At 60.7% G+C, this 57671-nt stretch carries 50 protein-coding genes (2 of these 50 cut by a window edge); 21 read left to right on the top strand and 29 right to left on the bottom strand.

All coding sequences use genetic code 11. The features are described 5' to 3' along the window. The 3 genes from PH552_RS17225 to PH552_RS17235 form a co-directional block, all read right to left on the bottom strand. Window positions 1-260, bottom strand: partial view of an HlyD family secretion protein gene (locus PH552_RS17225; protein WP_285166191.1) — the beginning only. 973 nt of this gene lie to the left of the window's left edge; the window shows 260 of its 1233 coding nt (coding positions 1-260); the start codon lies at window positions 258-260; the stop codon falls past the left edge of the window. Between the two features lie 249 nt (window positions 261-509). Then, window positions 510-1952: a M81 family metallopeptidase gene (locus PH552_RS17230; protein ID WP_285166193.1), complete on the bottom strand. Its 1443-nt coding sequence runs from the start codon at window positions 1950-1952 to the stop codon at window positions 510-512. Window positions 1953-1959: 7 nt separating this feature from the next. Continuing rightward, entirely contained in the window at window positions 1960-3093 is a 1134-nt protein-coding gene (locus PH552_RS17235) for an ROK family transcriptional regulator (RefSeq protein ID WP_285166194.1), read from the bottom strand. Between the two features lie 366 nt (window positions 3094-3459). Between PH552_RS17235 and PH552_RS17240 the strand changes: the two genes are divergently transcribed. Then, window positions 3460-4959: an MDR family MFS transporter gene (locus PH552_RS17240; protein ID WP_285166196.1), complete on the top strand. Its 1500-nt coding sequence runs from the start codon at window positions 3460-3462 to the stop codon at window positions 4957-4959. Window positions 4960-4965: 6 nt separating this feature from the next. Here the strand turns inward: PH552_RS17240 and PH552_RS17245 are convergent, their stop codons facing one another. Further along, entirely contained in the window at window positions 4966-5760 is a 795-nt protein-coding gene (locus tag PH552_RS17245; RefSeq protein WP_112342333.1) for a FadR/GntR family transcriptional regulator, read from the bottom strand. Between the two features lie 414 nt (window positions 5761-6174). Between PH552_RS17245 and PH552_RS17250 the strand changes: the two genes are divergently transcribed. Further along, window positions 6175-7635 (top strand): DHA2 family efflux MFS transporter permease subunit, encoded by a 1461-nt coding sequence (locus tag PH552_RS17250; RefSeq protein WP_210278914.1) that lies wholly within the window; start codon window positions 6175-6177, stop codon window positions 7633-7635. A gap of 22 nt (window positions 7636-7657) precedes the next feature. Here PH552_RS17250 and PH552_RS17255 read toward each other — a convergent pair whose 3' ends face one another. Next, window positions 7658-7798: a hypothetical protein gene (locus PH552_RS17255; protein ID WP_162943969.1), complete on the bottom strand. Its 141-nt coding sequence runs from the start codon at window positions 7796-7798 to the stop codon at window positions 7658-7660. Window positions 7799-8046: 248 nt separating this feature from the next. On the opposite strand from PH552_RS17255, the gene PH552_RS17260 reads away from it, so the two are divergent. Further along, complete coding sequence (locus PH552_RS17260) at window positions 8047-9093, top strand: NAD(P)-dependent alcohol dehydrogenase (protein ID WP_183764028.1); 1047 nt, start codon at window positions 8047-8049, stop codon at window positions 9091-9093. 172 nt (window positions 9094-9265) lie between these two features. After that, a complete protein-coding gene (locus tag PH552_RS17265) occupies window positions 9266-11008 on the top strand; it encodes a cation:proton antiporter domain-containing protein (RefSeq protein ID WP_183764031.1) in 1743 nt (580 codons plus the stop codon). A gap of 15 nt (window positions 11009-11023) precedes the next feature. On the opposite strand, the gene PH552_RS17270 is transcribed toward PH552_RS17265, so the two are convergent. Together PH552_RS17270 and PH552_RS17275 are read right to left on the bottom strand one after the other, a co-directional pair. Then, complete coding sequence (locus PH552_RS17270) at window positions 11024-11935, bottom strand: acetamidase/formamidase family protein (RefSeq protein ID WP_183764034.1); 912 nt, start codon at window positions 11933-11935, stop codon at window positions 11024-11026. 141 nt (window positions 11936-12076) lie between these two features. Continuing rightward, complete coding sequence (locus tag PH552_RS17275; RefSeq protein ID WP_183764037.1) at window positions 12077-13027, bottom strand: GlxA family transcriptional regulator; 951 nt, start codon at window positions 13025-13027, stop codon at window positions 12077-12079. Between the two features lie 85 nt (window positions 13028-13112). Here PH552_RS17275 and PH552_RS17280 point away from each other — a divergent pair, with 85 nt between their 5' ends. The 3 genes from PH552_RS17280 (at window position 13113) to PH552_RS17290 (ending at window position 16262) form a co-directional block, all read left to right on the top strand. Continuing rightward, entirely contained in the window at window positions 13113-13802 is a 690-nt protein-coding gene (locus PH552_RS17280) for a DJ-1/PfpI family protein (protein WP_183764040.1), read from the top strand. Between the two features lie 339 nt (window positions 13803-14141). Then, a complete protein-coding gene (locus tag PH552_RS17285) occupies window positions 14142-15074 on the top strand; it encodes an alpha/beta hydrolase (protein ID WP_246698597.1) in 933 nt (310 codons plus the stop codon). A gap of 354 nt (window positions 15075-15428) precedes the next feature. After that, the gene (locus tag PH552_RS17290) at window positions 15429-16262 is read left to right on the top strand and encodes an alpha/beta fold hydrolase (protein ID WP_112342326.1); all 834 of its coding nucleotides are present in this window, start codon (window positions 15429-15431) and stop codon (window positions 16260-16262) included. Between the two features lie 77 nt (window positions 16263-16339). Here PH552_RS17290 and PH552_RS17295 read toward each other — a convergent pair whose 3' ends face one another. The 17 genes from PH552_RS17295 to PH552_RS17375 all read right to left on the bottom strand — a co-directional run bounded on the left by PH552_RS17295 (window position 16340) and on the right by PH552_RS17375 (window position 37727). Then, the gene (locus PH552_RS17295) at window positions 16340-16513 is read right to left on the bottom strand and encodes a hypothetical protein (RefSeq protein ID WP_015342656.1); all 174 of its coding nucleotides are present in this window, start codon (window positions 16511-16513) and stop codon (window positions 16340-16342) included. 201 nt (window positions 16514-16714) lie between these two features. After that, a complete protein-coding gene (locus PH552_RS33760) occupies window positions 16715-17023 on the bottom strand; it encodes a hypothetical protein (protein ID WP_348647368.1) in 309 nt (102 codons plus the stop codon). 262 nt (window positions 17024-17285) lie between these two features. Next, entirely contained in the window at window positions 17286-18317 is a 1032-nt protein-coding gene (locus PH552_RS17305) for a zinc transporter ZntB (protein ID WP_112342324.1), read from the bottom strand. Window positions 18318-18453: 136 nt separating this feature from the next. After that, window positions 18454-21111 (bottom strand): nitrate reductase, encoded by a 2658-nt coding sequence (locus PH552_RS17310; RefSeq protein WP_145644626.1) that lies wholly within the window; start codon window positions 21109-21111, stop codon window positions 18454-18456. Window positions 21112-21330: 219 nt separating this feature from the next. Continuing rightward, on the bottom strand, window positions 21331-21666 hold the full coding sequence (gene nirD, locus PH552_RS17315) for a nitrite reductase small subunit NirD (protein ID WP_112342322.1): 336 nt from the start codon (window positions 21664-21666) through the stop codon (window positions 21331-21333). 4 nt (window positions 21667-21670) lie between these two features. After that, the gene (nirB, locus tag PH552_RS17320) at window positions 21671-24121 is read right to left on the bottom strand and encodes a nitrite reductase large subunit NirB (RefSeq protein WP_112342321.1); all 2451 of its coding nucleotides are present in this window, start codon (window positions 24119-24121) and stop codon (window positions 21671-21673) included. A gap of 4 nt (window positions 24122-24125) precedes the next feature. Continuing rightward, window positions 24126-24923, bottom strand: coding sequence for an ABC transporter ATP-binding protein (locus PH552_RS17325; RefSeq protein ID WP_183764048.1), 798 nt, complete (start codon window positions 24921-24923; stop codon window positions 24126-24128). A gap of 10 nt (window positions 24924-24933) precedes the next feature. Continuing rightward, on the bottom strand, window positions 24934-25830 hold the full coding sequence (gene ntrB / locus PH552_RS17330; RefSeq protein ID WP_112342319.1) for a nitrate ABC transporter permease: 897 nt from the start codon (window positions 25828-25830) through the stop codon (window positions 24934-24936). Window positions 25831-25864: 34 nt separating this feature from the next. After that, complete coding sequence (locus PH552_RS17335) at window positions 25865-27163, bottom strand: CmpA/NrtA family ABC transporter substrate-binding protein (protein ID WP_183764051.1); 1299 nt, start codon at window positions 27161-27163, stop codon at window positions 25865-25867. Window positions 27164-27529: 366 nt separating this feature from the next. Beyond that, window positions 27530-28828: a CmpA/NrtA family ABC transporter substrate-binding protein gene (locus tag PH552_RS17340; protein WP_245430361.1), complete on the bottom strand. Its 1299-nt coding sequence runs from the start codon at window positions 28826-28828 to the stop codon at window positions 27530-27532. A 55-nt stretch (window positions 28829-28883) separates the two neighbouring features. Then, window positions 28884-29471, bottom strand: coding sequence for an ANTAR domain-containing response regulator (locus PH552_RS17345; RefSeq protein ID WP_112342316.1), 588 nt, complete (start codon window positions 29469-29471; stop codon window positions 28884-28886). 116 nt (window positions 29472-29587) lie between these two features. Next, a complete protein-coding gene (locus tag PH552_RS17350) occupies window positions 29588-30640 on the bottom strand; it encodes a siderophore-interacting protein (RefSeq protein WP_112342315.1) in 1053 nt (350 codons plus the stop codon). Continuing rightward, window positions 30637-32628, bottom strand: a complete 1992-nt coding sequence (gene fhuB / locus PH552_RS17355; RefSeq protein ID WP_112342494.1) for a Fe(3+)-hydroxamate ABC transporter permease FhuB — start codon at window positions 32626-32628, stop codon at window positions 30637-30639. The genes PH552_RS17350 and fhuB overlap by 4 nt, the downstream gene beginning before the upstream one ends. Before the next feature lie 7 nt (window positions 32629-32635). Then, the gene (locus PH552_RS17360) at window positions 32636-33529 is read right to left on the bottom strand and encodes an ABC transporter substrate-binding protein (protein WP_112342314.1); all 894 of its coding nucleotides are present in this window, start codon (window positions 33527-33529) and stop codon (window positions 32636-32638) included. A 101-nt stretch (window positions 33530-33630) separates the two neighbouring features. Next, window positions 33631-35817 (bottom strand): TonB-dependent siderophore receptor, encoded by a 2187-nt coding sequence (locus PH552_RS17365; RefSeq protein WP_285166197.1) that lies wholly within the window; start codon window positions 35815-35817, stop codon window positions 33631-33633. Between the two features lie 169 nt (window positions 35818-35986). Beyond that, on the bottom strand, window positions 35987-36871 hold the full coding sequence (locus tag PH552_RS17370) for an AraC family transcriptional regulator (RefSeq protein WP_183764054.1): 885 nt from the start codon (window positions 36869-36871) through the stop codon (window positions 35987-35989). A gap of 205 nt (window positions 36872-37076) precedes the next feature. Continuing rightward, on the bottom strand, window positions 37077-37727 hold the full coding sequence (locus PH552_RS17375) for a hypothetical protein (RefSeq protein WP_183764057.1): 651 nt from the start codon (window positions 37725-37727) through the stop codon (window positions 37077-37079). 326 nt (window positions 37728-38053) lie between these two features. Here PH552_RS17375 and htpG point away from each other — a divergent pair, with 326 nt between their 5' ends. The 4 genes from htpG (at window position 38054) to PH552_RS17395 (ending at window position 44372) form a co-directional block, all read left to right on the top strand. Further along, window positions 38054-39943: a molecular chaperone HtpG gene (htpG, locus tag PH552_RS17380; RefSeq protein ID WP_183764060.1), complete on the top strand. Its 1890-nt coding sequence runs from the start codon at window positions 38054-38056 to the stop codon at window positions 39941-39943. 275 nt (window positions 39944-40218) lie between these two features. Further along, window positions 40219-40992: a siderophore-interacting protein gene (locus PH552_RS17385; protein ID WP_183764063.1), complete on the top strand. Its 774-nt coding sequence runs from the start codon at window positions 40219-40221 to the stop codon at window positions 40990-40992. Between the two features lie 378 nt (window positions 40993-41370). Beyond that, a complete protein-coding gene (locus PH552_RS17390) occupies window positions 41371-43065 on the top strand; it encodes a type I secretion system permease/ATPase (protein WP_210278915.1) in 1695 nt (564 codons plus the stop codon). After that, entirely contained in the window at window positions 43062-44372 is a 1311-nt protein-coding gene (locus PH552_RS17395; protein WP_183764069.1) for an HlyD family type I secretion periplasmic adaptor subunit, read from the top strand. The genes PH552_RS17390 and PH552_RS17395 overlap by 4 nt, the downstream gene beginning before the upstream one ends. Before the next feature lie 90 nt (window positions 44373-44462). Here the strand turns inward: PH552_RS17395 and eglC are convergent, their stop codons facing one another. Then, window positions 44463-45899: an endo-1,3-1,4-beta-glycanase EglC gene (gene eglC, locus PH552_RS17400; RefSeq protein ID WP_183764072.1), complete on the bottom strand. Its 1437-nt coding sequence runs from the start codon at window positions 45897-45899 to the stop codon at window positions 44463-44465. 226 nt (window positions 45900-46125) lie between these two features. After that, window positions 46126-47049, bottom strand: coding sequence for a LysR family transcriptional regulator (locus PH552_RS17405; RefSeq protein ID WP_113249709.1), 924 nt, complete (start codon window positions 47047-47049; stop codon window positions 46126-46128). 149 nt (window positions 47050-47198) lie between these two features. On the opposite strand from PH552_RS17405, the gene PH552_RS17410 reads away from it, so the two are divergent. From PH552_RS17410 to PH552_RS17440, 7 genes are all read left to right on the top strand, one after another. Next, window positions 47199-48047, top strand: a complete 849-nt coding sequence (locus PH552_RS17410) for a DODA-type extradiol aromatic ring-opening family dioxygenase (RefSeq protein ID WP_112342304.1) — start codon at window positions 47199-47201, stop codon at window positions 48045-48047. A gap of 109 nt (window positions 48048-48156) precedes the next feature. After that, window positions 48157-48579: a DoxX family protein gene (locus PH552_RS17415; RefSeq protein WP_112342303.1), complete on the top strand. Its 423-nt coding sequence runs from the start codon at window positions 48157-48159 to the stop codon at window positions 48577-48579. A gap of 161 nt (window positions 48580-48740) precedes the next feature. Then, window positions 48741-49643: an NADP-dependent oxidoreductase gene (locus PH552_RS17420; protein WP_112342302.1), complete on the top strand. Its 903-nt coding sequence runs from the start codon at window positions 48741-48743 to the stop codon at window positions 49641-49643. A 418-nt stretch (window positions 49644-50061) separates the two neighbouring features. Beyond that, entirely contained in the window at window positions 50062-50622 is a 561-nt protein-coding gene (gene msuE / locus PH552_RS17425) for an FMN reductase (RefSeq protein ID WP_112342301.1), read from the top strand. Between the two features lie 51 nt (window positions 50623-50673). Beyond that, window positions 50674-50850 carry a hypothetical protein gene (locus tag PH552_RS17430; protein WP_162736953.1) on the top strand — a complete coding sequence of 59 codons (177 nt, stop codon included), beginning with the start codon at window positions 50674-50676 and terminating at the stop codon, window positions 50848-50850. Window positions 50851-50915: 65 nt separating this feature from the next. Continuing rightward, complete coding sequence (locus PH552_RS17435) at window positions 50916-51500, top strand: RBBP9/YdeN family alpha/beta hydrolase (RefSeq protein WP_112342300.1); 585 nt, start codon at window positions 50916-50918, stop codon at window positions 51498-51500. A gap of 114 nt (window positions 51501-51614) precedes the next feature. Further along, the gene (locus PH552_RS17440; RefSeq protein ID WP_112342299.1) at window positions 51615-52274 is read left to right on the top strand and encodes a peroxiredoxin; all 660 of its coding nucleotides are present in this window, start codon (window positions 51615-51617) and stop codon (window positions 52272-52274) included. Between the two features lie 63 nt (window positions 52275-52337). Here the strand turns inward: PH552_RS17440 and PH552_RS17445 are convergent, their stop codons facing one another. Continuing rightward, window positions 52338-53240, bottom strand: coding sequence for a LysR family transcriptional regulator (locus PH552_RS17445; protein ID WP_112342298.1), 903 nt, complete (start codon window positions 53238-53240; stop codon window positions 52338-52340). Window positions 53241-53334: 94 nt separating this feature from the next. Between PH552_RS17445 and PH552_RS17450 the strand changes: the two genes are divergently transcribed. Then, complete coding sequence (locus PH552_RS17450; protein ID WP_112342297.1) at window positions 53335-54369, top strand: aldo/keto reductase; 1035 nt, start codon at window positions 53335-53337, stop codon at window positions 54367-54369. A gap of 73 nt (window positions 54370-54442) precedes the next feature. On the opposite strand, the gene PH552_RS17455 is transcribed toward PH552_RS17450, so the two are convergent. Continuing rightward, window positions 54443-55474: an aldo/keto reductase gene (locus PH552_RS17455; RefSeq protein ID WP_112342493.1), complete on the bottom strand. Its 1032-nt coding sequence runs from the start codon at window positions 55472-55474 to the stop codon at window positions 54443-54445. Between the two features lie 260 nt (window positions 55475-55734). Here PH552_RS17455 and recX point away from each other — a divergent pair, with 260 nt between their 5' ends. Both recX and PH552_RS17465 read left to right on the top strand, forming a co-directional pair. Continuing rightward, window positions 55735-56271 carry a recombination regulator RecX gene (recX, locus tag PH552_RS17460; RefSeq protein WP_112342296.1) on the top strand — a complete coding sequence of 179 codons (537 nt, stop codon included), beginning with the start codon at window positions 55735-55737 and terminating at the stop codon, window positions 56269-56271. A gap of 99 nt (window positions 56272-56370) precedes the next feature. Further along, window positions 56371-56949 (top strand): DUF922 domain-containing Zn-dependent protease, encoded by a 579-nt coding sequence (locus PH552_RS17465; protein WP_112342295.1) that lies wholly within the window; start codon window positions 56371-56373, stop codon window positions 56947-56949. 51 nt (window positions 56950-57000) lie between these two features. Here the strand turns inward: PH552_RS17465 and PH552_RS17470 are convergent, their stop codons facing one another. Further along, window positions 57001-57671: the 3' portion of a ribonuclease activity regulator RraA gene (locus PH552_RS17470; protein WP_112342294.1), read on the bottom strand. 55 nt of this gene lie beyond the right edge of the window; the window shows 671 of its 726 coding nt (coding positions 56-726); its start codon lies off the right edge, out of view; its stop codon occupies window positions 57001-57003.

Consider the following 57671-nt stretch of genomic DNA (forward strand, 5'->3'; position numbering starts at 1 on the left):
TCAAGCGAAGCCAGAACCGCCCGGTTCACGCGCGGGTTGCTGATTTCCACGAGGTTTTGACCGGCTTTGACGGGTGCGCCGACTTTGACGGGCTCACCTGAGATCACGCCATCTATAGGCGCATTGACGAGAGCCAGCCGAGCATTGACGGTGCCGTCACGACTTGTATAGCCAGTGATTGCCGGCAGGGAGACGACAATTGCAAGCGCCAACAGCAGCAGGCCGACGACAATACGGGTTATGCGATGATTCCAAATCATGTCAGCATACGAGAGGATCGGGTTAACGGAGCGGCCACCGAGCTGATGTCGGCAAAATACAACTAAATCTTGCGTAATTTAGCGCGGCGAAATTTAGCAGGCAAGAGGTAACCTTCGGCTTGCGTTAACGAAAAGGCGCAATGGCCGTCGATCTCGATCTTCGGGCCGGTTGGAAGGTTTGCGGCTGATGTCCGCTCCCGCCGTCTGGCGCCGGTCTTCCGAGTGATCCGTGGCGCTTCCCTAGGCTTTTCAACGAAGGAGGGCGCGCGCCGAAAGAGCCGTTTCGGGTGTGAAGTCGAAATCCTTGTCGAAGGGGTAGGTCGGCTTCTGCTTGCGCAGGCGCGGCAGGCGCTCGACGAACTGGTCGACGACACCGGGCGACAGCGCCATCAGATTCGGATTGGCGATCGGCGCCAGTTCCGGCGAGAGGTAGCCGGATTTGACGACGATGATCTTCGCCTTGTGCGGATCGAGCCCAAGACGGGTGAAGTCGGCAATATTGTGATAGGGACGGCGCTTGGCCGACAGGACGAGGTCTATGCCGCCGATGGAAACCACGGCTTGCATGTCGCTCGCTTCGGTCGTCTCCAGCAGATACTTAACGGTGAAGCGGCCTTTCACCGGCTTGCTGCCTTTCGTGTCGAGTGATGCGCCGACAGAAAGATCGAGCGTGGCGCCGAGGCCGGCGGCGTAGCAGGTTTCTGTCGCCGCCTTGTCGGCAATGCCGGCGAAGATGACGCCTTGCGCTCCCTTGGCAATCAGCTCCGCCAGTACGTCGGCGCGGTCACCGACCCCGCCGCCAGTCGGATTGTCGCCGGATTCCGCCAGAACCACGGGCGCGGTCGTGCTCGCAATCGCTCTTGCGACACATTCCCCGATCGAGCCGGTTTCCGAGCCGAAAACGAAATCTTTGCGTGCATCCCAATAGGCCTGCGCTAGGCGCTTTGCCTCGCGCTCGAGAACGGCGCGGTCCGTGCCGGTCATGATGGCGGCGGCCGTCGCGCGTGGCTCGTCTGCCCAGACATAGCCGACCATCAAAGACGCATCCCAGACGCCGTCGATGGCATCGATACCGGGCAGCATGTCGTAAAGGCCCTTGGCAGGTTGATCGACGGTGCTGGTGCGCTCGCCCGGCAGCACGACGGGGATCGGTGCCCAGAGCAGGATCGGCTTGACGCCGGTCTTCAGGCTTTCCGTCAGCATCCTGACGGCGCGGCGCATGGTTTCCTCGACATCGATATGCGGCGCCGTGCGATAGGTGGAATACATGTCGAGCGCGTCGATGATGCGCTGGGTGACATTGCCGTGCAGGTCGTAGCTCGCCGAGACCATGCAATCGTCGCCGACGACGGCGCGGGCGGCATTGATCCAGTCGCCTTCGGCATCTTCCATGCCCTCGACATACATGGCGCCGTGCATGGCGAGATAGAGCCCATCAAGCGGCAGCAACGCTTTCAGCCTTTCCAGGAATTCCGCCTTGAAGGCCTCGTAGGTGTGGCGCGCGACCGGGCCGCCGGCGATCGCTCTGGCATGAATGGTCGGCAGGAATTCGCCATCGTAATCCTTAAGAAAGGCGAAGTAGGGGGCTGCCGTCAGCTCGGCGCCGCGCAGGATGCGAAAATCCTTCTCTTCGTTCAGGACCGGATTGTAGGTGCTGCATTCGATATGAATGCCTCCGACGGCGATGCGCATGGGAACCTCAATAGGGAGTGGGACCAATCAGGAAATTATGGGCGGCGATGCTGGCAGCGCCCCGCGCCCAGACATCGCCATCGACGCGATGCGTGCGGATCGGCGTCTGGCCGGCATAGCGCGGCAGGACATTGGCTTCGGCTGCCTGCCGCATGACGGTGCCGAGCAGGCCATCGAACCGCCCCTCGACGTGGGTGATCAAGATCAGGCCGGGGTCGTTGAACTGGATCAGATGGGCAATCGCCAGTCCAAGCGCGCTGCCGGCCCGATGCAGAATGCGGATCGCCGCAGCATTGCCGATGGACGCTTCCGTCTCGAGATCATCGAGAGAATGGCAGGCAAGGCCCTCCGCCTTCGCCATTTCCTTGATCGCCTTCAGAGAGGCCACGGTGTCCAGGCAGCCGCGCTTGCCGCAGCGGCAGGGCGAACCGTTGGGTTCTATGGTGCAATGGGCAATCTCGCCGGCGCCGCCATGATTGCCGCGATAGAGTTTTCCGCCGACGAAATGGGCGCAGCCAATGCCGTCGTCGAAGGAAACGACGCTGAAATTCTGCACGTCGCGGGCGCTGCCGAACAGCTTCTCGCTGACGGCGACCGCCTTGGCGTCGTTCTCGATGAAGGTGTCGATGCCGGTCTTCTGCCTGATGATGCCGGCAAGCGGCACGTCCTGCCATCCGAGCAGGGTGGATTTGACGCAATTTGCCTGCTTCTCGTCGACGAAGCCGGAGAGCGCCACGCCGAGACCGGAAAGCTTACGGTCGGCGTCTTCTCGTTCTGCGAGCAGTTTCGGCAGCGTATCGGCGATCATCTCGGCGATGGCATCAGGGTCGCGGGACAATGGCATGGTCTGGCGCGCGATGATATTGCCGTTGAAATCGCTGAGCACCAGGGGTGCCGGATCTTCCAGCAGCGAAATCCCGACGAAGAAGGCGCCCTCCGGATGCAGATCCAAAAGGATCGACGGGCGGCCCTGACCGTAGATGGTTTCCGTCTCCCGGAGGACGCCAAGGGAAATCAGATCGCGCGCAATTCCGCTCATGGCGGCTTTGCTCAAGCCCATGGATGCCGCCAAAACCGTGCGGCTCAAAGGACCTGACTGGCCGATGACCCGCAAGAGCTGCTGCTGGGAAGAGGTGAGCAATTCTGCGCTCCGTTGGAATTTCAGTTGGCACTGCCGCAGATAAGTTCAAAAAATGAACAAAGCTGAAGAAGTTAATTCATTAAGGCGCAATTATGTGATATCGTCAACGGCTGCGGTAGTGCTGTTGGATCCGATGTTCCGAGACTTCAGGCAGCTGCGCCAGTCAAGAAGCAAACGCGCCGGCGTTTAGCCAGTTGACATCGACCGGCATCAATATGCAAAGCTTATTATAACGATTCCGCAGGGCTCCGTCCTCCAATCGTCCTTGTCCCTAGACTTCGATCCCAACAGCTAAGCGCTCGACCATGGCCTTAATCGCGGCCTGTGCGTCTTCGACATCGGGTGCAGCAGTCAGAAAGGAATGCCATGTCCAGCACGGTCGATCGCTCGAGACGCCCGTTGGTCATTGTCTCGATCATGCTCGCGACCTTCATGGTCGCTGTGGAGGCGACAATCGTCGCGACTGCCATGCCGCGTATCGTCGGCCAGCTCGGCGGCTTCACCTATTACAGCTGGGTTTTTTCCGCCTTTCTCCTGGCGCAGTCCACCACGACGGTCATCTATGGTAAGCTCTCCGACATTTTCGGCCGCAAGCCCATGCTCGTCTGCGGCATCCTCATCTTTCTGCTGGGGTCGACGCTTGCAGGCTTTGCCTGGTCGATGGCCTCGCTCATCGTCTTCAGGCTGCTGCAGGGGCTTGGTGCGGGTGCCATTCAGCCCGTAACGATGACGGTCGTGGGCGATCTCTACAAGCTGGAAGAGCGTGCGAAGGTGCAGGGTGCGCTTGCCAGCGTCTGGGCGATCTCCGCTGTCATCGGCCCGCTTGCCGGCGGCATCATTGTCGACAACCTCTCCTGGGCCTGGATCTTCTGGATCAACCTTCCGCTTGGCGTACTCGCCATTGCCGGTTTCATGATCTTTCTGCATGAGTCCATCACGCCGCGCGAAGCAAAGATCGACTATCTCGGCACCATCCTGTTTTCGATATCCATCGTGTCGCTGCTCGTGATCCTGACGGAGACCGATGCGGGCTTTGCCGTTCTCTGTCCCCTTGCGATCGTCTTCGTCGTCTCCGGCGTCCTGTTCCTGCGGCAGGAGCGGCGCGCGCCTGAGCCGATCATCTCGATCGCTCTCTGGAGCCGGCGGCTGATTGCCACCAGCAATGCTGCCACCCTGCTTGCCGGCATGGCGCTCATCGGTCTGACCACGGTCCTGCCGATCTACGTTCAGGGCGTGCTCGGCCGTTCGCCGCTCGAGGCAGGTTTTACGCTCACCATGCTGATCGTCGGCTGGCCACTCGCCGTCATGCTTGCAAGCCGCTTCTTCCGCACCTTCGGTATCCGCACGACCTTGCGCGCCGGCAGTCTGATGTTTCCCTTCGGCTCGCTCTTCCTGCTGTTGCTGACACCGGAAAGCAGTCCGCTGATTGCCGGCATCGGCTCGTTCCTGATGGGTTTCGGCATGGGCCTTATCAGCCTCACCAGCGTGGTGTTGGTGCAGGAAAGCGTCGAATGGTCGATGCGCGGCAGTGCCACCGCATCGATCATCTTCTCACGCAGTCTCGGCAACACGCTTGGCGCAACCGCGCTCGGTGCGATTATGAATATCGGTATCGCGCATTACGGCAGCGGTGAGCTGGCAGCGAAGCTCCACGATATCCTCAACCAGCCGACCGGCCTTTCCGATCTTGTCGGCGATCCCGCAATTCGGGGCGTCTTCAATGCCGCATTGCACTGGAGTTTCTGGGGCGTCGTCATCGTCGCCTTGACGACCTGCGCGACCATTTGGCTTATCCCGGTCACGCGTGACGCTGGTCGCGGATCGTCCGTCCCCAAGACGGATGCCCGGGATGCGATGACTCACTAACCCGCGTCAGAAGCCGTAGTCGCGGGCAAGCCAGGCATCCAGCAGGTTTCTCGATGCCTTGATTGCAGCATCCGTATCCTGCGCGACGATGGCGTCGAGGATGGCCTTATGAAGGGGCAGGGCACGCTTTTGGCCTTCGGCTATGTCTTCCTGGCCGGAAAGAGTGCGGTTGGCGTAGATCCCGACGGCGATCAGGTCGATCAGCTGCGAATAGATCATGTTGTGCGTGGCGGCGAAGATCGCCGTATGGAAGCGCAGATCGGCATCGGCATTGCTATTGACGTCGCCGATGGTGGACGCCATCTCCTCGTAGGCGGAACTGATCGCGGCAATGTCGCTCTCGGTGCGGCGCAGAGCTGCGCGGGCGGTGGCTTCCGGCTCGAGCGCCAGCCGCAAATCCTTGATCGAACGCATGATTTCGACCGATGGGCCGGTTTCGTAGTACCAGACCATGACATCCGTATCGAGGTGATGCCAGTTGGAACGTTCCTTGACGCGTGTGCCGACGCGGGTCTTGATCTCCACCAACCCCTTGCCGGCAAGGCATTTCATCGCTTCGCGAATGACGGTGCGGCTGATGCCGAACTGTTCGACGAGGTCCGGTTCGTTCGGCAGCGTCGTGCCGACAGGATAGTCGCTGCGCACGATACGGCGGCCGAGCTCATGGACGAAATAGCCGAAGACGCCGCGCCGCGGGATCGTACCGTATTTTCGCACAAAGGCGTCGAAGGGCGATTGGGTTACGATCAGTTTTGACTCCGGCGTCGCCGGGGGGATCAATGCGTCGTGGCCATGTTTCATTATGGGGCTCTTGTTCCTTATTGATGCGCCGTTGCGAAGACACTCGTCAGCCTAGACCCATTGGGAGGCTTAAAACCGTGTCTCGGTTAGTTTGGGGCTGTTCCATATTGTTATGACGTTGATCCTGTAGTTCTCCCTGCGGCCTTCTTCCGACGAAAAACCCTAGCATGTCTTGCGCATGCATGCCTACTGGCGGCGGATTGATCGCTCCGTTCACCAACATGAACCTGCCGGCACGCCTCGCATGACGCGTGTTTGGATCGAGAGCGGTCGGCTTGCCGATCAAATTGCGTGCCCTCCGCTTCGCGAAACGTGATCGCCCAATCGATTGATGGGACGATTTCGGCCTATCGTAAACGTTCCCGAACCGATTAAATGCATTCGGGTGCGAGGCGGATTCGGAGTGGCCGACAGATGAATGACATGTCCACGCGTGGGCACAGGGAGGAGCGACAAGAGACCGGGTCCCGGTCGTTGTTGATTGCATTGCTGGTGGCAGGTGCCTTCTTCATGGAAAATCTCGACGGCACCGTCATCGCGACTGCATTGCCGCAGATGGCCGTTTCCTTCGGTGCCCGCCCCGTCGATCTCAATATCGGCATGAGTGCCTATCTGCTGACGCTTGGCGTCTTCATTCCGATCAGCGGCTGGATCAGCGATCGTTTCGGCGCGCGGCTTGTCTTCACGACGGCGGTCGTCGTCTTCACGCTCGCCTCGGTCCTGTGCGGCTTTGCCAATGGTGTCGGCTCCTTCGTCGCCATGCGCATCCTGCAGGGCATCGGCGGGGCGATGATGGTGCCGGTGGGCAGATTGGTCGTTTTGAACAACACGCCGAAGGACAAGCTGATTTCGGCTATCGCAACGATCACCTGGCCGGCGCTGGTGGCGCCGATCCTCGGGCCGCCGCTCGGCGGCTTCATCACCGACCATGCAAGCTGGCGCTGGATCTTCTTCCTCAATCTGCCGCTCGGCATTCTCGCCTTTGTCTTTTCGCTCATGCTCATTCCCGAAACCAAGAGTACGGCGCGTCCGCCTTTCGATTGGATCGGCTTCATCGTCAGCGGCATTGGTCTGGCGAGCCTGATGTATGGGTTGGAGCTGATCGGGCGGCCGGAACCGCTATGGCTGGAGGCCTGGGCCTATGTGCTTGCAGGCTTCGTCCTGCTTGCCGTTGCCGTATTCCATTTTCTCCGGACGGAGCATCCGCTCATCGATCTCTCGGGGCTGAAGCTGCCTACCTTCGCCATCACCATCTCAGGCGGATCGCTGTTCCGCACCGCGATCGGTGCGGTTCCCTTTCTGCTGCCGCTGATGCTACAGGTCGGCTTCGGGCTCAGCGCCTTTCACGCCGGCATGCTGACGCTCGCCGTCTTTGCCGGCAATCTGGCGATGAAGCCGGCAACAACGCCCATCCTGCGCCGCTTCGGCTTCAAGCCGGTCCTGATCGTCAACGGCATCCTCAATGCCATCTTCATCGCGGCCTGTGCGCTGTTTTCGCCTGATACGCCTCTCTGGTTCATCGTGCCGGTGCTGTTCATCGGCGGCATGTGCCGGTCGATGCACTTCACCGCGCTGAATACGATCGCTTTTGCCGATATTCCGCCGCTGCAGATGACAGGCGCCAACACGCTGTTCAGCACGGCCTTTCAGCTGACCATGGGCATGGGCATCGCCGTCGGCGCCATCGGCATCCGCATCGGCCAGGCAATCAGCGCGCCGCTTGGTGCAAGCGGCGTCGTTGCCATCGAATTCCGCTTGGCTTTCGTCATGCTGGGTATCATTGCGCTGCTAGCCGTACTGGACTGCCTGCCGCTGGACCGCAGGGCAGGTGACAATGTCTCGCGCAAGCCGAAAATGGCGAGGAAGGCGGCTTGACGATCATGTCTTTCCGAAGTGGTCAGTGCGGGTATTCGATGATGTTGTAGTGCAGCAATATCACGGGTATCGCCATCAGGATGATCAGAAGCATTGCGAAGCTTGCCGCACGCAGCATCTTCATCCGGCGGGCGCGCTGACCGGTCCAATCATATACTGTCATAATGAGCCCCTCCTTCTCTATTATTAGAAAGGCAAGAAATGGAACTCCAGTCAATATTGGCAATAGGGAGCTAAAGAATAAGGAATTCCTAATATTAATGCTGATGAACTGTTGCCTGCAGGAGGGCGGCGGAAGTTTATCGGCATCGCTTAAAGATCGTTTTGTGACGTCAGCTCACACGATATAACGGACAAAGGTTTCGTCCCTGTGTCAGCGGGGCGTTGGTTGCTTGGAAAGAGGAAGAGGCGATGAGCAAGATGCGTGCCCTAGTTTTGGAGCGTCAGCATGAACTGTCGATCCGCGATATCGATCTGCCGCAGGAGGTCGGGCAAGGCGAGGTGAAGATCAAGATCCATACCGTCGGCGTCTGCGGATCCGACGTGCACTACTATACGCATGGCAAAATCGGCCCCTTCGTCGTCAACGCGCCGATGGTGCTCGGCCATGAAGCAGCGGGCACGGTGGTCGAAGTCGGTGCCGGCGTGACGCATCTGAAAGTCGGCGACCGGGTCTGCATGGAACCCGGCATTCCCGATGCCAATTCGAAGGCTAGCCGCCTCGGCATGTACAATGTCGATCCGGCCGTCACCTTCTGGGCGACACCGCCGATCCATGGCGTTCTCACGCCCTTCGTCGTTCATCCGGCCAACTATACTTTCAGGCTACCCGACAATGTCAGCTTTGCGGAAGGTGCGATGGTCGAGCCCTTCGCGGTGGGCATGCAGGCGGCGACCAAGGCCCGCATCACGCCCGGCGACACCGCTGTCGTGCTCGGTGCCGGTCCGATCGGCATCATGGTTGCGGTCGCAGCACTTGCCGGCGGCTGTGCACGGGCGATCGTTGCCGATCTTGCCCAGCCAAAGCTCGATATCGCCGCTCAGTATCAGGGCGTCATCCCCGTCAACATTCGCGAGAACAACCTGGTGGAAGAGGTCAGCCGGCTCACGGACGGCTGGGGCGCCGATGTCGTCTTCGAATGCTCGGGTTCGCCGAAGGCTTGGGAAACCGTCATGGCACTGCCGCGTCCCGGCGGCGTCATCGTTGCCGTCGGCTTGCCGGTCAATCCGGTCGGCTTCGACGTTTCGACGGCTTCGACCAAGGAAATTCGCATCGAGACGATCTTCCGCTATGCGCATCAGTACGAACGTTCCATCGCGCTGATCGCATCCGGCCGCGTCGATCTGAAGCCGCTGATCTCGGAAACCTTTGTCTTCGAGGATTCCATCAAGGCCTTCGACCGAGCCGTCGAGGCACGGCCTACGGACGTCAAGTTGCAGATCGTTCTGGATCAGTAAGCTTCAGCTGTCACATCGCCTTGCCTTGAGCCTGATACCGGGTTCCGTGTATCGGCAAGGCGATGTTTTTCCTCAGTTGCATACGACCCGGTAGACGGCCCGGCAAAAGCGATGCTAGGTAGCCTTCAACAGAGGGAATAGGCTTTAACGCCGTGAAACGGGAAGGACCGCCGTGCCGCACGACGTTGCATTGATCGCATTGATTGCCGCCGGCTTCGTGTTCGCGGCCATTTTCGGCTATCTGGCCGACAGGCTGCATCTGCCGCCGCTGGTCGGCTATCTGGTGGCCGGTGTCATCATCGGCTCGTCGACACCGGGCTTTGTCGCCGATGTGTCGCTGGCGTCGCAGTTGGCCGAGATCGGCGTCATTCTGCTGATGTTCGGCGTTGGCCTGCACTTCTCCGCCGCCGACCTTCTGGCGGTGCGCGGCGTCGCCATTCCGGGCGCCATCGGACAGATCGCAATCGCGACGGTGCTGGGTGTCGGGTTGACGTCGCTATGGGGCTGGAGCGTCGGCGCCGGCGTGGTCTTCGGTCTCAGCCTTGCCGTTGCCAGTACCGTCGTGCTGTTGAAGGCGCTGGAAGAGCGCAATCTGGTCAGTTCGACCAATGGCCGCGTCGCTGTCGGCTGGCTGATCGTCGAAGATCTGGCCATGGTGCTGGCGCTCGTGCTGCTGCCTGCTTTTGCCGGCGTTCTGGGTGGTCACGTCGATGCGGGCGAACATGCCGCTTCCGGCTCGATCTGGCTGACGATCGGCATGACGCTCCTCAAGGTGGCCGCCTTCGCAGCCGTTGCGATCTTCATCGGGCCGCGCGTGGTGCCTTGGCTTTTGACCTCGGTTGCCCGCACAGGCTCGCGCGAGCTCTTCACGCTGTCGGTTCTGGCGATCGCGCTCGGCATTGCCTTCGGCGCTGCGGAAATCTTCGGCGTGTCGTTTGCGCTGGGTGCCTTCTTTGCCGGCCTCGTGATGAGTGAATCGCATCTCAGCCACAGGGCGGCAGCCGACTCGCTACCGTTGCAGAATGCCTTTTCGGTGCTGTTCTTCGTATCCGTCGGCATGCTTTTCGATCCCTCGGTCCTGATCCGCGAACCGCTGATGATCATCGGCGTACTTGCGCTGATCATGCTGGGCAAGTCGCTGATCGCCTTCGGCGTCGTGCTGTTGCTGCGCTATCCCGCCAGCATCGGCTTTGCCGTTGCGGCAGGTCTGGCACAGATCGGCGAATTCTCCTTCATTCTGGCGGGGCTCGGCGTTTCGCTGGGGTTGCTGACACGGGAAGGGCAGGATCTCATCCTTGCCGGCGCGATCCTGTCGATCACGCTCAATCCATTGGCCTTCTACGCCACGGAGAAGCTGGAAAAGTGGACCTTTGCCCGCTGGCCGTTCCTGGCAAATAAATACGGCATGGCCAAGCAGGACGGCCTGCGTCGTCAACTGACCGCGATCAACAAGCAGCGCGAGGAGCGCGATCGCCAGCATCATCTCGAAATCGAGCAGCTCATCGAAACTTTCCCGATGTTTGCCGAACTTGACGATAACGAGCATGAGGAGCTGCTGCTGCTCTTCCGGCCGCGATCGGCCTCGCCGGGTGACCGCGTCATTCGAACCGGGGATCGCGGCGACAGCATGTTCTTCATCGCCTCCGGTGCGGTCGAGGTACAGCTGGAGGATGACGAGATCCGGCTCGGCGCCGGCTCCTTCTTCGGCGAAATGGCGCTACTGACCGGCGCACGCCGCACGGCCGACGTCGTCGCCGTCGATTTCTGTCAGCTCTTCGTGCTGGACCGCCGTGACTTCAATCTCTTCATGTCGCGTCATCCGCAATTGCGGGCCGCCGTCAGCCGCATGGCGCGCGAGCGGCAGGAGAGCAACGTGTCACGCCAGAGGCGTGACCTGTCGCAGGATGCAGGCTGATATCAGGCCGGCGCTTTATCGACGTTTCAGCCAGTTTTTCGAAACGCGGCAGGCCATGGTATAGGCAGGGTCGAAGACGTTGCCGACATCATAGCGTACCACCTGGCCGAGAAGGTGGCTCGCCGCCGTCTTGTCGAGGCCGTAATCGGAGCCGAGCCAGCGCAGCATTTCGCTGGTGGCATGCTGCAGGGCTTGATCGAGCGGCCGGGCATTGCCGATGGTGAAGATATCCTCCGTCGTCTCGCCGCGTGGCCAGATAATCGTCCTTTTCTTTTCGACGCTGAGGCGCACCGTCACTTCGAACGTGGTTTCGATCCCGGTGCCGACGATCTCGCCGTCGCCTTGCACCGCATGACAATCGCCCAGAAAGAAGAGCGCCCCGGGTGCTGAGACCGGGAACCAGACGGTCGTGCCCGGTCCGAGCAGCCGATAATCCATGTTACCGCCGAATTCGCCGCTGGTGGCGGTCGATATTGCCTGGCCAAGCGATGGTGCGACCCCGAAGCAGCCGATCATCGGAGCGAGCGGCAGCGTAAGGGTTTCGAGACCCGCCACCGGTTCGGCCAATCGTGCCGTGAGATTCTGGCGGTCGATCTGCCAGATCACCTTCTCGCGTGCCGGTAGCGCCCGGACATCCTGTGGATCGACGACATTGGCGGCGACCACGCTGCCGGTGAAGCCCGTATCGCGCGTCGGCACCATTGCGACGATCTCGACCTTGAGAGAATCTCCCGGCTCAGCGCCCTCGACGAAGATCGGGCCGTTCATCGGATTGGGGCCGGATATCTGGCGGACATCATGCTTGTCGTAGCCGGCGGCATCGAGCGTTTCGGTAATAACCGTATCGCCATCGGCAACATGCAAGGCCGGTGGCAGCGAACCGATGATATTGTGATAGGTGTTGGGAATGAAACGATGGGTCGCCATCCTGCTTAAGCCTTGTGTGGATTCCGATCGCTGCAGCCTACGCCGACTTCGAATGTCGGGGAAAGAGCGCAGCGACCATATTTATGCAGAAAGGCCACTTCGCTTGAGGTGCGGGCAAATGTTGGCCGTCGCAGTCAACCCTTAAGCAAAATGGTCGCGAAATGCCTGCGGCGTGGTCCCGAATTTCCGCATGAAATTGCGGCGCATGGTCTCTTCCGATGTGAAGCCGCAGCGCATGCGTACCTGATGCACGCTCAGGCCGTCCTCCAGAAGGCGGCGGGCCGCTTCGATGCGGATTTCCTCGACGGCTCGCGCGGGCGTGCGCCCGGTCGCCTTCAGGTAATGGCGCGAGAAGCTGCGTGCGCTCATATTCGCCTGCTCGGCGAGCGCCGGCAGGGAAAGATCGGTGCGCAGATTGTCCATGATCCAGCCATGCAGACGGTCGAAGCGTTCGCCGCCTTCCTGAAGCTTTAGCGTCGTACTGAATTGCGCCTGACCGCCAGGACGCTTCAGAAAGACGACGAGTTCGCGCGCGACCGAAAGTGCCAGCGTACGGCCAAGGTCTGCCTCGATCAAGGCGAGGGAAAGATCGATGCCGGCGGTGACGCCGGCGGAACTCCAGATCTGCCCGTCCTGGACGAAGATCGGATCGGGCTCGAGCTTCACCTGCGGAAAGCGCCTGGCGAATTCTTCGCAACGGTTCCAATGGGTCGCCGCCCGTCGCCCGTCCAGAAGACCGGCTTCTGCAAGCAGAAAGGCGCCGCTGCAGACGGAAGCTATCCGCCGGGCGCTCACGGCTCGCCGGCGTACCCATTCGATCAGGCCGAGATTGTCGCAAGCTTTATTGACGCCCCAGCCGCCGGCGATGATCAAGGTGTCGAGCGGACCACCGGTATCGTTAAGCGGCGCGGTCACGAGCGCCAGGCCCGAGCTGGTTCGGGTCTGCGTGTGTTCCGCCACCACGACAGCCTCGTAGGGTTTCGGCCGACCGAGCCCGAGCACCGCCTCGTTGGCGCTGGTAAAGACCTGCAGCGGGCCGGTAATGTCAAGCAGCTGGGCGTTGTCAAAAGCGAGAATTTCGATGCGGCGCATGATTGGCAAGAAATGACGGTGGTTTGGCAAATATGCCAGATCGTTGTCGCATAGGTTTGGAAAAATCAATCATCGGAGACATGTCATGACCATTCGCTTCGGCCTGCTTGCCTTTCCAGGCGTCCAGCAACTCGATCTGACCGCACCTTACGAGGTATTCGCCTCCATGGATGATGCCGAGGTGCATCTCATCTGGAAGGATGCGTCGCCTGTCGTTTCGGCGACGAAGCTGGTGTTGCAACCGACGACGACGTTTGCCGAATGCCCGCCGCTCGATGTGATCTGCGTCCCCGGAGGCGTCGGGGTCAATGCACTGCTGGAGGATGAAGCGGTCCTCGGTTTCATCCGGAAGCAGGCAGCCCGAGCCCGCTTCGTGACGTCGGTGTGCACCGGGGCTCTCGTCCTCGGCGCGGCCGGTCTGCTCAAGGGCAAGAAGGCGACGACCCATTGGAATGCGTGCGATTTCCTCGAGAGTTTCGGAGCCATCGCCACGCCGGGGCGCGTCGTGCGGGACGGCAATCTCCTTACGGCGGGCGGCGTGACTGCCGGCATCGATTTCGGACTGACGATCGTTGCCGCCTTGCGTGGCCGGGAGGAAGCCGAAGGCATCCAGTTGTCGCTGGAATATGCGCCGGAGCCGCCGTTTCATTCCGGATTGCCGGAAGAGGCCAGCGCCGAGGTGCTAGCAGGAACCAAGGCGCGCCTTGCCGGCTCGAGGACGGCGCGAGAGGCGATCATGGCTCGCCTTGCGGCCGCCCGACACCAGCCCGGATGAGCATCGATTTGTCCACCGGCATTGTCACCTGAATGAAACGGAGCGCCGATAGGGAGGCGATCGTAGGTTGATCATGTCGAGGTCGTGATGGGCGGACGGGCAAATGGAATTCCAGTCTCACGTCACCCATCATACTTGACACAAATAGCTTTTCTGCGACCGTGGGATCATGACATCGTCCACGGCCTTGCGGGGAAAAAAGCTCATTTGATGAACTGGTTCCGATCATTTCGCTGTGTGTCACGCGTCTTCATGGCGACGACAATCCTGATCGGCGCAGGCCTGATCAGCGCAAGTCTTTCTCCGATATTCCCGGTTGTCGCTGCCGAGACATCCGAGATGGCGCCGCAGACCAAGGCGTCGAGCGAGCAAGTGGAAAAGCTCATAGGCACATTGCGCGACAGCAATGCCATGTCAGGCGCGGACCTTGTGCAGCGGCGTGCCGGTTTCGAAAGGCTCATGGCATCGACGCCAGGTCCGATGCGCGTGCAGATACGGCATGTCGATGCCAATGGTGTCGATGGCGATTTGATATGGCCCGCGCGATTGCATCATCCGATCGGTCGGCGCGCCGTTCTCTACCTGCATGGCGGCGGCTTCTACAGCGGTTCGCTCCGAACGCATATCAACATCGCGGGCGCGCTTGCCAAGGCGGCATCGGCCGATGTCCTGCTGATCGATTATCGCCTTGCGCCGGAGAGTAGCTTTCCCGCGCAAAGGGACGATGCCGTTGCGGCCTATCGCTGGCTTCTGACGTCGGGATACAAGGCCGGCAATATCGTTATTGCCGGCGAATCGGTCGGCGCAACCTTGGCCATCGAGGTCGTTCTCAACCAGCTCCACCTGAGAGGGCCGCTGCCTGCGGCTATCGTCGCAATGAGCCCGGTCACCGACTTTGCGGGAACAGGAGCCTCGCTGGTGACCAATGCGTCCGAGGATCCATTCATGGGCAAGGACGAGCTCACCCTCATCCGCAATGCATTCGTTCGGGATCGATCCCTCGACGATTCGGACATATCGCCGCTCTATGGCAATTTCTCCGGCTTTCCGCCGCTGCTGATACAAGTCGGTTCGCGCGAGACGCTGCTCGACGACAGCACGAGGCTGGCGGACAAGGTGCGTCAGGCAGGTGGCAGCGTGAATCTGGAAATCTGGCCGGGCATGATCCATCAGTGGCAGATTTTCCCCTTCTGGCTCGACGATGCCAGAAAGTCGAATGCGAGAGTTGCGGAATTCGCGATATCGCATTTTGCCGATAGGCCGATGCAATAGTTTTCACGCGCAAGGGCGTGCCAAGCCTTGATCCATACGAGATCGGGTGGCGAGTGTTTGTTTTGCCTGTCTTTGCGCCGCCATCGCAACACTATTTATTTATCGCGATAAATGATTGCGAGATATTTTTTAGGTAGACAAGGCAAAAGAAAGGTCTTATGCATATGTTTATCGCGATAATAAATCGCGCAATAACATTTAATGGAGATTGAAATGAGCCAGTCGATCCATCAAGCTACCCGCCGGGGCGTTATGACGGCCGGGCTCGGCCTTGCCGCCGCTGCAGCCATCACCCCATTCGCTCAACCTGCACAAGCCTCTACAAAGCAACCAACTTCGAAAGGTAAGGACACAATGAGCAGCAGCACGATCACCACCAAGGACGGCACGCAGATCTTCTACAAGGATTGGGGAACAGGCCAGCCGATCGTCTTCCATCACGGATGGCCCTTGAGTTCCGACGATTGGGACGCCCAGATGCTCTTCTTCCTTCATCAGGGCTACCGCGTCATCGCCCATGACCGCCGCGGCCACGGCCGCTCCAGCCAGACGGCAACCGGCAACGAGATGGATACATACGCCGCCGATGTGGCAGCACTTGCCGAGCATCTCGACCTCAAGGGCGCCATCCATGTTGGCCATTCCACGGGCGGCGGCGAAGTTGCCCGCTATGTGGCGCAGTATGGCGGTCATGGTCGTGTTTCGAAGGCTGTGCTGATCGGCGCAGTGCCGCCGATCATGGTCAAATCCGAAAAGAACCCCGGCGGCCTGCCGCTGGAAGTCTTCGATGGTTTCCGCGCCGCGCTTGCGGCCAACCGCGCCCAGTTCTTCCGCGATATTCCGGCGGGACCGTTCTATGGTTTCAACCGCCCCGGCGCCGTCGTTTCGCAGGGCGTGATCGACAATTGGTGGCGTCAGGGCATGATGGGCGGCACCAAGGCCCATTATGATTGCATCAAGGCCTTCTCGGAAACCGATTTCACCGAAGATCTGAAGAAGATCGAAGTGCCGACGCTCGTCATGCATGGCGACGATGACCAGATCGTGCCGATCGCGGATTCGGCGCTTCTCTCCTCGAAGCTCCTGAAGAACGGCACGCTCAAGGTCTACAAGGGCTTCCCACACGGCATGGCCACTACGCATGCGGACATCATCAATGCGGATCTGCTGGCCTTCTTCAAGGCCTGAAGCAATCCAAGAGCAGTGCGCCCGCCTTTTGGCGGGCGCTTCACAGCCTGCCGGGTGCTGTTACCGCCCCCACCATTTCAGCTGTCGAGTTTCAACGAGAGCTGAACGGCGCGCGGCAAGGGCGGTAGCGGCCGGCTGATTTCGACACGGCGCGTCCAGGTGGCGCGCCGTTCTTGTTCGCGCTCCCGAAGTGCCTTCGAGACAGCGACAAAGGTCATTGCACGTTCGATGACTTGTTCTGCCTTGGTCATGGAAATCTCCATTTGTTCACTTTATGTTCTCATATTGGACACACAAAGTCAAGCAAGGCAGGAGCTCAGGCCGATTGCCATCGACAGGGCATTCCTTCTTCCCTCAGGGGAGGAACTTGTGGCGCCGGCATGCCCCTATGCGATTGCCCGGCTTCGATGGGCCGAGACTTCGATCGGCCGATTGTTTGGCTGCCTGGATCGCTACTGGCGGCGCAGGTTGATCTCACTGGTAATGATGGATTGGCCGGAGGTCGGATCCTTGTCGATGGTCCTCAGCGTCAGCTGGCCGCTACCCTGTCTGCGGATGATCATATTGGCATTCCTGTCGCCATTGACGAGGCGAGCCCAGTTCACCGCCAGATTGATGACATCGCCCTGCCTGCTGCCCGAAAGCTGCGATGTCGCGCCGGATGGGCCGGTATAGGTGCCGGAATATCGGTTTCCCCGGGCCGTGAGCTGCGCCGAAATCGCACGGCTGATGATGAGAAGGCCGCGGCAGTTCCCTCTCATGGAAATCGAAGTACCCGGTGCGTTGATGTCGAATCCGCAGGAGACATTAATGGGTGGGCTGCCGATTGTTCGAAGCACCTTGCCGGTTCCCGTCCAGCTGCCGTTCAACGGTTCCAGAAATCCACTCTCATCCGCAGCTGCGGGAGCTGCAGCACAAAACCCTGCAAGGATTGCGAGAAGGCATGCCTGTCGGCGCATGGTGAAAGCCTTTTCACGGGAATTGATGGAGAACGCTGCAAAGACATCGACGGTTCCGCCGCAGTCACAGCCAATTGATGCGCTTTAGCACATAAAGGGTAATGACGGAGGTAACGGCGACCAAAGCGACGATGATGACGAACGCCCAGGTGTCGTTGACGCCTGGAATGCCGCCGACATTCATGCCGAAAAGACCGGCGACGACACTCGGAGGCAGGAGGAGCGCAGCGAGCGCTGCAAGCCGGTTTGAGTTGCGGGCGATGCGCTCGCTGATGACGGTGGAAAGGTCGTCGTGCAGAATGCTTGTCCGGTCACGGATCGCGTCGAGATATTCGATGCAGCGCATCAGCTTGTCGATGACCTCGCGCATTCGGAGTTTATCGCGCTCGGCAAGCCAGGGGGCGTCGTCATGTTCGATGCGGGTGAGGGCATCGCGCTGCGGCGAAAGATAACGGCGCAGCTGCACGGCCTGGCGGCGAAGCAGCTTCAGCCGCTCGCGGACTTCGGCTGCTTCGCCATGGAAGATCAGCTCATCCAGCTCGTCCACTTCCTCATCCATCTGATCAAGAACGGGCTCCAGGTCCCTCACGAGCTTGTCGCTGACGAGAGCAAGCAGTTCGCCGGTACGCTTGGGCCCTTTGCCTTTCCCCAGCGCCTGGCGAATATCGCGAAGGGCTGTGATGTAATGTCCTCTGTCGCGAAGCGTCACGACACGGTTCTCGTCCACCCAGGCATGAATGGGCACGAGATCCAGCTCCTCCGCGGCGCCTTCGACATCCTCAGGAGGAGCGGCGCACACGCCGCGAAGGATGATCAGCAGGCCGTCGTCAACCGGCTCGACGCGGGGGCGGGATTCGTCTTCCAGCAGGGCATCGGCGACGAGTGGATCGAAGCCGCCACTGCTCATTACCCATGCTGCCGCAGCATCATGATTACGCTCGAGATGGACCCAGAGAACGCCATCCGCGGGCTTCCAGTTCTGCAGGCCGGCTGCGCCAATCTCGCGACAGCCGCCATTGCCGTCGAGAAGAACCGCGAAACGTATGCCGGGCTCGACGCCGTAGCTGAGTTGAACCTTCTGGCCTGCAATCTCCATCCGCTCCCATCCTCCCCCGAGTATAAAAGAAAGCGAAATCATGCGTCTATTTTTGTAGTTCTAGCACCGCTCGGCTTGAGGCGGAACTGGAGTCTATGGCGGATGCTCGTGTTTATGGGCTTTCAGGGTAAGGCGATTATTCCGCCGCCGCGGCAAGACAGCCGTCGATGATGGTGCGGATCTCGGCGCGGCAGGAGCCGCAATTGGTTCCGGCATTGAGCTCCCTGCCGACGGCTTCCACGCTATGGCAACCGCCCCGAATGGCCGCGACGATCTGATTGACGCCGACGCCGAAGCAGGAGCAGACCGTCGCACCGGCGTCGATCGTATCGGCTCCCGGTCTGCCGGCGATGAGCGCAAACCGTTTGCTGAGATTGCCATGCGGTGCCGAAAGCTGGGCGATCGCCCAGTTTCTGGCCACGGCTACAGGCTGCCGCGCGACGAAGAGAGCCGCAAGCAGCCGCTCGCCATCGAAGAAGGCAAGACGCAGGTCTCCGGAGGTCTGATCGGCATAGCCGAGCGGCTCGAGATCGGCAGGTATGTCGAATGTCATGCGGCACCAGCCGACCCAGTCGTCAGGCGCCAGATCGAATGCAAGTTCCGTCCGCCAGCCGCCATCGGCCCTGGCAAGCGCCCAATAGGCGCTGTCGAGATCGTGCGGCTTTGCTGTTGAGACCGCGAAGCAATAATGCGAGGCCTGGAAGCGGCGGGCGCGGACTGCGATATTCTTCGACGCGGGCTGGCCGGAAATCGGGTCCGTAACGGGAGCGACCACGGCGTCGATACGGGCTTTGGCGGCGAAGCTGTCGTTCCAGTGCATCGGTACGAAGAGGCTGCCGCGCGCCTGCCGCTCCGTCACCAAGGCGCGGACGATCACCTTGCCGTGCGGGCTTTCGATTTCGACCAGGCCGGCTTCGGCGACCCCGATCTCGATCGCGTCGCGCGGATGGATCTCGGCGAAGGGCTCGGCGATGTGGGCCGATAGCCGCGCGCTCTTGCCGGTGCGCGTCATCGTGTGCCAGTGATCGCGAACGCGCCCGGTATTGAGCGTCAGGGGGAAGCGGCTATCGGTTCGATCGGTTGCCGGGGGGGCTATGGCGATGAAGCGCGCCTTGCGATCGGAGTGATAAAATCCGCCATCTGCGAAGAAGCGGGTGATCCGTGGTGCCGCCCCGGCTGGCTGTGGCCATTGGAACGGCGTGAGCGCGTCGTATTCTTCTGTGGCGATCGCTTGATAAGCGCCGATGTCGAAGTCCCGGCTTCCCTCGTTTTCGAAGCCGGAAAGACCTGCGTGCTCGGCGAAGATCTCCGCATTCGTACGAAAGGAAAAGGCTTGGGAAAATCCCATGCGGCGGCCGACTTCGGCCATTTGCCACCAGTCGGGCCTGGCTTCGCCCGGGGCTGCCAGAAACCGGCGCTGCCTGGACATCCGCCGTTCGGAATTGGTGACGGTGCCGTCCTTTTCGCCCCAACCCAGCGAGGGCAGCAACACACGCGCGTGCCGCGTCGTATCCGTCTCGCGCAGGATGTCGGAGACGACGACGAAGGGGCAGGCCTTGATGGCCGCCTCGACGGCATCGGCGTCCGGCATGGAGACGACCGGGTTGGTCGCCATGATCCACAATGCCTTGATGCGGCCGTCGGCGACGGCGCGAAACATGTCGACCGCCTTCAATCCCGGCTTTCCGGCAATCCGCGGCGACTGCCAGAAGCGCTGCACGCGATCGCGATCCCCGGCATTCTCGATCGCCATGTGAGCGGCAAGCATGTTGGCGAGACCGCCGACCTCGCGGCCGCCCATAGCATTCGGCTGGCCGGTCAGCGAGAAGGGTCCCATGCCGGGCCGGCCGATGCGGCCGGTCGCGAGATGGCAATTGATGATGGCGTTGACCTTGTCGGTGCCGGATGAGGATTGGTTGACGCCCTGGCTGTAGCAGGTCACGACCTTCTCCGTCTGTGCAAACAGCCGGTAGAATTCGCGAAGCTGCATGGCGGGCAAGCCCGTCAGTTCAAGCATGCGGTTGAACGACAGGGCGCCGGCGGCGGCGAAAGCCTCGGCAAAGCTGCCGGTATGCTCGGCAATGTAATTCTGGTCGATGGTGTTGCTTGTGATCAAATGCTCGAACAGGCCCAGGAAAAGGGCAACGTCGCCATCCGGCCGGATCGCCAGATGCAGATCGGCGATATCGCAGGTCATGGTCCGGCGCGGGTCGACGACGACGATCTTCATCGCCGGCCGTGCCGCCTTTGCCGCCGCCAGTCGCTGGTAGATGACCGGGTGGCACCAGGCTAGATTGGAGCCGGTGAGGATGATGAGGTCGGCAAGCTCGATGTCCTCGTAAGTGCCCGGCACCGTATCCGAACCGAAGGCGCGGCGATGACCGGCGACCGAGGATGACATGCAGAGCCGCGAATTCGTGTCGATATTGCCCGAGCCGATAAAGCCCTTCATCAGCTTGTTGGCAACGTAATAATCCTCCGTCAGCAGCTGGCCGGAGACGTAGAAGCCAACGGCATCAGGGCCATGCTCGGCAATCGTCTCACTGAAGCGTTTCGCGACCAGATCAAGCGCCTCGTCCCAGCTTGCCCTCTGGCCGGCAATTTCCGGATGGAGCAGGCGTCCGTCGAGGTCGATCGTTTCGGCAAGGGCGGAGCCCTTCGAGCACAGGCGTCCGAAGTTGGCAGGGTGGTCAGGGTCGCCTTTGACGGAAACCTTGCCGTCATGGTCGACCTTGGCGATGACGCCGCATCCGACGCCGCAATAGGGGCAGGTGGTTTTGGTTTCAATGGACATGGATTGCGTCCATGAAGGTTAGAGCCTGGGAGAACACCCCCCTCTGTCCCTGCGGGACATCTCCCCCACAAGGGGGGAGATCACCTGGTGCCGTTTTTGCCGATCTTTCCGTTTTGGCTCGATAAAGGTGACGTCTCGCTCCGGCCAATCTCCCCCCTTGTGGGGGAGATGTCAGCGAAGCTGACAGAGGGGGGGGATTTTTCCCGCGCACCGTCATCGTCACTCCGCCGCCATCATCAGGCTTTCGAGCGCGATGAAAAGCGCGCCGTCCTCGTTGCGGACGGGAATGGTCCGCACCTCGCCCTGGTCGGCTCCAAGTGCCTTGCCGGTTTCGAGCGAGATCACCCAGTTGTGCAGCGGGCAGGTCACGGCTTTCCCGTGGACGATGCCCTCCGAGAGCGGGCCGCCCTTGTGTGGGCAGTGGTCCTCGATGGCGAAGACCTCGTTTTCGGCCGTGCGGAACACGGCGATCTTGCCCTGCGGGGTTTTCACGCAGCGTGCGCCGCGAGGCGGGATGTCGGAGATGTCGCCGATTTCGATCCAATTCATATTCATCTCCTCACTCGGCGGCCTGCGGGAAGCCGACTGTCGCCATCGGCTTGAACTCGTGTTTGTCCTTACCGGAGACGCGCTCGGACCAGGGGTCGACCTGCGCGAATTTCTGGCTGAAGACGAAGCGCTCGTAATAGGCCTTGCGCTTTTCGGCATCACCCATGATCTGGCGGCGGATTTCGTCGAGGCCGATGCGCTTGGCCCATTTGTAGATACGTTCGAGGTAGCGGGCCTGTTCGCGGTACATCTGCGTCAGCGCCACGATATGTTCAAGCGCCTCGTCTTCCGTCTTGACGAGGCCCAGCACTTCCGTGCCCTTGATGTCGAGACCGGCGGCACCGGCGAAGTGGATTTCGAAGCCGCTGTCGACGCAGATGACGCCGACATCCTTGCAGGTCGCCTCGGCACAATTGCGCGGACAGCCGGAAACCGCCATCTTCACCTTCGCCGGCGTCCACGAGCCCCACATGAACTTCTCGATGCGGATGCCGAGGCCGGTCGAATCCTGCGTTCCGAAGCGGCACCAGTCGGAGCCGACGCAGGTCTTCACCGTGCGCAGGCCCTTGGCATAAGCCTGGCCGGAGATGAAACCGGCCTTGCCGAGGTCGGCCCAGACGGCGGGCAGGTCCTCCTTCTGCACGCCAAGCAAGTCGATGCGCTGACCGCCGGTGACCTTCACCATCGGGATCTCGAACTTGTCGACGACATCGGCGATGGCCCGCAGCTCGTTCGAGCTGGTGACGCCACCCCACATGCGCGGCACGACGGAATAAGTGCCGTCCTTCTGGATGTTGGCGTGGACGCGCTCATTGATGAAGCGCGACTGATAGTCGTCGGCATATTCATCCGGCCAGTCGCAGACGAGGTAGTAATTCAACGCCGGGCGGCATTTCGCGCAGCCGCAGGAGGTCTTCCATTCAAGCTCCTGCATGACGGCAGGAATGGTCTTCAGGCCCTTGGCTTTTATCAGCCTTCTGACATCGTCATGGCCGAGCTCGGTGCAGGTGCACATCGGCTGGACGGTGGCAGGATTGTAGCTGTCGCCGAGCGTGATCGACATCAGCTGTTCGACGAGTCCGGTGCAGGAGCCGCAGGAGGCCGAAGCCTTCGTGTGGGCGCGCACGTCGTCGAGTGAGGTCAGGCCCTTGGCCGTGATCGTCGAGGTGATCTTGCCCTTGCAGACGCCGTTGCAGCCGCAGATCTCCGCATCATCCGGCAAGGCTGCAACGGCCGCCATAGGGTCCAGCGGTGACCCTCCCTGATAGGCCTGGCCGAAGATCAGGGTTTCGCGCATATCGGAGATATCGATCGCCTTCTTCTTCAGGTCGTTGAACCAGGCGCCGTCGGCCGTCTCGCCGTAAAGCACGGTGCCGATGATCTTGTTGTCTTTCAGCACGAGGCGCTTATAGACCCCGGCCGCCGCATCGCGCAGGACGATCTCTTCGCGGTCGTCGCCATCGGCGAAGTCGCCGAGCGAGAACAGGTCGATGCCCGTGACCTTGAGCTTTGTCGGCGTGTCCGAGTGTACGAAAGCGGCGCTCGTATCGCCGGCCAGATGCGAGGCGGCCACACGCGCCATCTCGTAGAGTGGGGCAACGAGCCCATAGACCATGCCGCCAACTTCGGCACATTCGCCAAGTGCCATGATCGAGCCGTCCGAGGTCTGCATGCCGTCATCGACGACGATGCCGCGGTTGACGGCGATGCCGGCTTCCTTGGCAAGGCCGACATTGGGACGGATCCCGACGGCCATGACGACGAGCGTGGCCGGGATCACGCGGCCGTCGTCGAGTTCGATCCCCTCGACCTTGCCATCACCGATGATCGCCTTGGTGTTGGCCTTGGTGATGACCTTGATGCCGCGCTCCTCGACGGCCTTTTGCAGGAGATAGCCGGCGGCCGGATCGAGCTGACGTTCCATCAGCGTCGGCTGCACATGGAGAACGGTGACATCCATACCACGCAGGCTGAGGCCGGCGGCGGCTTCGAGACCGAGCAGGCCGCCGCCGATGACAACGGCCTTCTCGCGCGACTGAGCCGCAAGCAGCATGGCCTGCACATCGTCTAGATCGCGATAGGTGATGACCCCACGCAATTCCTTGCCCGGAACCGGAATGATGAAGGGGACGGAACCGGTTGCGATGACAAGCTTGTCATAGCTCTCGGTCACGCCATGATCGGAGGTGACCGTCTTTGCCACCCGGTCGATGGCGACGATCTTGTGTCCCTTGTAGAGGGTGATGCCGTGCTTGATGTACCAGCCGTCGCCATGGATGATAATCTGCTCGAAGTCCTTTTCGCCGGAAAGAACCGGCGACAGCATGATGCGGTCGTAATTGACGCGCGGCTCGGCGTTGAAGATCGTGACCTGATAGAGATCCGGCGCTTTTTCCAGCAGGTGCTCCAGCATGCGCCCTGGCGCCATGCCGTTGCCGATGATGACGAGTTTCTGGGTCATGGTATCACTCCGCGGCTTCAACGAAGCGGTGGCGTTCGTAGAGGAACTTCAGCACGGCCTCGCGGCATTTGAGGTAGGTTCTGTCGGACGCAAGCTCGATGCGGTTGCGCGGCCGCGGGATCGGCACTTCGAGGATATCGCCGATATGGGCAGCCGGGCCGTTGGTCATCATGACGATGCGGTCGGAGAGCAATACGGCTTCATCGACATCATGGGTGATCATCACCATGGTGCTGCCGAGGCGGCCATGGATTTCCATGACGGCATCCTGAAGATGGGCGCGGGTGAGCGCATCCAGTGCCCCGAAGGGCTCGTCGAGCAACAGGATCTTGGGCTGCATGGCGAGCGCGCGGGCAATGCCGACACGCTGCTTCATGCCGCCGGAGATTTCCGAGGGACGCTTGTCCTTGGCATGTGCCATCTGCACGAGATCGAGGTTGCGCATGACCCAGTCATGACGCTCGGCCTTACTTTTGGTGCCACGGAACACCTTCGAAACGGCGAGATTGACGTTCTCGTAGACGCTGAGCCAGGGCAGTAGGCTGTGGTTCTGGAAGACCACGGCCCGATCAGGACCCGGTGAGTTCACCTCGCGGTTCTCAAGCAGCACCGCGCCGGCAGAGACCGGCGTCAGGCCGGCAATGAGGTTCAGCAGGGTGGATTTGCCGCAGCCCGAATGGCCGATGATCGACACGAATTCGCCCTTGTCGATGACGAGTTCGATGCCCTTCAGGACTTCGGCACGCTGGCCGCCGCGGTCGAAATACTTGTCGATATGATCGAGCTTCAGATAGGCGCTCATCCTGTTCTCCTCAATTGCCAGTCACGCCGCGGGTCACGACAGCACCAAGGCCTGCGACCAGACGGTCGAGGACAAAGCCGGTGATGCCGATATAAGCGAGCGCGACGATGATGTCGGGCAGGCGCGACGAGTTCCACGCGTCCCAGATGAAGAAGCCGATGCCGACACCGCCGGTTAGCATTTCGGCGGCAACGATCGCTAGCCAGGAGAGGCCTGCGCCGATGCGAAGACCCGTGAAGATGTAGGGGGCGGCCGCCGGCACCATGATGCGGAAGAAGAATTCGATCTGGTTCAGCCGCAGCACCTTGGCGACGTTGCGATAATCCTGCGGAATGTTGCGAACGCCGACCGCCGTGTTGATGATGACTGGCCAGATCGAGGTGATGAAGATCACGAAAATCGCCGACGGGTTGGAATTCTGGAAGGCCGCGAGCGACAGCGGCAGCCACGCCAGCGGCGGCACGGTGCGCAGTACCTGGAAGATCGGATCGAGCCCACGCATCGCCCAGACCGATTGTCCGATCACCGCACCGATCAGCACGCCGGCAACGGCCGCAAGGCCGAAGCCATAGGCGACGCGTTGCAGCGAGACGAGCACGCGCCAGGCAAGCCCGATATCCTGCGGTCCATTATAGAAGAACGGATAGACGATGAGGTCGTAGCTGTCCTGCCAGACCTGCGAAGGCGGCGGCAGGCTTGCGCCCGGCTGCTCACAGAGCAGCTGCCAGATAGCGAGCAGAAGCACCAGGACTACCAGGGGCGGCAGGACGCTGCGCAAGACCGAGACGGCGATACGACCTGGATCGATGCGCCGAGCCGGGTGGACCGCCAATGTCACGACATGGCTCTTTGCGGGAGCAGGCGCTTGCGCAACGGCGGCTTGCTGTTTGCGGGCGGTTACGGACATTGAACGAATCCTTTTTGGAAGAGAGTGCCGACCATCACGACGCCACCTTGATCGAGAGGCTTTCGAGATAGGCAGTGGGGTTTTCGGGATCGAAAACCTTGCCGTCGAAGAAGGTCTCTTTGCCGCGTGAGGTCGATGCGGGAATATCGGCTGAGGCAACGCCGAGATCCTTGGCCGCGTCGCGCCAGATATCCTGGCGGTTCACCTGGCCGACCAGCGTCTTGATGTCGGTATTGGGAGCGAACTTGCCCCAGCGAATGTTTTCGGCAATGAACCAGGCGTCATGGCTATGATAGGGATAGGAAACGCCGCCCTTCCAGAACTTCATGTAAAGATCGGTACCCTTGGCGATCCGGCCGTTGCCGTAGTTGATGTCGCCCTTGAGGCGGCCGATTACATCCTTTGGCGGCACGTTGAACCATTGCCGCTTGCCGAGGATGGTCGCCATCTCCTCCTTGTTATCCATGCTGTCGCACCATTGCTGGGCTTCCATGACCGCCATCAGCAGGGCCTTGGCGGCATTCGGATTCTTCTCGATCCAGTCTGCGCGCATGCCGAGCGCTTTTTCCGGGTGGCCCTTCCAGATTTCGCCGGTCGTACAGGCTGTAAAGCCGATCCCCTGATTGACGAGCTGCTCGTTCCAAGGCTCGCCGACGCAGAAGACGTCCATGTTGCCGACCTTCATGTTCGCCACCATCTGCGGCGGCGGCACGACGATGGTCGAGACGTCCTTGTCGGGATGGATGCCGCCGGCGGCCAGCCAATAGCGGATCCACAGATCATGCGTGCCGCCCGGGAAGGTCATGGCCGCCTTGATCTCTTTGCCTGCGGCTCTTTTCGCATCGAAGGCGGCTTTCAGCCCGGATGCGTCAAGCTGCACGCCGGTTTCCGCATATTCCTTTGCGACCGAAATGCCCTGGCTGTCGTAATTGAGACGCGCGAGGATCGCCATCGGCACGGGCTGGTTGTTCTGCGTTACGTTGCCGGTGTGTATGAGATAGGGGAGCGGCGAGAGAATATGGGCGCCGTCGATGCCGTTTGCCGCCCCGCCAAGCACGAGGTTGTCGCGGGTTGCACCCCAGGATGCCTGCTTGGCCACATCGACGTTGGAAAGGCCATGCTTTTCGAACAGGCCTTTTTCCTTGGCAATGACCAGCGGCGCGGCATCCGTTAGCGCGATGTAACCAAGCTTCACATCCGACACTTCAGGTCCGGCGGTTGCTGCGAAGGCGCCGGAGGGGAAAGCCGTCCTGACGGCGCCGATCAGGGCTGCCGTGGCGGATGTCTTCAAAAGGTTTCGGCGCGTAATACCACCGGACAGGATCTTCTTCACTTGCAGTTTCCCCTTGTTTTGCTCGTGACGCGTGGATTTTGGACATAAAAAAACGCCGCTCGGTCGATGCAGCCCGGGACAGGAAGGAAATCCTCGGGGCAAGAACCTTGCGACGTCGATGTCTTTGCGAGCGCGTTATCAGCGCATTGCGTGCTTCGATCGCCGTTGACCGAAGCGAAACTAGATAAGCAAGCTGCGTGCCAGTTTTCGATATTGTTGTTAATGCACTGAAATCATGTAATTATTTCAGTTAATACCGGCCTTGGCTGTTTTGTGTGCGAATGCTGAAGCTGCTAAAATTTTGGGCGGATGGTTGCCATCCTGCCTGGAACCCTGCGTTTATTCTGTGCAGTGCAGAGCCGCCGACTAAATATCGTCGGCGGAAAATTGCGCCGCACTCGTCGTCTTCACCGCGAAGCCGTCGATATAGCTCGCCAGGTCTGCGGGATCGAAAACGTGACCGTCCATGAAGCGGTCGCCATCCCTGTCGCCCTCTATGCGGATATCTGCGTCATCGGGCGAGGCCTCGTTTCCAAGGGCTAGCCGGTAGAGGTCCGATCGATAGGCGGAAGCCGCCATCGCCATGTTCTGCTTGGAAAGCGCGCTTTGCCCCCAGCGCACCATCTGGCTGAATATCCACAGGGCCAGGCTCGGGCGCGGGTAATTGGCGAAGCCGGCATGAAAGCTGAAATATCGGTCGATCACCCGCCGATTGCCCTTGGCGTCGAGATTGAACTCGCCCGCCAGCACGTGGCGGATAATGCCGACAGGCGCTGCGATATAGCGCTGATCGGCAAGTGCTTCGGCAAGGGCATCATGATTTTCTGCTTTGTCGCACCAGCGCGCTGCCGCGTCGAGCGCCACGATGAGGCGCGAAACGATTTCGGGGTGGCTTTCTGCCCATTCCGGGCGCATGCCGATCACCTTTTCCGGCGCCGAGGGCCATATGTCCTGCTTGGCGGCAACGATGCGGCCGACGCCACGCTCGGAGGCGACCATGTTCCATGGCGCGCCGACACAAAAGCCGTCGATTGCTCCGGCCGCAAGGGCATCGGAAGTCAGCGGCGGCGGTACGACGACAAGCTTCACGTCCCGGTCGGGATCGATGCCGCCGGCGGCCAGCCAATAGCGGAACTCGTAGTTATGCGATGAGAACGGATAGGTCATGCCGAGTGTCGGCGGCTGCTCGCCGCGTGCTTTCATCGTGCCGACCACCTTTGCGAACGCCTGCGAATTTTCCAATGCGCTGGCGTGGTCGGAGAGGCCGGTGTCGTTGCACATGCGCTCGAAGAGCCGTGTCGACAGCGTGATGGCATTGCCGCCGTTGCCGAGCGAGAATGGCGTAATCGTCGGCGAGGGATTCGAGCCGAGCCCCAGCATCGCCGCGACCGGCATGGGCGAGAGCATATGGGCGATATCGAACTGACGAAAGGCAAGCCGGTCTCGGATATTGGCCCAGGAAACATCCTTGATGAGATCGAGCGCGATTCCCTCCTTGCGCGCGAAACCGAATTCCGCGGCCGCGATCAGAACTGAAGCATCGACCAGTGGAATGAAGCCTGCACGCAGTGTGCGCGGGCCTTCGCTTGCAATTCGCGCAGGCGCGGCAGGGTTGCTACTGCCTGCCTTGCGAGCACTGGCGAAATGGGCTGCCTGCATTCTCATGTTCACTCCGATGTCTCCCATGCGCGCGTGGCGGACGAGGTTGGTCTCAGCGCGCTCACATCAGCAATCCCGCTGCCGTCACGACGCTTTGCGCGATCTCGGACATTTTCTTCTTCTCGTTCATGGCCGTCTGCCGCAGCAGCGCAAAGGCCTCATCTTCCGAAAGTCCGCGCATCTTCATGAGGATGCCCTTGGCGCGCTCGACGATCTTGCGTTCCTCCAGCGCCGACTTGGCCTCCGCCAATTCCCGTTGCAATCGGCTGAAGGCGTTGAAGCGGCTGACCGCCATATCGAGGATCGGCTTGACCCGCTCCTTCTTCAGACCGTCGACGATATAGGCCGAAACGCCGGCCTCGACGGCTGCTTCGATCGAGGCCGTATCGGAGCGGTCGACGAACATGGCGATCGGCCGGCCCACGGTTCGCGTCAGCTGAAACAGATGTTCCATCATGTCGCGGTTCGGATTTTCAAGATCGATGATGATGACATCAGGGTGAAGTGTCTCGATCGTGCGCGCCACGCCCTGCACTTCATGGATGACCGTCACCCGCGCATGACCAGCCTCCCGCAGGCCTTCCTCGATGATCGAGGCCCGGATGGTGTTTTCATCGATCACAAGAATGGTCAGATCGAGACGGCTCATGCCATCTTTATGGCGCAATGCAGCAAGGCGAACAAGTGTTGCTCGCTGAAATATTGGGCGATTTAAAACATAGCCTAAATATTGGGCTACTTCGACCTGTTCTGACTATTTCCTCATCAACGCTGCCAATAGGCGGCTATGCTGAACGTGCCGGGATCCCTGGCGATCTCGCTCTTGACGAAAGCGCGGACGGCACGGGCCTGCTTCTGTTCGCACGCGGCCCAGACAAAGGTCTCCGGATCGGCCGCAGGCACGATGTCGCGCAGAATGCGTTCAAGCGTATCGGTCGTCCCGGCGGCCGCGCCGTTGCGATGCAGCCAGCTGACATCCATCGATGCGCTTGATGTCAGCGGCTGCTCTTCTTGCTTGCCGGCGACCTCGAGAAAGATCCGCAGCTCGGCATCGGCAGGCACGGAGGCCGCGATGCGGGCGATGGCCGGCAGCGCGGTTTCGTCGCCGGCGAGGATGAGCTTGCGCGCTGTCGGCACGCCGCCGCCGCCGGGGCCGATGAGGCCGGCGCGATCGCCCGGGCGGGCAGTCATCGCCCAGTTCGCTCCAGGAACGTTGTCACCTTCATGCACGACGAAATCGATGTTCATCTCGCCGCGGGCAAGATCGATGCTGCGGATTGTATAGGCGCGGATGGTCAGTGCATCATCGCCCTTCGGCCAATGGATGCGGCCGTCCGGCTCCGTATGCGGCCAGACCGGCTCGCGACCCTTCGGTGGAATGAGCAGGCGAACATGCATGCCGCCCTCGACGAAATGCCCGGCATCATCGGTCGCGACGACGACGCGGCGCATATGCGGGGTGATATCGTGGGCATCGGCGACCCTGATTTGGCGGAAGTTCGGTATGGCTGATGGTTGTGGCCCATCGGCCCAATTGAGGGCGAGCGTGTTGCCGGTGGAAAGTTCGAACAGGTTTTCGGCGACCATGCTGCGGATCGTGAAGAGCATCGCCGCTGTCGGGCAGCGCAGCTTGATGTCGAGGCGATCGCTGCTGACGGCGATGTCGGCGCTGCCGATGACGGTGTCGAGGCGGGCTCCGGCCTCGCTCCGCGTGATAGTGACATGCTCGGCAAACCGCGCGCAGAACTGATCCAGCAGCAGGCCGGCATCCTTATGTGTGGCCACGCCGGAAGCGGTGAAATCCCTGGCATGCATCATTGCTTAGTCTCTTTGCGGGTCAGGAACCAGATGAGATAGGGGCCGCCGATCAGGGCTGCGAACAGACCGACGGGAACCTCGTAGGGAAAGATCACCATTCGCGACAGCCAATCGGCCAGCACGAGCAGCATGGCGCCAAGCAGCAGGCTGGCCAGCAATTGCTTGACCGTCTCGCGGAAGCCGATAAGGCGGGCCAGATGCGGCGCGATCAGCCCTGTCAAACTAAGCGGGCCGACGAGGAAAGAGGGGATCGCGGTCAGGAGGGCTGCCAGTACCGCCAAAGTCAACCGGCTTGCCGCGACCGACAGGCCGACGGAGCGGGAGACGTCGCCGCCAAGCGGCAGGATGTCGAACCACCGCCGCAGGACGGGCAATGCCGGTATGAGGAGGGCGGCCGAAATGACACCGGTCCAGGCCTCGAAGGAGCCGGCGCGGTTGGTGGAGCCCGACAGCCAGCTCAGTAGCAGATAACCGCGCAAGTCGCCACGCGAAAGAACGATCGTGACGATCGCCATCGACAGCGCACCGATCGCAATGCCGGAGAGCAGCAGACGCTCCGAACCAAAGCCGCCGCGAGCGCTGAATGCCATGATGGTAAGGAATGCAATCAACGCTCCGAGCGTCATCGCCGTGATGGTGATGGCGGGCGAGGGGAAGACGAACAGGAAGAGGGCCGCCGTCAGTCCGGCGCCACCGCCAGCACTGACGCCGAGGACCTCGGGGCTTGCAAGCGGATTGGCGGTCAGACGCTGCATGATGAAGCCGGCTGCGGCCAGCATCGCGCCGGCAGTCGCTGCAACGATAGTGCGTGGCAGGCGAAAAGGCAAAAGCTCCGAGAACCGGCTGCCGAGCGCCACCTGCCAACCCTCGATGCCGCGTCCGACCGACAGAGCAAAGACCAGCAGAAGAATGAAGCCGACGGCGAGCAAGACAAGCGCCCGCCCGGGAGCGGCAAGGTTTCGCCGTGCCGGTGGGATGCCATCGGCGTGCGGTGCGCTGCGCGAATGCAGGCGCGGCAAGAGTAGAAACAGGAGCGGTCCGCCGAGAAGTGCGGTCGCCGCCCCTGTCGGGGCGAGATCGGTAAATCCCGGCGACAGAAGCTGGACGACGCAATCCGTAAGGAACAACAGCCCGGCGCCGGCAAGCGGCGCGGCAATCAGCAGTTGCCTGGTGCCGCGTGCACCACAAAATCTTGCCAGATGCGGCGCTGCAAGGCCGAGAAAGCCGATGATGCCGACTTGCGCCGTCACCGAGGCTGCGAGCCAGACGGCGAGTGCCAGAACAGTAAAGCGCATGCCGTGCAAGGCCAGGCCGAGGCTCTTTGCGCTATTATCGTCCAGGCTCATGACCGTGAGCGGGCGAACGAGTAGGAGGGCTGCTGCAAAGCCAATAGCAAGGCGAGGGACAAGCGTGACGACGCCATCCCAGCTCTGCTGATTGAGCGCGCCCGCACCCCAGATAAAGACGGACATGGCGTATTCGCCACGTGCAAGAATGATGGTGACGCTGAGTGCGGTCGCGACCAATGTCACCATCATGCCGCAGAGTGCTACAGTCACCGGATCGAGGCTGCGACGCCAGCTCAGAGCAAGAACGATCAGGACAGCCGCAAGCCCGCCGGCAAAGGCGGACATTTCCCGCGGCAAGCCGAGGAGAAGCGGAAAGAGGCCAACGGCGATCGTCATCGCCAGCTGCGAGCCGGCGGCGATCCCAAGGGTCGATGCATCGGCGATCGGGTTGCGCAAGATCCTTTGCAGCAGAGCGCCGGAAAGGCCGAGCGCTGCGCCAGCGATGATCGCGATCGCCGAGCGCGGCAGCAGGCTATCGATGAGCAGGATGTGATTGAGCGCTGCAGCATCGGGCGTATCCGCGGCAAGCTTCGGCCGCAGGAAGACGAGCGCCGCAAAGGCAAGGATGCAGACGGCAGCAAGCAGGGTGGCATTGCGCATCAGCGGCCTATCCCCGCCAATCATGTCTCTGGCAATCATGCGGCGATCAGCCATTCCATGCACGGGCGAGCCCTCCCGCAAGCAGATCGGCGAAGCGCTCCGCTGCGGGCAGCGCACCATAGGGATTGATGGAGCCGAGCAGGAGAACGCGGCCTTGCTGTACCGGCGGGAGCGCCTTCCAGAATGCGCTTTGCCGGAGTTCGGCCAAGGCTTCGGCGGGATGTGGCGGGATCAGGACGATCCACGTGTCCGGTATGGCGGCCAGCCGCTCGATGCCAACGGGCGCGGTCGCCGAATAGCTCGTGAGGTCCGGCCAGGCATTGGCAAGCCCGGTGCGGGCCAGGACCTCTCCGAACATGCTGTCGGAGCCGAAAACGCGGAAATGCCTGGCGTCGCCGAGGTTGATCGGCAGGATCGGGCGATGATCGCCCTTGCCGAAGCTGACGCGATAGGCCTCCAGCTTTTGCCGCAAGGCCTCGACGAGCGCACGGCCGGTCGGAAGCTCGAGCCGCTCTGCGATCGCAAGCGTCATCTCTTCGGAAAGCCGGTAGGGGCTGGCTCCTGGCCGATAGACGGCATGGCTCTCGACCGGGGCGATCAGGCGCAGGCGATCGTCGGCCCAGGCATAGAAATTGGAGTTGAGGATCAGCTCAGGCTTGGCGGCATAAAGGACCTCGAAATTCGGCGTTCCGCGCAGCCCGAGATCGGCGACATCAGCGGGAATAGCCGGCGTGACGGCAAGGTCTCGGAACTGCAGCAGCTCGGTGCCGGCGACCACATTGGCGCCAAGCGCCAGTAGGGTTTCCAGAATGGCCCAATCGAGCGTCGCGACACGTCGGCTCGTCGTGGCGCGCGCTGGCGTCAAACCGATAAGCGCAGCGGCACCCGTCATGGCTAGCAGTTGCCGACGTGATAGCCTGTGAGCGCTTCTTGCCGTCATGCTGGCGTCGCCTCTGGTTTCAAATCGGTGCGGGGATTGCCTTGCAGCAATCCCCGGTTCCTTGCCATCATTGAAAAACAAAGTATACCTTTATTATCAACTTACCACTTCTTGCTGAGCTTGAAGGTAACGGTTCTCGCTTCGCCGTAGCCGCAGACGTTCTCGCCGGCGCAACCCGAGACATATTCCTTGTCGAACAGGTTCGAAACGTTGAGCGCTGCACCCCAGCCCTTCTTCTCGTAGCGGATGCCCGCATCGAAGAGCGTTGCCGAAGGCACGCGCAGGGTGTTGGCCTGGTCCGCCCAGGACTTGCCCTGGTAGCGCACGCCGGCACCGATGCTAAGGCCGTCAAGGGCGTCGCTGGTGAAGGCGTAGTCGAGCCAGAGCGACGCCGTGGAGTTCGGCACCAGATAGGGCGAGTTGCCGACGATGGAGGAGTCCAGGTCCTTGGTGACTTCGAGATCGGTATAGGAGTAGGAGCCGAGCAGCTTCCAGTTTTCGTCCAGATTGACCTTGCCTTCGAATTCCACGCCGCGCGAACGGACCTCGCCGACCTGTCGCTGCAGGAAGGTGACAGGATCGGTCAGAGCCATGTTCTTGCGATCGATCTGGAAGATGGACGCCGTGAACAGGCCGTCGATGAAGTCCGGCTCGTATTTGACGCCCGCTTCGTACTGCTCGCCCTTTTCCGGAAGCAGCCCTCCGCCGGTGACGCTGGTGCCGACCAGCGGCCGGAAGAAGGTGCCGGCGCTGACATAGGGCGTGATGCCGTTGGCGAATTCGTAGGCGAGGCCCACGCGGCCGCTCGGTGCGCTGTCGTTCGAGCTGTAGGTGGTGCCGACCTTTGCATCGGAATTGGTGTCGACGAAGTCGTAGCGGCCGTTGAGCGTCACCAGCCAGCCGCCGCCGAAGCGGATCTGGTCCTGCGTATAGACGCCCAATTGCTGCTGCGTCAGCACCTGGTTGAGATAGACGAAGTTCGTACCTTGAGCGGTGCCGTAGACCGGATTGATGGCGCTGATCGGGTTGGAGCCGCAGCAGGCCTGTATCTGGTCGAGGCGGTAGATCGAGTAGTCGGTGCCGATCAGGAAATCGTGGCTTAAGGGACCGGTGTCGAACTTGTTTTCCGCACGGGTGTCGACGGAGAAGGTATCGACCTTGGAGCGCTCGAAGAAACCGATGCGGTTCAGCATGTAGTTGGGATCGTCGTAGCCTGGGCTGAGCGGATTGCCATCCACATAGCCGTTCAGATACGGGCCTTCCTCGCGCTTGTAGAGGTGACCGTAGCGCGCATTCTGCGACACGGTCCAGCCGCCGTCGAAATCATGCGAGAATTCATAGCCGAGCATCTGCTGGGCATATTTCAGATTGTCGATACTGCGTTCGCCATAGAAGGCATCGCGCTTAATCTTGCCGAAGGGTGCATCGACCACGGTGCCGACATAGGGGAAGAAGCCATTGCCGCTGTGGATTTCGTCAAGACCGCTCAGCATGCCGAAGACGGTCAGCTTGGTGGAATCGTCCGGCGAGATGGTGACCTGCGGCATGATGAAGCCGCGCAGATCGTGGGTGCCGTCGCTATAGGTGTCGCCGCCGGCGATCTTGCCGGTCAGGCGGTAGCGATAGACGCCGTCGGCCGAAAGCTTGTCGGAGAAGTCGAAGCCGACGAAGGCGTTGCCGAGATTGTTGATGCCGATCTCAGTATAATAATAGGGATCGTCGGTCGGCTCCTTGCGGACCATGTTGACGAGGCCGCCGGGATTGGAGCCGCCGTAAAGTACGGAGGACGGACCCTTCAGCACTTCGACGCGCTCGAGCATGAACGGATCGATCTGGAAGCCGCCGAAGCCGTAGCTGTAGAGCGTCAGGCCATTCATGAAGACGCCGCTCTGCGTCGCATCGAAGCCGCGGATGTAGAACCAGTCAGTATCGCCGTCATTGCCGAAGGGCTGCGTGGTGACGCCCGGCGTGTAGCGCAGCGCCTCGTCGACCTGGTTGGTGATGCCGCGATCCTGCATTTCCTGTTGGCCGATGACAGAAACCGATTGCGGCACCTCGGTGATCGGCGTGTCGGATTTCGAGCCCGCCGTGGTCTTCTTGGCGACATAGCCCTTGACCGGGGCCGTGCCGCTGGCTTCGCTCTTCTCTTGCGAGCCTTGAATGACCAACGGCTGCAGCTCGGTCGGCTTTTCCTGCGCGTTGGCCTGAGAGCCTGCCAGAAGTGCCAAAATGGCTACGCCCGTCGCCATGAGCCGCGCCCGCGATACGTCCTGCTTCAATCCCTGCATTTCCGCTATTTGTCCCGAATTCTTGCGCCCGTTCGGCTATGACAGCCGATCCCTCAATAAGGTGAGGAGTTAACTCATATTTACCGGCGCGGCTTGTCTGTAACGGGGAAAATTGAATGTTTTTGGGCAATTCTCCGCGAGAGATACAATTGCTCGCAGACTGTGGTTTTCAGGCCAGCTTGCTGCGTTTCCAACTCGCCGGCGCGGTACCGACATTCTTTCGGAAGACGCGGGTGAAATGCGCCTGATCGGCAAAGCCGGTTTCGACGGCGACGGTCGTTAGCGGCATCTCGCTGTTCAGGAGCAGATGCTTGGCCTTTTCGAGCCTGGCCTGCGTTTGCCACTGATGCGGCGGCACACCTGTGGACGCCTTGAAGGCATGGCTGAAATGCGATTGCGAGAGGCCGGTCAATTCGGCCAGTTCTTCCAGCCGGATGGCGCGCGTGCAGTTCTCTTCGATATAGTCCACCGCACGGCGCAGCTGCCAGGTGGCGAGACCGCTGCGCTTGCGGGGCCGGGTGCCGCGCAGTTGCAGAACATTGATCAACAGCGAAAGTGTCAGGCCGTCGCCATAGAGATCGTGCAGCGGCTCGGGGTTTTCGCACTCGGCCGCGATCAGCTCGGCAAGCGCCATCACCCGCGGGTCGTTGAAATGCAGCTGCGGACGGTCGAGCCGCGCCGGGTCGATATGTTCCATCAGGCGCTGGCTGACAATGCCAGCATCGAAATGAATATCGAGGTGGCGCACGAACTCGACGCCTGCCATGTCGACCCAGAGCTCCATGCCAGCGGGAATGTAGGAGATGCGTCCGCTATCGTAATTCTGCAGCCGGCCTTGTGCGCGTGGCGACGGGCGGACATTGGTCGTGCCTGGGCCGCGCTGCTCCAGCAGGATGAAAAGCCGCGGGTCCCTCGCGACATAGTACCCGCCGGCCTGTGCCGCGCAATTGACGTTCCAGATGTCGGCAACCATGCCGTTCCATCGGCGGCGATGCATGCCGCCGATCACGGAAAAGCCTCCGATCTTGTTTTGCATTCGTGGTTGAAACGTCATTCGCAGCTTCCGGCGTCGCTTTCCCGCTTTAATCCTTCAAATTATACTCAAGTTATTACAGCAACACCTTTTGGATGGCAATCTCCGTGTGGTTGCCGCACGGAGAGCGGCATGCACGCGAAAGCAAACGGGATGCCCTCTTCGGGCATCCCGTTTGCGATGTCGAATCTGCCAATATTGAAGCTGCCTGCGCCGGAACCTTATCCTAGAACAGCCCTGCCGTTCTCATCGTCTTCGAATTCGGCTGATAAGAGGCCTCGATTATACCGGAGGGCTGGCGCTTGGATGACGGCTGTGGCGCAATGGCGTGCGCGGGCGTGGCCCCCGAGCCCCGCAGCGTGCCGCAGCTTCCCGAACTGCTTGTCTTGACCTGCGGCTTGCCGCTCCCCGTGCTGAAATATTGCATGGTTCGCGTGCAGGTGCCCTTGCCCGATGTCGTAGAAATCATCGTATATCCCTGAGCACCTGGAGGAAGGCGGGAGAGCTCTATCTTCGTGAGGTTATCCGCGCCATCGGGCCATTGCGCCAAGAGCGGCGCGTTGTGCAACATGGCCGCCATCTCCCGATCCATGGCGGCCGAGATGCGCTCCATGTCGGCGAAGGGCGAGGCGTCGTCGAATGGATCGAAGGCGGCAATGAGGGAGGAAGCCGCATCGGGATTGCCTCGAAACGATATAACTGGAGGCTGATCGCCGCTATAGCGGATCACCTCCAGTGAGCCGTCCGGCAAGCGGACCGTCATTTGATGCATCTGGGCGGATTGCTCGGTCTTCTGCTGAGCGAATGCCTGACCCGCCAATCCTGCGGCGGCGATAAGACCAGCGCCGATGAGAAGTGTATTGCGGAGGGTTTGCACAATGGTCTCCTTTGCTTGAAGAACATCTCCGACGGGTTTTCGAACGAATGGCTTCGAAACCTGTCGATGCGACGATTTCGATCTTGGCCCGGCCTCCGCCAAATTTATGGCAATCCCTGCGGCACCGCGCCGCAGCTGCGCCGTACAGATGTCAATCCTGCATGATAGATCCAAATACAGACATTGCCGGACCGATGATTTCTAACCGTGAAAGAAAGGCCATTCGCCCATTTTGAGTCTGGCATGACAACGCAAGCTTGAAATTTCCCTCGTCTTCCGCCACCTGTTCGGCGCGACGTTCAACATTCCCAGGAGACTAGACGCATATGACAACCACCGCCGCAGAAATGACCGCCGAGAGCCACGTCTTCGAGGCCGACGTTGCCCGCCTTCTGCATATGATGGTTCACTCGGTTTATTCGGACAAGGATGTCTTCCTGCGCGAGCTGATCTCGAATGCGGCCGATGCCTGCGAGAAGCTGCGCTATGAGGCGATCGCGCAGCCCGGCCTGCTTGCGAACGATCCCGACAGCGGCATCCTGCTGACGCTCGACGCCGATGGCAGCAAACTCGTCGTCGAAGATAACGGCATCGGCATGAGCCGCGACGAGATGATCGAGGCGCTGGGCACGATCGCCCGTTCCGGCACGCGCGCCTTCATGGAGCGCATCGAGGCCAATAAGCAGGGCGAGGGCGCGCAGCTTATCGGCCAGTTCGGCGTCGGCTTCTATTCCTGCTTCATGGTGGCCGACCGCGTCGATGTCGTCTCGCGGCGCGCCGGTGCGGAAGATGCCTGGCTTTGGTCTTCCGATGGCAAGGGCGGCTACAGCGTTGCGCCCGTCGATGTCAGCGAAGCGCCGGCGCGCGGCACCCGCATCACGCTGCATCTGATGGAAGATGCCAAGAGCTACGCTTCGCGCTGGAGCGTCGAGCGCATCGTCAAGGAACAGTCCGGCCATGTGCCGGTGCCGATCAAGATCGCCGAAAAGCCCGGCGAGGAAGCGACGCAGCTCACCGACGGCACCGCGCTCTGGACGAAATCGAAGAACGATATCACGGCCGAGGAATATACCGATTTCTATCGCGGCGTTTCCGGCCAGTATGACGAGCCGGCGCTGACGGTGCATTTCCGCGCTGAGGGGCGCCATGAATATTCAGCGCTCGCTTTCGTGCCTGGCTCGCAGCCCTTTGACCTCTTCGATCCCGATCGCAAGGGCCGCATGAAGCTCTATGTGAAGCGCGTCTTCATCACCGATGAAGCCGAATTGCTGCCGCGCTATCTCCGCTTCGTGCGCGGGCTGGTCGACACGTCGGACCTGCCGCTCAACGTCTCGCGCGAGATGATCCAGGAAAGCCCGATCCTGACGGCGATCCGCAAGGGTGTGACTAATCGCATCATCACGGCGATCGAGAAACAGGCGGAGAGCGATCATGACGCCTTCCTGAAGATCTGGGAGAATTTTGGCAGTCTCATCAAGGAAGGCATCTATGAGGACTTCGAACGTCGTTCTCAGCTTCTGGCACTTTCGCGCTTCCGCACCACGACGTCGGGCGACGGCTATCGCTCGCTTGCCGACTACATCAAGGATGCCAAGGAAGGCCAGCAGTCGATCTACTATCTCGTCGGTGGCAGCCTGGAGCAGCTGAAGGCTTCGCCCCAGCTTGAAGGTTTCCGTGCCCGCGGCATCGAAGTCCTGTTGCTGACCGATTCCGTCGATAGCTTCTGGGTGACCAACGCCCCGGAATTTGAAGGCAAGAGCTTCAAATCGATTACGCAGGGCTCTGCTGATCTTGCCCAGTTCAAGAAGCAGGACGAAGACAAGCCTGAAAGCGAAAGCGCGCCCGCCGAAGTCCAGGCATTCCTGGACTATGCCAAGCAGAAGCTGGCCGATGAGGTCTCCGATGTGCGCGCATCCGACCGTCTGATTGAAAGCGCCGTCTGCCTCGTTGCCTCCGAGCAGGGTTATGATCGCCAGTTGGAGAAGATCTTGCAGGGCGCCGGCCGTCTACAGTCCGGCGCCAAACCGATCCTGGAAATCAACATGGATCATCCTGTCGTCAAGGCCATTGCCGCCAAGGCCGATTCACCGGCCCTGCGCGATGATGCCGCCTTCCTTTTGCTCGATCAGGCCCGCGTGCTGGATGGCGACAAGCCTGCCGATCCGCGCGCTTTTGCCGAACGTCTGGCACGGCTGATGGAGAAGGCGCTGCAGTAATCCAACGGGATCGGCACGGCTCGAAACGGCTGTGCCGATCCATTCGCGGAGGGCTGCGATCACGTTATGCTGAGGCGCAAAAAACTTGCCTAAATTTATCATCTTTTCGTTGCGGGGCGAGGGCTCTTCTTCTATAAAAATGTCAGATTGGCAGGGCCTTGCTCTGCCACGTAAGCGTTAACGTCACTCAACGCGTATGATCGAACGGCTCTGCGGCTTCGGTCTGCGCGACTGTGTCCTGCGGATCGAGATCGAAGCGCCTCGAAAGGACACCGATGGATACCCCTCATAATTCCAACCCGGCCATCTCCGCCCCGAAGATCGAGCGCGTGCGGCATGAGCTGAAGCGGCGCTCTTTGACGGTAACGGCAATCGAGAGGATCACGCCCGGCATGCTGCGCATTCGGCTGACCGGCGAAGACCTTGCCGATTTCGTCAGCCTGGCGCCCGACGACCACATCAAGGTTTTCGTAGCCGGCGCGGGCGAGGAGATGGAGCGGCGTGATTATACGCCCCGCCATTACGACACCGACGCGCGCACGCTCGTCCTCGATTTTGCCGTCCATGAGGCAGGCCCCGCCACGCAATGGGCGCTCGACGCCCGCGTCGGCGACAGGCTGGAGATCGGCGGTCCCCGCGGCTCGGCCGTAGTGTCCGCAGATATCGAGAACTGGCTGCTCATCGGCGACGAGACGGCGCTGCCGGCCATCGGCCGCCGGATTGAGGAGGCGCCTGCGGCTGCGCGCATAACGGCGATCGCCGCGGTTGCGGATGCTCACGAACATCAAGCATTTCAAACCGACGCGCAGCTTGATATGCACTGGGCGCATCGGCCCCTTTCGGAGGCGACCGATCCATCCCCTCTCTTGAAGATATTGCAGTCGATCGATGTGGTTTCCGGCACTTTCGTCTGGATCGCCGCCGAGGCTTCCGTCACGCGCGCCCTGCGCTCCTACCTCGTCGAGGAACGCGGTTATCCGCTGAGCTGGATCAAGGCATCGGGCTATTGGGTCAAAGGCAAGGCAGACACGACGGAGAAATTCGATTGAATGCGGGACGCAGGCGGCAAGACGCCGCCCGCGTCTCAATGTTGATGGATCAGGCATCTTGCCGGAATCGGCTGCTGCCCCATTTCATGGCCCAATCGTCCCGGAAAGGGATAAGGCGTTCCATGATAAGCTTGGGTTCATCGAAATTGCGTTCCGTAGATTTCGATTTCCTGAATTGGATGGGATCGTCGAAGGTTAGGCGTGAAGAGGGCGTGGTGGCGGAGACCGCTCCCGATCGCTTTGCGGGTTCATGGCGCCGAGCGGGAGGCGGTACTTTGGACGTCATGTCGATCCCTGCCGTGCACGACGGCTAATATTGAGGATAAAGCCAAGGTGCTTGCCGTCCCGAAAGACCCTCCGCGGACATTTATCGCGTTGATGCTGTCGGCGCTTCGCAAGGCCTTCGCCGGTATCGCGCTGGCGAGTGCCGCCATCAATATATTGGCCTTGACCGGCTCTTTCTTCATGCTGCAGGTCTATGACCGGGTCATTCCGAGCCGCAGCCTGCCGACATTGTCCGGCCTCGTCATCATCGTTGCGGTCCTCTTCCTGTTCCAAGGCATTATCGAGTTCCTGCGTTCCATGCTGCTTGTTCGTATCGGCATGTCGCTTGATGAACGATTGAACAAAAAGGTCTTCCGCTCGCTCCTGTTCCTGCCAACCAGGAAACAGACGTCGGACGACGGCTTGCAATCGGTCCGCGATCTCGAGCAGATTCGTTCCTTCCTTTCTGGTAACGGCTCGACGGCGCTTTTCGATCTGCCGTGGGTGCCGTTCTATCTGATCCTTTGCTTTCTGTTCCATTTCTGGATCGGCTTCACGGCTCTGTGTGGTGCCCTTTTGCTCGTCGGCATTACAGTGCTTGCCGAACTGCTGTCGCGTCGACCGGCTGAGGCGGCGGCCAAGTCTTCGGCCATGCGTCTCGGTTTCGCCCAGGCGGCGCGACGCAATTGGGAGGCGGCCATTGCCATGGGGTTTGTTGGCCGTCTGAGCGAGAAGTGGGCGGCCATGAACGGCGACTATCTCCGACATCAGCTGGCGGCGAGCACGATCGTCGGGGCACTCACAATCGCTGCCAAGATGGCGCGCATGATGCTTCAGTCCGGCGTTCTCGCCGTCGGGGCGATCCTCGTCATTCGGCAGGAGGCGACGGGTGGCATCATCATTGCCAGTTCGATCCTGGTGACACGGGCGCTGGCGCCCGTCGAGCTCGCGATCGGCCAGTGGAAAGGCCTTGTCGCCGCGCGTCAGGGCTGGGTGCGGCTTGCCGCGCTCCTCGACGTCGTGCCGCCCGAGCAGCAGGCCTTCGCTTTGCCGCCGCCGTCGCGCGAGCTTAGCGTCGAGAATATCAGCGTTACTTCTCCAGGCAGCCGCGATCTCATCCTGCGCAATATCTCGTTCAGGATATCGTCGGGCACGGTGCTCGGCGTCATCGGTCCGAGCGCGTCGGGCAAGTCCTCCCTTGCGCGGGCGATCGCCGGCCTATGGCCGGTTCCCCTTGGCGCCGTGCGGCTCGATCGTGCCGCGCTGTCGCAATGGAATAGCGACGAACTCGGTCGGCATATCGGCTATCTGCCGCAGGATGTGGACCTGTTCGACGGCTCGATCGCCGAAAACATTTCCCGGTTTGCCGAGGAAGTGGATACGAAGCCGATCATCGCTGCGGCGAAGGCTGCGGGGGTTTACGACATGATCGTCAAGCTTCCGGATGGCTTCGATACGAGGATCGGCGAGAGCGGATCGCGCCTTTCAGCCGGGCAGAGGCAGCGCATAGCCCTGGCGAGAGCGCTTTACAACGATCCATTCCTGGTGGTTCTCGATGAGCCGAACTCCAATCTGGATGCGGAGGGAGAGGCCGCGCTGACCGAGGCCCTCGCAGGCGTGCGGAAGCGCGGCGCCATCGCGATCGTCATTGCCCACAGGCCAAGCGCCCTGGCCGCTGCCGATACCGTCATGATCGTTGCCGGCGGTCAGGTTCAGGCGTTCGGTCCGAAGAAAGACATACTCGGGCCATCGCCCAAGCAGGTCGGAACGACGCATTTTGCCGTTGCCGGCGGGGAGACGCACGGATGACCGACAAGGCTTCGCCATCGACCGAACGGACGATCCGCCGCCTGTCCCTGCTTGTGGTGGCGGCCGTAGCGCTGCTGTTTGGTGTGATGGGCGGCCTTGCGGCGGCGACCAGGATTTCCGGAGCGGTGATTGCCTCGGGCACGCTTGTCGTGGACAGCTATGTGAAGCCGGTGAAGCACCTGAAAGGCGGGATCGCCCGCGCGATCCTGGTGAAGAACGGCGATCATGTCGCGGCCGGCCAGGTGCTCGTGCGCCTGGACGACACGCAGACCAAGGCCAACCTTGCCATCATCCGCAAGCGGCTGAACGAGCTTTCCGCCCGCACGGCGCGTCTGGCGGCGGAGCGCGACGGCAGGCAGGATATCGCCTTTCCCACCGAACTTCTCTCGGACGCTACTGACGCAGATGTCGCGGCTATTCTGGCAGGCGAGCGCCGGCTCTTTCGCGATCGTCAGATATCGCGCGACGGGCAGAAATCGCAGCTTCACGAGCGCATTCAGCAGCTCAGGCAGGAGATTGACGGTCTCGTCGCCCAGGAAGAGGGCAAACGCCAGGAGATCGCGCTCATCGCCAAGGAGCTCGGCAGTCTCCAAGGCTTGCTCGATCAGGGCATCATTTCGGCGACGAAGGTCTATTCGCTGCAGCGGGAAAGCGCTTCGCTGAACGGCGATCTCGGAAACCTCGTCTCGTCGATCGCCCAGACCAAAGGCAAGATTGCGGAAACCGAGCTGCAGATCCTGCAGATCGATGCTGACCGCAGTTCGGAAGTATCCGAGCAATTGCGCCAGGCGGAAAGCGATAGCGGTCAGTTTGCCGAGCGCCTTATCGCCGCCGAGGACGATCTGAAGCGGATCGACATCAAGGCGCCGCAGTCAGGGATCGTCGATCAGCTGAGCATCCATGCCGAAGGGGCAGTCATTTCGCCGGCAGAAGCGATCCTGCAGATAGTCCCGGATAAGGATGCGCTGGTAGCGGAGTTGAAACTTGCGCCGCAGGATATCGACCAGATTACCGTGGGCCAGGCGGTATCCCTGCGCTTTCCCGCCTTCAATCAGCGGATCACCCCGGAGCTGAACGGGCATGTCGATACGATCTCGGCGGACCTGACGACGGATCAGCGTTCGGGACAAAGCTATTATGTCGTACGGGTCAAGGTGGCAAAGCCGGAATGGGATCGGCTGGGGCAGCTTACACCGCTGCCCGGCATGCCTGTGGAGGCCTTTCTGCAGACGGGCGAGAGAAGTGTTCTTGCCTATCTGACAAAGCCGATGACCGACCAGATCCGGCGGGCGTTCAGGGAGGATTAGGGTGGTTTCGACCGGGTTACAGTCTCTTCCCAGCGGCCGCCCGATTTGCGTCGGACGGCCGCTCTGGAGTGCGTCGAGTTCCGAGACCGCTCAGATATGCCAGTCCGTCGTATGGGCTGATTGGGCCGAGGTGGTGAGCTGGGCGGCATGATCGTCCAGGGAATAGGCCTTGATATAGTCGATCTTCATCTCGGACCCGTTCGGGAGTCCATCAGTCGGCGTGCCCGCCACGCCGCCGACGGCGAGATCGACGAGCATATACATCGGGCCGTGCATATCAGCCGGCGTATCGGCATGGGCGACGGCGACGTCGTCGAAATACCAGACGATCTGATCCTTGTCCCAGAGCACGCCGTAATTGTGGAAGCCGTTCGTGCTTGGGACTTCCACTGGAATGGACGTTTTCGTGTGCTCGCCGGTGGCATTCGAATGAACAGTCACATTGACAGTGGTGGGGTTCTGCCCACGCATTTCCACGACATCGAGCTCCGGCGGCCATGAGCCATCCTCCGGCAGCAGCCAGAAGGCTGGCCAGACGCCCTGATTATGCGGCATCTCCGCCCGCATTTCGAAATAGCCATAGGTCTGGGAGAAGGTGGAGTGGGTGGTCAGAAGGCCGGAGGTGTAATCATGGTTCTCGACGGTCGATTTCAACGCATCCGGCGTCTGTTTCGCCGTGATGGTCAGAACGCCGTCCGAGACGGAAAATGGGTTTACGGATGCAGTCGGCGCGTAGGACGGATTGATGTACCATTGCAGCTCGTCATTCAGGCTGCTGCCCTTGTCCGGCGCCCAGGAATATTTCGCATCCCAGGTGCCCTGCGTTCCCTCGTGCAGCGACAGCGTATTGAAATCGTCCGAAAAAGTCTGCGTCAGCGATGCTCTGTCGAGCCCGAGCTGAAACTGATCTTCATGCAGATCGGAGATGGTCTTGTTGGCGAAGACCAGACTTTCGCCATTGCCGAGATCGAGCCGGACATTGGCGCCTTCCTGCGTGGAATGGCTGACAACCTGATCGAAGGACGTCAGGCCGTATTGATTGAGCCGAACCTTGTCGTCATCGCTGAAGTCGGCGATGAGATCGCTGCCGTTACCCTTGGTGATGAGGAAGGTATCAGCCCCGCCGCCGCCAATGAGCACATCGTTGCCGCCGCGTCCGTCGATGGTCTGGCTGCCGCTACCGCCGGTGATGATGTTGTCGGCGTCGTTGCCATAGGCGTGACGGTTGTCACCCGTGACGGTAAGATTTTCGACATTGGCGGGCAGCGTGTAATCCATCCAGGTGTTGATGGTATCGATGCCGGCATTGGGGGCTTCATAGACCCGATTGTTGCTCGAGTAGATATAATAGATGTCGTCGCCTGTGCCGCCCATTAGCGTTACGTTGACGGTGTTGTCGCCCCATATGGAATCATTGCCAGCGGTACCGTAGAGGGTCGGTCCCGAGCCGGTGGCGGAAAAGAAACCTGTCGACGTACCGCTATAGTAAAGCGGTTGTCCAAGAGCATTCAAAACTGAATTGGGCATGAGAAACCTCTTCCTTGGTGCCGGACCAGCTCCTCCACCGATCTAATATTTCTCCCCACTCATATGCATCAGATAGCGTGCATTGTTTTTCCGCCCAGCCCCGGCGGCAAGTTTTTTCGCCGCTATCGCCAAGGATGGGAGCGCTATGGGCGGATAAGCGGAAACGCCCGCGTCCGTTCCGCTTTCTTGCTGTGCCGCCCTGGCGTGACTTGCAGATCAGGCAGGCCTATGTCGCCAATTGAGTCTCGGCCGACATCGGGCAAAGGCTTTTTCGGGAGGCGAGGAAATCGATGAAGGTGCGAACTTTGGCGGAAAGGTATTTTCTGGTGGGATAGACCGCATGCAGGGTGGCTTTGAATGTCACATCCTCAGGCAGAACCATTTCCAAGTGGCCATCGGCGACGTCGGCCTGTGTCATCCATACCGGCAAAAAGACCAGGCCCATGCCTTCCAATGCTGCCAGATGCAGCATGATTTCGTTTTCGCTTTGCATGACCGTGCGGAAGCTCACTGTTTCAGGGCCTTTCCTCCCATCGAGTGCGAAATTGCCACTCGCATTCATGCCGCTATAGGCCAGCAGTGAATGACCATTGAGATTGCTCACCTCGGCCGGACGCCCGGTGCGCGCGAGATAAGCGGGCGATCCCACGAGGTGAAAAGGGACCTGCAACAAGGGACGTGCGACGAGGCCGGGATCGAGCCGCCCCGGTGTTGTCGCACGCAGGGCAAGATCGAAGCCTTCGTCGACCAGATTGACGATCCGGCCGCTGAGATCCATGTCGAAGCGCACGTCCGGATAGCGCTGGTGATATTCGGCGAGCGCGCGTGCGACAAGCGCATTTGCTATCCACACCGGAGCGCTCAATCTCAAGGTTCCGCGCGGCATGACGGTGACGTTGCTGACGGCCGCTTCCACTTCGTCAAGGCCGTCAAGCATTTGTCGGCTCTGGTTGAAGTAGAGCATACCGCTCTCCGTCATGCTGACATGGCGGCTGGTTCGGTTCAGCAAGCGAGTGCCCAGCCGATTTTCCAGATGCATGACATGTTTGCTCGCCATTGCAGGCGAGAGACCAAGGCGATCGGCTGCGGCGGTAAAGCTCTTCAGCTCAGCCACCGTGCAAAAGACCCGCAGGCTCATCAACGTATCCATAGATCATCAACATAGAGGAAATGTTCCTTCAATGTAAGTCGCATTGATCAATGATAATGAAAGATCAATTTGCATTGCGCGACGCTGCGTAACTCATCACCTCTCTGGTTTTGAGGCTGGTGGCAGTCGCCTCGAAAGGATGCAACACCGTGAATAAGTTTCGCCTCCCAACCTATTTCATCAGCCATGGCGGCGGTCCCTGGCCATATATGACCGGTGATTTCCGCAGTAATTTCGACAAGCTCGAGCAATCCTTGATCGACATGCGTCTTGAGCTCGGCAATACGGTCCAGGCAGTACTGGTCGTTTCCGGTCACTGGGAAGAGCATGGTTTCGCCATATCATCAGGTGCCCATCCGGGGATGGTCTACGACTATCACGGCTTTCCGGAATATCTTTACAGCATCAAATACGGCGCGCCCGGCTCGCCGGAACTTGCCAGGAGCGTGCAGGCATTGCTGCAGGAACGCGGCATCGAGGCAGGGCTCAATCCGACCCGAGGCTTCGACCATGGCACCTTCAGCATTCTCAAGCCGCTCTATCCCGAAGAAGATGTTCCGGTCGTTCAGCTTTCGCTCGATGCCGGCTACGATCCCGCCCTGCACCTTGAAGTCGGGCGCGCGCTGGCCCCGCTGCGCGACGAGGGCGTTCTGATCATCGGAAGCGGCCTCAGTTATCATAATCTTCCCGCAATGCGCGGGAAGGAGGGCTACGAACCATCCCGGCAGTTTGACGCCTGGCTCCAGCAGATCCTGGTCCATTCGTCCGCCTATGAGCGCGCAAAGCTGCTGCTCGAATGGGAACAGGCACCATCTGCCCGCGCGGCACATCCACGCGAGGATCATCTCATTCCGTTGATGGTGGCTGTCGGCGCGGCAAGGGATGAACCGGGCGCCGTCACCTATCACCAGACCGATTTTGCAGGCGGGCTTACGGCATCCAGCTTCCGCTTCGGCGATGTACCGGCATTGGTGGCAGCCGACGGATCAGCCAAATGAGCGAGCTGTCGAAGCGTACTCACGCCGCTGACGGGGCCTCCGGACGGAAAATCTCAAACTCAAATCCATCGCCGGTTGATGCACTCAACGGCCAATCAGGAGAAGCACTATGTTGAATACCACCAAATGGACGCCCCATGTTCTCGGGATTTTGCGGATCGTCACCGCGCTGCTGTTCCTTGAACATGCGACCATGAAGTTCTTCCAGTTCCCAGCGGCAATTCCCGGCGTAAGCTATCCGTTGCCGGCCATCATGCTCGCCGCCGGCGCCATTGAAATCGTCACCGGCCTGCTGATGACCATCGGTCTCTATACGCGCATCGCTGCCTTTGTCGCATCGGGCGAAATGGCGGCCGCTTATTGGATGGCGCATGCACCTCAGGGCTTCTGGCCGGCGCTCAACATGGGTGAGGCCGCCATCATGTTTTGCTTCATCTTCCTCTATATCGCCTTTGCCGGCGCCGGCAGCTGGGCATTGGACAACGCCCTGCGCGGCTCTTCGAAACAGGTATCGCTCACGGAACGAGCATGAAGCCAATGCGCTCCCGTCATTCGATGGGAGCGTGTCATCCAAGCGATCTGAATAGCGGTCGGCGTTTCTTGCCGATCCGGTAGCCCATTCATTGGCCTCCTCGACGCTCTGCACAGGAGCCGGAATCCGTAGAGGCCATAGCGAACCCATGGAGACAAGCAATGAAGGCTGTGCTTCTGAAATCCTATGGCGACATCGATCAATTCGAAATCGGCGATATTCCTGCGCCAAAGCCGGGTGCCGGCGAGGTTTTGATCAAGATCGAGGCATCGGCCGTCAATCCGTTCGATCTCATTTTGCGCCAGGGTTTCATGTCGCAATACATTCCGCTTCCGCTCCCGGCGGTTCTAGGCGGGGACGCCGCCGGCACGATTGCAGACATTGGCGAAGGTGTCGAAGGGTTGGCGGTTGGCGATCGCGTCGTAGTCGATTTCCCCGCGAATGGCAAAGGAGCGCATGCCGAATTCGGGCTCGTTCCAGCCACCTCCGTTGCCAAGCTGCCCGCTGCGTTGAGTTTCGAGCAGGGAGCGGCATTGGTAAAGGCTGGCCTGACCGGGAGACAGACTGTGGATGCCTTGGGTGTCAAGACAGGTGACCGGGTATTGATCTCGGGTGCGCTCGGCTCCGTCGGCCGTGCCGCCATCCAATATCTCAAGCAAATAGGTGCCCAGCCGGTCGCGGGCGTTCGGCCCGAGCGGATGGGCGAGGCGCGCGAGCTGGTCGGGGAAGGCGTGGACATTACCGTGCCGGCAAAGAGCCCCAGCTTTCAATATGCCATCAGCGCCGCTGCGCCGGTGGCTAAAAATCTCATCGAAAATGTGGTCGATGGCGGCCAGGTCGCAAGCATTGTTCCAGTACCCGAGGACGCCAACCAAGGCAACCGCGTGGCCATCCGCGAGCTCTATCATCGAACCGATGCCGCAACGCTTGACGCGGTTCTCGACGCTGCAGCGCGAGGATTGCTGCTGATACCGATTTCGCAGGTTTTTGCCCTGGAGGAATTGGGCTTGGCCCAAGATGCGGTCGCCAGGGGAGCACAGGGTAAAGTCGTGCTCAAGCATTGAGCATTACAGCATCGGTGGTAGCGCAATCTTCGCCATTGCAGCCGCCAGCAGGCGCTGAAACGACGTTTTCAGTCCCGCTTGCTGGTTCGATAGCCTTTGCCAAAAAGCCGATCAATTGATGACAGCGTCAGTACTGGGAGCACGTGTCGCGATCCGTGGCACGTGTTTCATCATATGCACTTCGCTTGGCAAAGATGGCGCCCGCCGCTGCTCGATGAGTAGGTGCTGAGGCCCTGCGAGCCGGGTTGACCAGCCGGCAGCCTAAGCAGTGACGCCGGAGGGCATGAGGCGGGAAGAGATTTTCCGTTTCCAGTGGCCCAGGAGATCACCGTTCCTTTTAATCTACCATTTTTGTGGACAATATTCGCATTATCGAAAACGCATGTGATTTCCGAAAGGGATGAGCGAAAGGATGAGAATGAGTGCGCCCAAACTCGTCGGCTTTGCCGGCAGCTTCAACAGGCCGTCGAAGACCTACGCGCTGGTGCAGACCGTTGCCGACCTGGCAAGCGAGCAATATGGCTTCACCAACAGGGTTTACGATCTGCACGATGTCGGCGCCTCGCTCGGACTGGCGAAATGGCGCAAAGATCTGGACGATCAGGCGAGAAGCGTCATCGATGAGATCGTGTCGGCCGATGCTCTCGTCATCGGTTCGCCGACCTTCAAGGGATCCTATCCCGGACTGTTCAAGCATCTGATCGACCTCATCGATCCGCATGAGCTGCGGGCCAAGCCGATCATCATCACGGCGACCGGCGGTGGAGACCGGCATGCGCTGATGGTCGAACATCAGCTGCGGCCGCTCTTCGGCTTCTTCATGGCCCATACCTTGCCGACGGCGGTCTATGCATCGGATCGCGATTTCGCCGACTACAAGGTGTCGTCAGAGCCGCTGGCCAACCGCATCAACGAGGTTGTCGGCGAGCTCGGGGCCTTTTTCCCGCATCCGGTGACGAGGCTTGCCGCTGCGGAATGATGGGCGGTGACGCCCGAACGTCTTGGATTTGTCACCGGAATGGAGGCTTACATGAGATGGAATGTCATCAGCCGCCTGAAGACGATTTTTGCCGGTCCCGCGCTGCAGAGGGTGGATGTTCGCACGCGGTCCGTTGACTGGGTTGAATCTGTGGAGCGGGAACGAGAACTCTCCGCCCGTGACTACGAGATCTATTACTGGTGCTCCACGCCGGCGCCCTGGTATTGAAAGGAGGTGCCTTTGATGTCGTGTCGCGAATTGAGTTTCCTATCGTTATTCGTCGCGAGGCTTCCATGACCAGAGTACTGATCGTGCCGGGTCTCTTTGGCTCGGGTGAGGGGCATTGGCAGCGTCACTGGCTGCAGGATCATCAGGATGTCCAACTAGTCGAGCAGGACGATTGGGATTTTCCCCATCTCGGCAGCTGGATGGAAAGGCTGGAGGAAGCGCTGGAAGAGGCCGGCGATGCCTATATCGTGGCGCACAGCCTGGGCTGCGTATTGACGGCAAGATTGGCCGGCCGTCCGGCCGCGCGAAGGGTCAAGGGAGCGCTGCTCGTCGCACCCTGCGACATTCCGGTGACGGAAGCCCTGCATGCCGGGCATCTTTCCTTCGGCACGATGCCGACGGAAGCCTTGCCTTTTCCCAGCATCACGATCGGAAGCCTGAACGATATCTATATGAGGCTCGACCGGCTGACCTTGTTCGGGCGGCTCTGGAATTCCGATGTCCGCAATATCGGCCTTGCGGGGCACATCAATATTGCCAGCGGCTTCGGGCGCTGGCCAAGCGGTTATGGCTTCCTGGAAATACTGAAGAGCCGCAGCAGACATCGCCAGCCGCAGGGGTTTTCGAGGGCTGTCGCCGTTTCCATTTAAAAGAAGGCTTTTCATATCGAACGTTCGACGCCATTGTGCTGCGGATGTTCTGATCGTACCCCACATCGGCGCATTCAAGGCGAGCAACGGGGGCAGAACTTTGGAGGTAAGACAATGAGTTTGCGCATCAACGATATCGCCCCGGATTTTACGGCCGAGACGACACAGGGCGAGATTAAGTTCCATGACTGGATCGGTAATGGCTGGGCCGTGCTCTTTTCGCATCCGAAGAACTTCACGCCGGTCTGCACGACAGAGCTCGGCGCGATGGCCGGCTTGGAAGGCGAATTCCGCAAGCGCGGCGTCAAGATCATTGGCATCTCTGTCGATCCCGTCGAAAGTCACGGTCGCTGGAAGAACGACATCAAGACGGCGACCGGTTTCGATGTCGACTATCCGCTGATCGGCGACAAGGACCTCAACGTCGCCAAGCTCTATGACATGCTGCCGGCCGGTGCGGGCGAGAGTTCGGAAGGCCGCACGCCGGCCGACAACGCCACCGTGCGCTCCGTCTTCGTCATCGGGCCCGACAAGAAGATCAAGCTGATCCTCACCTATCCGATGACGACGGGCCGCAATTTCGGAGAAATCCTGCGTGCGATCGACTCGATCCAGCTGACATCGAAGCATCAGGTTGCCACACCGGCAAACTGGCAGCAGGGCGAAGACGTCATCATCACGGCAGCCGTCTCCAACGAAGACGCTATTGCCCGTTTCGGCTCGTTCGACACGGTGTTGCCCTATCTGCGCAAGACCCGCCAGCCATCAGCCTGATGGGGATCAGCGGTTGAAATTTGCAAAAAAGGTGATGCGGCTCCAAAAGCCGCATCACTCTTTTCAAAGGCTGACGTTTTCACGCAGAAACTCCAGCAGCGCGCGCACGCGGGCCGGCAGCGGGCCGCCCTGGCCGATATAGACGGCATGGAACTCCTCGATATCGCCGGGGTTTAGCTCTTCAAGGACCGGCAGCAGGCGACCAGCCGCGATATCCGATCCGACGGTGAAGGCGGCAAGCCGTGCCAGACCGGCACCACCGAGCGCAAGGTGGCGCATGGCCTCTCCGTCGCTCACCTGCAGACTGCGAGGGGGCGGTACCGTCGCGATCTCGCCGTCTACCAGCAACGGCCAGCCTTCGATTGCGCGGGAATAGGCAAAACCGATGCGGCAATGTTTCTCCAGTTCTCTTAAGGAGCGGGGCGTGCCGTGCCGCTGCAGATAAGCTGGCGAGGCGACGATGACCTTACGCGCTGCTCCAAGCTTGCGGGCCGTCAGACTGGAGCTCTTCAGCGGTCCGGCGCGGATTGCGACATCGGCCCGCTCTTCCATCAGGTCGACGATCCGGTCTGTGTGAAAAATCTCCAATGAGATATTCGGGTGCAGCGCCATGAAGGCGGGCACAAGCGGGGCCAGCACATGATTGCCGAAGGAGCCGCTGGTGTTGATGCGGATATGGCCGGCAGCCTGCTCTCCCGCCGAGGCGTGGCGTTCGGCCTCGGCGATATCGGCGAGGATGGCAACGCTCCGTTCGAAGAATGCGCAGCCCTCGGGGGTTAGCTGCAGCCGCCGTGTCGAGCGGTTGATGAGACGGGCGCCGAGACGCCTTTCCAGCCTCGTGATGAGTTTGCTGACCGCCGAGGGCGTCATGCGGCAGGCCATGGCGGCGGCAGTGAAGCCACCAAGCTCCACGGCGCGCACGAAGACTTCCATTTCGCCGGAACGATTGATTTCTTGGCGGCTCATGATGAATTAAAATCACAAATCAATTTCTGATCGGCAATCTATATCATGCCTTTTTAGCAGTCTATCTATCTGAAGAACCAACAGGAGATAGACGATGGACTACAGAAATCTCGGCGCCTCCGGCCTGCGCGTCCCCGTGCTCAGTTTCGGCGCCGGCACGTTTGCCGGTAGCGGGCTCCTCTTCAGCGCCTGGGGTTCGACGGATGCGACGGAAGCGCGCCGTCTGGTCGACATCTGCCTGGAGGCGGGCGTCAATCTCTTCGATACGGCGGATGTCTATTCGGCAGGCGCATCGGAGGAGGTGCTCGGCCAAGCGATCCGGGGCAGGCGGGATGCCGTGCTGATCTCGACGAAGACAGCACTGCCGATGGGCGACGGGCCGGCCGACTGGGGGAGTTCGCGTTCGCGATTGATCACATCGGTCGACGCCGCCTTGCGGCGTCTCGGGACCGATTACATCGACCTTTTACAATTGCATGCTTTCGATGCCTCGACGCCCATTGAGGAAACGCTTTCCACACTCGATGGCTTGGTGAAGGCGGGAAAGATCCGCTACATCGGCGCTTCCAACTTCGCCGGCTGGGAGCTGATGAAATCGCTCGCGATCTCCGAGAAGTACGGCTACGCACGCCATGTCGCCCATCAGGTCTATTATTCGCTCGCTGGCCGCGATTACGAATGGGAATTGATGCCGCTGGGTCATGATCAGAACGTCGGCGCCCTGGTCTGGAGTCCGCTGGCATGGGGCAGGCTCACTGGCAAGATCCGCCGCGGCCAGCCATTGCCCGAAAAGAGCCGCTTGCATGAGACGGCGTCATTCGGCCCGCCCGTCGATGACGAGAAGCTGTTCGATATTGTCGATGTGCTGGATGAGATTGCTGTCGAGACCGGAAAGAGCGTGCCGCAGATCGCGATCAACTGGCTGCTGTCCCGGCCGACGGTTGCAAGCGTCATCATCGGCGCGCGCAATGAGGAGCAGTTGCGCCAGAATCTCGGCGCGGTCGGCTGGACGCTTTCGAAAGAGCAGATCGAGAAGTTGGACAAGGTGAGCGAGCTGACGGCTCCCTATCCCTATTTTCCGTATCGGCGTCAGGAAGGCTTTGCGAGACTCAATCCGCCGCTGGTCTGACGCGGCAGGTATTCCTGTGGACCATGGCAACGAAGGCGGCGGAGCAAATTGGCTGTCCCGCCGCCAACAGCATTTAGCGGCCGCCCTCCATCTTGCGATGGCGCTGGTTCCTGCCGCTCTCGCCATAAGGATAGGCGGCGGGCTGAGGAGCGCTGATCTCGTTCAGCCTGTCCATTTCCGCCTCCGTGAGCTTCAGTTCGGCCGCACCCAGATTGTCGGCAAGCTGCTCACGCGTGCGGGCGCCGAGGATAACGGAGGTGACCGCGGGCCGGGCTGCTGTCCAGGCAAGCGCCACCTGCGCCATGGTAACGCCACGCGCCTTGGCGATCTCCTCCACGGCGGCGATGATCGCCCAGGTGCGCTCCTGTGCGTTGCGTGGAGCAAAGGATTCGCTGCCGCGGTTGGGGTTCTCGCCAAGCCGCGTGGCGCCGGTCGGCATTTCGTCGCGCTTGTATTTGCCTGTTAGCCATCCGCCGCCAAGTGGCGACCAGGGAAGCAGGCCCAAGCCGGCATCAAGGCAGGCATCGACGATCTCGAGTTCGATGTCGCGAACGAGCAGATTATATTGCGGCTGCAGCGTCACCGGCCGCGTGTAGCCCTGTGCCTTGGCGATCTCGACGGCCTTGGCGATATGCCAGCCGACGTAATTGGAGAAGCCGTAATAGCCGATCTTGCCGGCGCGCACGGCATCGTCGAGAAACCGCAACGTCTCCTCGATCGGCGTCAGGGCATCCCAGGCATGCATCTGATAAAGATCGATATGTTCGATGCCGAGACGGCGCAGGGAATCGTCCAGCGCCTGGCCGAGATGACGACGCGACAGACCGAGATCGTTCGGACCGTTGCCCATTGGGAAACGGCCCTTGGTTGCGATGATGGCCTGGCGGGCCTCGGCGGGGCGAGCTTTCAGCCAGCGGCCGATGATCTCCTCAGACTTGCCGGCGCTGTAGACATCGGCGGTGTCGATGAAATTGCCGCCCCATGCGAAATAATCGTCAAGAAGTTTATGCGATGCGGCCTCGTCTGCTTCCGCGCCGAAAGTCATGGTGCCAAGGCAATAGGCCGTGACAACGGCCCCGCTTGGGCCGAGCTTGCGATAATCCATTTCTGCCTCCTCTGAACGGAGCGCTGGTGCCCGATCGGCAAAGCGGTCGGGAAAGCCGCAGGCTCCGTGATCCATAGCAATGTGATGCTTGAGACGGCCTCCACCGTCGATGGGGGTTCGACGCTCGGCGTTTCAATGCCGTGGCCGCAGAGACACCATAGCCAATCATCCCATGATTACCAAGTGCATTCATTGCCTGGTTGGCCTTGCTCGCGTAAAATTCTCCGTGATGATTCCTCTCTTCTCGAATGTCCCCCTTCATGGATGAAGCGCCGACAAGCCGCATGCTCTCCTGGGCACGCAACTCCACCATCTATCGCCTCGAACGCCGGATGATGACTGAAAAGCAGCTGTTCGATGCGATCGCTAAAAAGGCGCGGCAGAAGTTCGAGGATATCAACGATACACAGGTCAGGGCGCTTGCCGATTTTGCCGTCAAATTCGCTTATGAGCTGAAGGTGCTCGATGACGTCGCCTATGCCGAGATCAGCACGCGTTCGGCAGTTCGATCAGGCAAGTCGAGGAAAGCCATCGCCTTCAAGCTCGCATCCAAGGGAATTGCCGGTGAAACGGTCGTTGCGGCCGTGGAGGAGGTCGATGATCTCCATTCCGCCGTCATCTTTGCCCGGAAGCGTGGCTTCGGCCCCTTCCGGCGCGGTGACCTCGACGAGAAGCGCAAGGCAAAGGAATTATCCGCCTTCGCCCGCAACGGTTTCAGCTTTGCGATTGGCAAACGGGTTTTCGATATGGAGCGTGAAGATGCCGAAGACCTGTTGCAATCGACCTCGGCCGTTTGACACGGGCCGCATTGTCATGGTTGATCGCGCCAGCTAATTTGCCGCGCTTGCGTGCGGCGATGCATGGGGATCTTGGTGAAATCAGATATTGCGTTGGGTATGGTGGCGATGGGCATCGCTTTTTATCCTTTTGCAGCACAGGCGGATTGGCAGCCGATCGAGACCGTCAAGACCTACGCGATTGCCGGAAGATCGGGGCGTGAACTCTACGATTCGATCGGCGAGCGCGGTCCCTTGCTCGGACCCAAGGTGAGGGCGATTGCCCATACCGATTTCAAGCTGACCTGGACCCGGAAATACGAACCGCAGCCGGATGGCGCCTGCATGATCACGGTCAACATACCGAAGCTGATCATCACTTACACATTGCCGAAACCTTCGGCGCAATTGCCCGCTTCGACCCGCAAAAGCTGGCAAAAATTCATCGCCGGGGTCGAAGCGCATGAGCGTGTGCATGGCGGCTTCATCAAGGACATGGTCAAGGAGATCGAAGCCGTGAGCGTCGGCTTCTCCGTGCCGGATGACCCGAAATGCAGCAAGATCCGCGTCGAGCTCACAAAACGGCTCGGGGAGATTTCCAGCAAAGAGCGGCAGAAAAACAGCGACTTCGACAAGGTCGAATTCAGCGACGGCGGCAATCTCCAGCAGCTGGTCTTGAAGCTGGTCAAGGAAGAGTAATTGAGGGACCGCAGCCGGGCAAATCCGCCGGCTGCGTGACCTAATGTGGTTTTATCGGCCCTTCCTCTTTCGCCATTCGGCGAATTTCTGTCTCGGGGCGTCGCTGGTCGCAGGATAAAGACCGATGATGGTCGCGCCGTTCATGACTTCCTCGGTGACGAAATCCTCATAGGCCGTCATTTCCACGGTCTCAGTGGCGATTTCATCGGCAAGGTGCGCCGGAATGACGATGACGCCCTCATTGTCGCCGACGAGAACGTCGCCTGGGAAAACCGCCACATCGCCGCAGCCGATCGGGCCATTGATTTCGATGGCCTGATGCAGCGTCAGGTTCGTCGGCGCGGACGGGCGGTGATGATAGGAGGGAATGTCGAGGGCGGCGATTTCCGGGCTGTCGCGCAAGCCGCCATCGGTGACGACGCCGGCCACGCCACGTACCTGTAGGCGCGAGATGAGAATGGAGCCGGCCGAGGCGGCGCGTGCATCCTTGCGGCTATCCATGACCAGTACGAAGCCGGGCGGGCATTGTTCGACGGCGGCCCGTTGCGGATGCTCGGGGTTGCGGAAGACTTCGAGCGTGTTCAGGTCCTCTCGCGCCGGAATATAGCGCAGCGTGAAGGCCTGGCCGACCATGTTCGCCTTCTTCGGTGAGAGCGGCCGCACATCCTGAATGAATTGGTTGCGCAGGCCACGCCGGAAAAGTGCGGTGGCGATCGTCGGTG

It is taken from the genome of Rhizobium aureum (assembly GCF_030182495.1).
In the GTDB taxonomy this organism is placed as follows: Bacteria; Pseudomonadota; Alphaproteobacteria; order Rhizobiales; family Rhizobiaceae; genus Rhizobium; species Rhizobium tropici_C.

Bases quoted from the DNA above. Each gene is read 5' to 3' on its own strand.
- PH552_RS17230 (WP_285166193.1), bottom strand. From the start codon at position 1,952: ATGCGCATCGCCGTCGGAGGCATTCATATCGAATGCAGCACCTACAAT.
- PH552_RS17240 (WP_285166196.1), top strand. From the start codon at position 3,460: ATGTCCAGCACGGTCGATCGCTCGAGACGCCCGTTGGTCATTGTCTCG.
- PH552_RS17245 (WP_112342333.1), bottom strand. From the start codon at position 5,760: ATGAAACATGGCCACGACGCATTGATCCCCCCGGCGACGCCGGAGTCA.
- PH552_RS17250 (WP_210278914.1), top strand. From the start codon at position 6,175: ATGAATGACATGTCCACGCGTGGGCACAGGGAGGAGCGACAAGAGACC.
- PH552_RS17255 (WP_162943969.1), bottom strand. From the start codon at position 7,798: ATGACAGTATATGATTGGACCGGTCAGCGCGCCCGCCGGATGAAGATG.
- PH552_RS17260 (WP_183764028.1), top strand. From the start codon at position 8,047: ATGAGCAAGATGCGTGCCCTAGTTTTGGAGCGTCAGCATGAACTGTCG.
- PH552_RS17270 (WP_183764034.1), bottom strand. From the start codon at position 11,935: ATGGCGACCCATCGTTTCATTCCCAACACCTATCACAATATCATCGGT.
- PH552_RS17275 (WP_183764037.1), bottom strand. From the start codon at position 13,027: ATGCGCCGCATCGAAATTCTCGCTTTTGACAACGCCCAGCTGCTTGAC.
- PH552_RS17280 (WP_183764040.1), top strand. From the start codon at position 13,113: ATGACCATTCGCTTCGGCCTGCTTGCCTTTCCAGGCGTCCAGCAACTC.
- PH552_RS17285 (WP_246698597.1), top strand. From the start codon at position 14,142: ATGGCGCCGCAGACCAAGGCGTCGAGCGAGCAAGTGGAAAAGCTCATA.
- PH552_RS17290 (WP_112342326.1), top strand. From the start codon at position 15,429: ATGAGCAGCAGCACGATCACCACCAAGGACGGCACGCAGATCTTCTAC.
- PH552_RS17295 (WP_015342656.1), bottom strand. From the start codon at position 16,513: ATGACCAAGGCAGAACAAGTCATCGAACGTGCAATGACCTTTGTCGCT.
- PH552_RS33760 (WP_348647368.1), bottom strand. From the start codon at position 17,023: ATGAGAGGGAACTGCCGCGGCCTTCTCATCATCAGCCGTGCGATTTCG.
- PH552_RS17305 (WP_112342324.1), bottom strand. From the start codon at position 18,317: ATGGAGATTGCAGGCCAGAAGGTTCAACTCAGCTACGGCGTCGAGCCC.
- PH552_RS17310 (WP_145644626.1), bottom strand. From the start codon at position 21,111: ATGTCCATTGAAACCAAAACCACCTGCCCCTATTGCGGCGTCGGATGC.
- nirD (WP_112342322.1), bottom strand. From the start codon at position 21,666: ATGAATATGAATTGGATCGAAATCGGCGACATCTCCGACATCCCGCCT.
- nirB (WP_112342321.1), bottom strand. From the start codon at position 24,121: ATGACCCAGAAACTCGTCATCATCGGCAACGGCATGGCGCCAGGGCGC.
- PH552_RS17325 (WP_183764048.1), bottom strand. From the start codon at position 24,923: ATGAGCGCCTATCTGAAGCTCGATCATATCGACAAGTATTTCGACCGC.
- ntrB (WP_112342319.1), bottom strand. From the start codon at position 25,830: ATGTCCGTAACCGCCCGCAAACAGCAAGCCGCCGTTGCGCAAGCGCCT.
- PH552_RS17340 (WP_245430361.1), bottom strand. From the start codon at position 28,828: ATGAGAATGCAGGCAGCCCATTTCGCCAGTGCTCGCAAGGCAGGCAGT.
- PH552_RS17345 (WP_112342316.1), bottom strand. From the start codon at position 29,471: ATGAGCCGTCTCGATCTGACCATTCTTGTGATCGATGAAAACACCATC.
- PH552_RS17350 (WP_112342315.1), bottom strand. From the start codon at position 30,640: ATGATGCATGCCAGGGATTTCACCGCTTCCGGCGTGGCCACACATAAG.
- fhuB (WP_112342494.1), bottom strand. From the start codon at position 32,628: ATGATTGCCAGAGACATGATTGGCGGGGATAGGCCGCTGATGCGCAAT.
- PH552_RS17360 (WP_112342314.1), bottom strand. From the start codon at position 33,529: ATGACGGCAAGAAGCGCTCACAGGCTATCACGTCGGCAACTGCTAGCC.
- PH552_RS17365 (WP_285166197.1), bottom strand. From the start codon at position 35,817: ATGCAGGGATTGAAGCAGGACGTATCGCGGGCGCGGCTCATGGCGACG.
- PH552_RS17370 (WP_183764054.1), bottom strand. From the start codon at position 36,871: ATGACGTTTCAACCACGAATGCAAAACAAGATCGGAGGCTTTTCCGTG.
- htpG (WP_183764060.1), top strand. From the start codon at position 38,054: ATGACAACCACCGCCGCAGAAATGACCGCCGAGAGCCACGTCTTCGAG.
- PH552_RS17385 (WP_183764063.1), top strand. From the start codon at position 40,219: ATGGATACCCCTCATAATTCCAACCCGGCCATCTCCGCCCCGAAGATC.
- PH552_RS17390 (WP_210278915.1), top strand. From the start codon at position 41,371: ATGCTGTCGGCGCTTCGCAAGGCCTTCGCCGGTATCGCGCTGGCGAGT.
- PH552_RS17395 (WP_183764069.1), top strand. From the start codon at position 43,062: ATGACCGACAAGGCTTCGCCATCGACCGAACGGACGATCCGCCGCCTG.
- eglC (WP_183764072.1), bottom strand. From the start codon at position 45,899: ATGCCCAATTCAGTTTTGAATGCTCTTGGACAACCGCTTTACTATAGC.
- PH552_RS17405 (WP_113249709.1), bottom strand. From the start codon at position 47,049: ATGGATACGTTGATGAGCCTGCGGGTCTTTTGCACGGTGGCTGAGCTG.
- PH552_RS17415 (WP_112342303.1), top strand. From the start codon at position 48,157: ATGTTGAATACCACCAAATGGACGCCCCATGTTCTCGGGATTTTGCGG.
- PH552_RS17420 (WP_112342302.1), top strand. From the start codon at position 48,741: ATGAAGGCTGTGCTTCTGAAATCCTATGGCGACATCGATCAATTCGAA.
- msuE (WP_112342301.1), top strand. From the start codon at position 50,062: ATGAGTGCGCCCAAACTCGTCGGCTTTGCCGGCAGCTTCAACAGGCCG.
- PH552_RS17430 (WP_162736953.1), top strand. From the start codon at position 50,674: ATGAGATGGAATGTCATCAGCCGCCTGAAGACGATTTTTGCCGGTCCC.
- PH552_RS17435 (WP_112342300.1), top strand. From the start codon at position 50,916: ATGACCAGAGTACTGATCGTGCCGGGTCTCTTTGGCTCGGGTGAGGGG.
- PH552_RS17440 (WP_112342299.1), top strand. From the start codon at position 51,615: ATGAGTTTGCGCATCAACGATATCGCCCCGGATTTTACGGCCGAGACG.
- PH552_RS17445 (WP_112342298.1), bottom strand. From the start codon at position 53,240: ATGAGCCGCCAAGAAATCAATCGTTCCGGCGAAATGGAAGTCTTCGTG.
- PH552_RS17450 (WP_112342297.1), top strand. From the start codon at position 53,335: ATGGACTACAGAAATCTCGGCGCCTCCGGCCTGCGCGTCCCCGTGCTC.
- PH552_RS17455 (WP_112342493.1), bottom strand. From the start codon at position 55,474: ATGGATTATCGCAAGCTCGGCCCAAGCGGGGCCGTTGTCACGGCCTAT.
- recX (WP_112342296.1), top strand. From the start codon at position 55,735: ATGGATGAAGCGCCGACAAGCCGCATGCTCTCCTGGGCACGCAACTCC.
- PH552_RS17465 (WP_112342295.1), top strand. From the start codon at position 56,371: ATGGTGGCGATGGGCATCGCTTTTTATCCTTTTGCAGCACAGGCGGAT.